Genomic DNA, 57,671 nt, shown 5'->3' on the forward strand with positions numbered 1-57,671 from the left:
TGCGGATAGTGGACTGCCAACTTGTTTCGCCACGGCTTACTCAGGCACTTAGGAACTTAGGCACTCAGGCACTCAAAAAAAAACACACTAGGAAACGGTTGCTGGTTGCTGGTTGCTGCGGATAGTGGACTGCCAACTTGTTTCGCCACGGCTTACTCAGGCACTTAGGAACTTAGGCACTCAGGCACTCAAAAAAAAACACACTAGGAAACGAATGCTGGTTGCTCGTTGCTGGATGCCTGCCCCGTGAAACCCGACCTTAGGAGAATATTTCAAGGGGCCAGGATGCTCGTTGCTACGGCAATACGAGCAAAATTACTATGCTGGTTCTTCGCGCTTTGGAAAACAGTTTGCTAAGCGTTTATTTCCCAAAATTACGGTTCCTGGAAGCTGAAAGAAGAAGAATTTGAGGAATAGAAAAATGTAAGCAGCAGCAATTGCTCAAAAGCTGAACTCAACGCTTGTTGAAGCCTGAAAAACGTTTTTTAGGCTTCTCGAAACGTGTTGAGACCTGAAAAAATTATTTCAGGCTTCAACACGCGCAGAGAAATGCTCAGAAATCTTTTTTTCAGCATTCAACACGTAAAAAGTTACCTGAAAAAGTTTTTTCAGGTAACTTTTTGTGTGTTGAGACCAGAAAAACGTTTTTACAGTTCCGACAAAAAAAAAAGTTGCACTTTAAAACTTTTTCAGGCTTCTCGCGATGTTGTAAATGCGAAAAAGAACTCTTTTGGGCAACTTTTTTAATGTTGGTCCCGATGAACCGTCGAAAACACACCGCGAAGTGTGTTGAGTGGCTTTTAAAGCGATGAATGGAAGATTGAAGGAAAGAGATGGATGATTGACGATTAACGATTGACGATTAACGATTAACGAAAGCATTTCCCTTTTTTCATAGGCAGTACCATTTTCAGATGGAAGATTAAAAGAGTCAATGAGTCATTGAGGAAAAGGAAAAAGGAAAATTAAAAAAAATCATTGGTCAATGAGTCATTTCTGCTGATTCGTGCCGTGTTGGGAGGCGTGAATTGAAAATCAACGGAGCGAAGCGGAGTTAACTCCGACTCGCGCAATTTTAATGTACACAGTCATGACAGATTCCAATAATGATTAATTGAAAACCCGTTCGAACCACCTGGCCCTTTGCTCTTTGTGTTACGCTCTCCACCCTCCGCAAATATCCAAAGCGGCAGCGCCGCGATAATGTTTATAGTTAATAATACGACACAAGAAGAGAGGTGCAGCGCACCGGGAATTAAACAGGGAAAGTAATTTTTCAAGATTCCAATAATGATTAATTGAAACCCCATTCGAACCGCTTTGCCCTTTTCTCCCTGCTCCTTTTCTCCCTGCTCCTTTCTCCCTGCCCTGCCATTCACACCTCAAAAAGCACCATTCACTCAATAAATCAGCCCATTCACTCAAAATATTTTTATTGATGTTAAATGTTTGCTTACTTCGTAAGGACGAAGAACGTTTTGTGCGAAGGGAAAATGAATTAAGTCGAGGTGGATGAAGGCGGTAAATAGTAAATAATATAAAACCCAGCCAATGGAATATATTCCCACTAAGCAAAGAGATAGGCTGTGTATGTTTACATGGGAACTTACAACAGCGTTTATGCAATCCTAATAAACTCAACTATGAAACAATTTCTTAATTTTGGATTTAGAGCAAATATCGAAACATTTACATTTAGAGGTAAAAGAGTTTTTATTTATAATGACCATCGAACAATTTTAAATGCTATTTTCTTTGCTTTGAAGAATGGATTTATCAAGCAAATTCCTAATGTATTTTATTTCGACTATCACGATGATGCATGTAATCCTAAGCCTAGTTTGATTTTAAAGGCACAAGATTTTAATATAAAAAAATGCACAGAAGAGGATTTTAACTCAATTGTTGAATTTGAAATGGGGATTATGGATGATGATTGGGTTAAAACAGGTATGGAATTTAATCTAATTAACAATTCAGTTTCGATTGGAACTGAAAAGTACAATACTTCACATGAGATTTATATTGACAACAAGGGCATTAACCATGACGTAATTTGTATTTCACATTTAAGTAGTGCTTTATCTTCAAGAGGAGAATTAGGTGATTCAATTATAAAAGAACCATATTTTAAACGAGTTAGAGAATTGTTTGACTACAATAATGGTCATTTGAATCATTTTGGTGAAAATACTGCCCCATTTGTATTAGATTTTGATTTGGATTGTTTTGCAGCTGAATTCCGAAGTAAACTTATGGCATGGCCAGAAAAAATGTTTATAGAAGAATTAAAAGATAAAACTGGATTTCACCTTGATATTACTCCTTTAGATTTCATCGATAAACTAATTGACAGATGTGAGTTTATAACAATTTGTTTGGAGCCTGGTTGTTGTGGAGGCTATGGTGAGTCTTTTAAAGTATTAAGCTATTTGGACAAGTATATTTTTGAAGGAATTTTAAAAACAAGTACAGCGCATAATATTTTATACATTTAACTGTGGGTTCATTGGTAAAATTAAGTTTATCAGCCCGCTTCAAGCTTAAATGTCCGGATTTGAAACTGCCACTTTAACCTCAGCTAAACACAAGATCTACCGTAACCTATTTTAAAAACAACGAATTTAACATGAAAAAATATTTGACAATAATAGTCTTACTGACCCTTATAACAAATCTAGGATTAAGTCAGATAAGAATTAAGATGCAACAAGAGAACGGAGTTTATTCGACTTTTTGTTTTGTTAATGATTTAAAACTGAAATTTATTTTTGACACAGGCGCTAGCAACGTTTCAATCTCTTTAACAGAAGCACTATTCATGCTCAAAAATGAATATTTAAGCGAGAGTGATTTATATGGTTCAACGTATACACAACTTGCTAACGGAGAAATTGTAGAAAATACTGTAATCAAATTTAAAGAGTTAAAAATTGACCAATTGGTTCTTGACGATGTAGAAGCTATTGTTGTTCATGAATTATTCGCACCCTTGCTATTAGGTCAAACAGTAATTAATCGATTGGGAAAAATTCAAATTAACGGAGATGAAATGTTAATCATGGATGCGGATTCATCATTATTCGTCAATTCGAATAAAAAAGCTAGAGAGCTAATAAATGAAGCAAAAGTTTTTTTAGGAGCTGAATTATTTACGGTGGCAGCTTCAACTTTCAAAGAGGCTTATGATTTATCTCCTGATGAATTTTCATGTTATGAGTTAGAATTGTTTGGAAATTCGTATTGGGAAAATGGTTTTAGAGGACATGCAATTGAATATTATAAAAAAGCAATAAATTGCGCAGAAGACAAACATTCTTTATGTGAATTATATGGCTCAATTGGTTACTATTATCATATGTGGGAGAAAGATTTGACAAATGCAATTATTAATCTTGAAAAATCTTTATTTTATGCACAAACCGATTGGGAATTGGCAGAAAGCTATCTAAGGCTAGCAAATGCATTTAAGGACACTAGTGTCGATTCTAAAACAATTAAATACTATGAAAAATGTTTAATACATATGCTAAAAGCAAGGAATCTTACTGAAGAAGATGTTATGGAAGGAAAGGCTACTGATGTAAGATTCCAAGGTATATATTCAACTCTTGCTGACATTTGGAAAGAAATTGGAGTAATGAAAACATCAAATGATTACTTAATCAAAGCAGCAGCTTGTGGTAGTCTTTTTGCTATTGAAGAATGTAATAAACTTGGACTAAACTATAAAGAGTAAGATAAAATCTAATGTGCATATAGAAACAAGCTCTTCGGAATATGCCGAATGATGGCAAACGGCTGGTGAGGATTTACCTGGGGGTGATTTTCGCTTCGCTACAATTACAATCCGCGCCTTGCTAGCTCTGGTTCTGTTATCCCGGTATTCAATATTTTCCTTATTTTCAGGCTGTGTTAAAGAATAGGATGCTAAATACTTCGCCAGGAAGCGCGGATTTCAATCTCAACGCAGCGGAGCAAAAACAGCACGGGCACTTTGAACTTACAATGTGCCAATCCGGCAACGCGGGTTCAACGATCAAGACGCATGAAAAGGGGTATTGCCATCGTTTTTTTATGCATTGATGCATTCAGCCATTGAAAAACCTTATTCCTGTATTTTAAACCTTAGTAGACAATACAGTAAGCGTATTTACCAAACCTTATTAACATTGTCAGAGGGAAGGGCTGCAAATTATTAAACTGTAAATCCTATGAGTACATTAATATCCAAATAAGGTAAATAAGCTTGAATCTAACCCCTGCTGTTAGGGATCTTTACAGCTACTGGTGGCGATTTAAATCGGGGAGTGATCCCGCAATTCAATATATTCCTTATTGTCAGGCTATGTTAAAGAATAGGATAATAAATATTTAGCCGGGAAGCGCGGATGGCCATTGCAGCACAGCGGAGCAACATGCGCACTGGCACTTTGAACTTACCTGGTACAATTCTGGAAGAGCGAAGTTGAGTTGAAAGATATTGAAATAAAAAGACTAAAGAATTTATGTTGGTTCAAGAAATTAATTGGAAAAAAATAAAGGCAGCGCATAATCGACAGCCACGCCAGTAATGAACTGACGGGAAGAACCCGGGAAAGCGTATAATTAAAAAGTAAAGCAAATGGCTAAGAATAAAATAATTGAAGTTCAGCATGTAGTTATTGCCCTTACTGATTTTAAAGGACAAGATTATATCTGCATTACCGATATGGCAAAAGCCAAAACTGATGAAAGCAGGGCTGCCGACGTAATAAAAATTGGATTAGAACCCGCACGACACTTGAGTTCTTAGGCACTTGGGAGAAAATTTATAATCCCGATTTTAAAGTGGTCGAATTTGACCACTTTAAAACTCAAGCAGGACTTCCATCATTTGTCTTAAGCCCTACCCAATGGGTTGAAAGAACCAATGCAATTGGTATTTTTTCCAAAGCAGGACGATATGGTGGAACTTATGCCCATAAGGATATTGCCTTTGAATTTGGTTCGGCCATAAGTGCTGCATTTAAACTCTATCTTATCAAGGAATTTCAACGGCTTAAGGAAATTGAAAATAAAGAATTAGGTTGGAACGTAAGCCGTATTTTGTCGAAGATTAATTACCGTATTCACACCGACGCCATAAAAGAAAATTTAATTCCCGAAAAACTTTCGCCTGCTAAAATTCAACAAGTTTATGCTTCGGAAGCTGATGTGTTGAATGTTGCATTATTTAACTGTACTGCGTTGGAATGGCGAAGCGATAACCCCGAAAAAGAAGGAAATATGCGTGATTATGCCACAATTGACCAATTGGTTGTGCTGGCAAATTTGGAAAGCATGAATGCCCTATTTGTTCGTCAGCAAATTTCCCAATCGCAACGTCTTATTTTACTTAACGAACAGGCAATCCAACAAATGAAAAGTATTTTATCCGTACCTGGATTTAAAAAATTACACTAATATGATTCTTAATATTTTCAAGATTCATTGTAAGCATCCGGTAAACCCGCGGCTGCTGCGGATTTACCTGGGGGTGATTTTCGCTTCGCTACAATTGCAATCCGCGCCTTACTTGCTCTGGATCTGTGATCCCGCAATTCAATATATTCCTTATTTTCAGGCTATGTTAAAGAATAGGATAATACATACTTAGCCAGGAAGCGCGAATGGCTATCGCAGCGCAGCGGTGCAAAATGCGCACTGGCGCTTTGAACTTACCTGGTACAAATCTGGAAGAGCGAAGTGTACATCCTTCGGACAGGAACGCACTCCGAAATCCGCCCCGACAACATGTGCCAACCGTTGCCTAAGAGACATCCTGCAAACAATTTAGCATTCTTGATTTGATTTCGTATTTTTGAATTATGGATAAGCAATTGCAAAAACAAGCGATATATCAAAAACTCGTTGATACGATTGGAACTACAATAGAAAGCGCTCGACTAAGAGCAATTCAAGCCGTAAATAATGAGTTACTTAAAGCGAACTGGGAGATTGGTAAATATATTGTAGAATATGAACAGCATGGAAATGAAAAAGCGGAATATGGAAGCGCCCTGTTGACCAACTTATCAAAAGACCTTAAAGCTCGATTTGGCAAGGGATTTAGCAAGAGTAATATTTACCTGATGAGACAATTTTATCTCAAATATCAGATTTTCCAGTCAGTGACTGGAAAATTGACATGGACTCATTACGCTGAATTATTAGCAGTTTCCGATGATAATGCAAGAGGATTTTATGAGAAACAAGCAATAAATGAAAAGTGGAGTGTTCGAGAGCTTAAAAGGCAGATTAATTCATCACTATTTGAAAGATTGGCATTGAGCAAAGACAAAGATGGAGTTCTTAAATTGGCTGTACAGGGACAAATCATAGCGGACCCGAAAGACATCGTAAAAGACCCATATGTGCTTGAATTTTTACAAATCCCTGAAGAACACCGAATGACAGAAAGTAAATTAGAACAGAAGATTATCGATAATCTGCAAACTTTTTTACTTGAGTTAGGTAAAGGATTCTCCTTTGTAGGCAGACAATATCGGATAACCCTCGACAATGACCATTTTTATGTTGATTTAGTCTTTTATCACCGGATTTTAAAATGTTTTGTGCTGATTGACCTCAAAACAAAACACGTTAAACATCAGGATATTGGACAAATGAACATGTATTTGAATTATTTTAAAGCAGAGGAAAATACAGAGGGTGATAATCCACCGATTGGAATTGTTCTTGTTGCTGATAAAAATGACATATTGGTGGAATATGCGATAGGTGGAATTTCAAATACCATATTCGTTTCAAAATATCAATTGTATTTACCAGACAAAAAAGTATTAGAAGAGAAAGTAAAGGAAATGATTACGGAATAAAGCCCAGCTGGCAACACTTAGCTTTCAATTGAGCGTTGCTTGCATACGCTCTACATTGAAGCTCATGTTGAACTAAACAATGCTCCAATACGCACGAAAATAATAGTTTATCTTATAGTGTTTTCAATCGGTTTTTTATTGGGTCGATGAAGCGGATTTTGATGTTTTAGCAGACAACCGGATCTGCATTCCCCAGCTCTTCGGAATATGCAGAATGATTGCAAACGGCTGCTGCGGTTTCACCTGGGGGTGATTTTCGCTTCGCTACAATTGCAATCCGCGCCTTACCTGCTCGCCCGCGATATATATCGGGGTGTGATCCCGGTATTCAATATTATCCTTATTTTCAGGCTGTGTTAAAGAATAGGATGAAAGACACTTAGCCAGGAAGCGCGGATTTCAATCTCAACGCAGCGGAGCAAAAACAGCACGGGCAGTTTGAACTTACAATGTGCCAATCCGGCAACGCGGGTTCAACGATCAAGACGCATGATAAGGGGTATTGCCATCGTTTTTTTATGCATTGATGCATTCAGCCATTAAAAAACCTTATTCCTGTATTTTAAACCTTAGTAGACAATACAGTAAGCGTATTTACCAAACCTTATTGACATTGTCAGAGGGAAGAGCTGCAAATTATTAAACTGTAAATCCTGTGAGTCATTAAAATACAAATAAGGTAAATAAGCTTGAATCATACCGGGGATGTTGTCGGCTACTAAGCTTGGCCCGGAAAATAAGGTTAAATTATTCGTTTAAAGCAATGTTGTCTCTGATGCATAGGATTTTTGCAAGTATTGATGGCCATTTAGCCAGGGATGAAGCCCGAAATATCCACCAGCCTGCGATCTGCCCCTTCAGTCCAATCCATGTTTTGATTCTTCCTTTTTCCCGACTGAAATTTCCATTCACTCGACTACCATTTTAATTAAGCGGTTAAATTGTTCGCGGTTGGCATTCAGCAATGCTTGTCGCAGGGCACTCAGCCAGCGTCCTACCTGTTCCGATTCTTCAGGATCGATTTGGGTGATGATTCTTTTTATTCGTCCAATTTCGTACAATTCAAGCATTTTAAGTTCTTCGGCACTGGCCATCAGCTTGTGTCGGCTCTCCTTATCGAGTTGAATATCCGGTGCTTTTGCTTCGTATACCTGGAATGTTTTATTTTCTCCACTGGCACTTTCTGCATCCAGTTGAACACAGAAAGTAGTTCCTTTTCCAAGGTCCGACGAGAACGAAATATGTCCTCCATGTGCTTCAATGGCCAGTTTGCAAAAGCTTAGTCCGATGCCTGTTGAATTGGAGCGCCCGGCGCTTCGGATCAGGTACTGACCAAATTTTTGAAATACCAGGTGCCGCTGATCGGCCGGAATGCCGGGCCCGTTGTCGGTAATGCATAATTTGAGCTGCTTATTGGCAAGGCTGGTTTGGATAAGCACCTTGCCTGAAACAGGGGTAAACTTAAGTGCATTCGACAGCAAATTGACCAATACCCGGTTAAGCATTTCGCGGTCGGCAGTAAGCCGGTAATCCTGTTTAATTTTGAAAACCATTTTGATGCCTTTCTCCTTAATCAGGTATTGCATTTGGTAAACGGCATTGTTTATCAGTTGGTTCAATGATATTGTTTCACGACTTAACTGGATGGTTGAGGTTTCGTAGCGTTGCACGTCGAGCAGGTTCTGAACCAGGTTCAGCATTTGGTTTCCGGCAAAAATGACCCGTTCATCGTTCGAGAAGTTCAGTATAATATTGAGCGGATTTTTCAGATCATGGATAATCATCTCGGTAAGATTGTCCTTCAGAGTAGTGAGCTCAATCAGTTGCTCATTGGCTGTTTTCAGTTTCTCTGCCTGGGTCTCGATCTCATTTTTTTGCATTACCAGCTGTGCCGTACGTTCTTCCACCGTTTTTTCCAGCTGGCGGTTGTGTCTTTCAAGTGTTAATGTTAGTTCTTCCACCTTCACATAGGCGGTTGAAAATTGTCGCGACAGGACCATCGATTGAGAAACGGCGAGGATGAACAAGCCAAAATGCATCATGAATGAAGTGTCGATTACCTTGTTGTAATAAAGAATGTCGTTGATCAGTATTAGAAAAAACAGCAGGTAACCCGAAAACAAGATGCCGGCATTTTCTTCTTTTTTTAATGCCGTTTTGAAGAGAACAATTAAAAGATAGATGGCGGTAAGCGCAATCAGTACCTGATAGAACAGCGGTGTATAAGTGAAAATAGCGGGCGGGGTTAGCAAAACAATAAGACAAAAAGCCGCACTCAGGGCATACACAATGTTCAGATAGGTTTTAGAAAAATAAGCAGGATAAAAACGGTAAAAAAAAGTAAGCATTAAGGGAAGAACCAGCTTGTACGACAGGTATTCGATGCGCAGTCCGAATGCCCAGCTGATGTTGGGAAAGAATTCAATCAGCAGTTTTTCACCGGTCGACATCAGCCGGAGGGCCATGAAAAAGCAAAGTGCGCTGAAAATAAGGGCCGAAATATCTTTTTGTCTGAAACTGAAGAGAATGAAATGATAAATGCTGAGCATGATCAGTATCCCAAGTAACAAGGCATTGAAAGTGACCTGTCGTTTTTTAAACTTCATGATGTCGTAAGTTTTACCAAACAGAATGCGGTCTTCGGCTCCTCCCTTGCGATGCGAAAAATTGGCGATTTGAATAAGCACCTCAATCTGTCCGTCGATGGGTGTGCATACTATTTCATTGCGCTGCCAGCTGGGCCGGGTTTCCTCTTTACTTTTACCAACCACCCCCGATCGTATCATGTTGTTGCCGTTGGTCCATAAATTATAGGCCGAATCGAATTCTTTTATTCGTAAAGCATATTGCGCGTTGTCGGGTGTTTTAATAATGAAACGATAGGTCGCAAAACCTGCACCGTTTATTTGATCTCCATTGATTAGCGTGCCATTCCAGATTCCGGGAATATCAACAAAGGTATCGGGGAGGGGTAGTGAGTCGCTTTTAAAATCGGCAGGAGAAAGAAGACGCTTCCAGTAAAAGGCAGCTTCTCCCTGAAGGGCAATGAGCTGGTGTTCGTCGATGCTGGCCGAACTGAGGTCGATAATGCCTTCCACCAGGTGATAGTCATCCAAAATCTCCATCCTTTTATTGTTGATCTCATAATAGAGAATGAAGGCAATGGAAAGGGAAAAAATAAGTAAAAAAAGGATGATGGCTTCTTTTCTATTCTTCATCGATTGTTTACAACTTGGTTTCGTTTTTAAAATTAAAGCATTTATCAATGTTTTAGTACCTTTGCACAAATTTAATTTAAAGATGGCAGAGAGCAATTTTGTTGATTATGTAAAGATATATTTCAAGTCGGGAAAAGGAGGTGCCGGATCGGCCCACATGCGGCGAGAAAAATACATTCCCAAAGGAGGACCTGATGGTGGCGACGGAGGAAGGGGAGGACATATTATCCTTAAAGGCAATGCACAAATGTGGACGCTCCTTCACCTAAAATACCGCAAACATATTTTTGCCGGTCACGGTGAATCGGGAGGAGGACAAACCAGTACCGGCGCCGATGGTGAAGATGTGGTACTCGAAGTACCGCTGGGAACCGTGGCCCGCGATGGTGAGACCAATGATTTTTTATTTGAAATCACCAACGATGGCGAAGAAAAAGTGCTCATGCAGGGAGGCCGGGGCGGCCAGGGAAACAACCACTTTAAATCGGCCACCAATCAGGCACCGCGTTATGCACAGCCTGGTGAAGACTTGCAGGAAGGCTGGAGAATTCTTGAATTGAAAGTACTGGCCGATGTAGGTTTGGTGGGCTTTCCCAGCTCGGGTAAGTCGACCCTTTTGTCGGTCGTTTCGGCTGCCAAACCAAAAATTGCCGATTATCCCTTTACCACGCTGGTTCCTAATTTGGGAATTGTTGGTCACCGCGAAAACCGCTCATTTGTAATGGCCGATATTCCCGGGATCATCGAAGGAGCCCATTTGGGCAAGGGCCTTGGTATTCGCTTTTTGCGTCACATCGAACGAAATTCGATGTTGCTGTTTATGGTGCCTGCCGACAGTAAGAACCATTTGGAAGAATACCAGATTCTGCTCAACGAACTCGAAGCGTACAACCCCGAGTTGCTCGATAAGGAGCGCTTGCTGGCCATCACCAAATCGGATCTGCTCGATGAAGAGCTGATGAACGAGATCAGTGACGAGCTGAAAAATATTCAGCATATTTTTATCTCGTCAATAACAGGACTCAATATTCAACGTTTAAAAGATAAAATCTGGCTAATGCTCAACAGTTAATATGTCATTATTCGAAAGTTTGAACCAATTTGATACCAATATTTTTATGGCGCTAAATGGCGCTCATTCGCCGTTTTTTGATCATTTTTTTGTGTTCTTTACCAGCAAGGAAGTTTGGTTTCCGCTCTATCTGCTGCTGGTTTGGCTCATCATCCGAAAATACAAAATGCAGGCCTTGTGGGTACTACTCGTCCTGATCATTGGGGTTGTAATCAGCGATCAGCTTTCGGGACTGATAAAAGATCTGGTTGGACGCATGCGGCCATCGCACGAGCTTTCGCTGGCGGGGCTGGTTCATGTTCCGGGCGAAAAAGGCGGATCGTTTGGTTTTTACTCGGGGCATGCAAGCAATTCAATGTTTCTGGCTGTGATTGTTGGTATGCTGGCAAAACGAAAGCGCATCTGGGCACTCATGCTGCTGTGGTCGCTGCTTACCTGTTATTCACGCATCTATGTTGGGGTGCATTATTTTTTCGATGTGCTGGTGGGGGCCATCATGGGCGCTTTACTGGGCTGGGGGCTTTACCGGCTGCTTGCTGTGTTCGACAGTCATTTTCAACGCAAACGCATTGCAATGGCAGGCCGTTGGAAAGCAAAGCAATATTATCCGCTGCAAATCGCACTTATTTTCATCACAAGCACTTTACTCATTGTTGCTTCCTTGTTGTAACTCTTTACTATGTCGGATCTCTACCATCAATATAATTTGCGTGCTGACGCAAGCAGGGAAAAAGAAGTTTTTTATAACCGGCGCTTAAGGCTTGTTTCGCTGCTCAGGTTACTGTTTTTTGTGGCCATGTTGGTTCTGCCCTTCTATCTGCTTCCTGTAATGTTCCTGGCCGGGATTATTCTTCCTCTGGTATTTCTGATTTTATTTCTTTTTAGCATCAAATATTATCAGCGTTTGCTGGCAAAACGTCAGTTGGAGCGTTTCAGAATTTTGATCAACGAACAGGAAATGAATGCCCTCGAACATCGTTTTGATGTGTTCGACGACGGAGCAGAAATGATCGATCCTCATCATTTTAATACTTACGACCTGGATGTTTTCGGTAAAGGATCACTGTTTCAATACATCGACCGTACAGTTACCCGCGCAGGGAAGAAGTGCCTGGGCGACATGTTACAGGAGCCCATGCTGAATGCTGATGACATTGTTGCACGGCAGAAGCTGATTGGGGAAATGGCCCGCTCACTCGACTGGCGACAGCATTTTTTGGCGCGTGGGATGATGTACGACGAAGAGGCACACGAAACCAGCTTGTTACAGGGCTTTCAAAACGAGCAATTTCATTTGAGAACCTTGCCCTTTGTTAGCATACTGCTGCTGGTTTTACCGCTTTTTTCGCTGGCCGGCCTGTTGTTTTGGATTTTTAAGGGAAGCAGCGCCTTGCTGGTGCTGGCCGGCCTGGTGCAGTTTGTACTTTGGTTGCTTGAACGAAAAAATATCCAAAACATTTATTCCCGTTTTGGAAAGCGGGTGAAACTGCTTCAAAAATACAGCGAGTTGCTTTCGCTGGTTGAAAGCTTTGATTGGCAGTCGGGTGAAGGCAGAAGAATGTATGAGTCGCTGAAAGAAAGTGGTTTGCCTTCGAATGAGTTCAGGCAACTGGTTAAAATTGTTTCGGCCTACGATAACCGGAATAATTTACTGATTGGGATTTTTCTGAATCTCTTTTTGATGTGGGATATACGCTATTCGTACCTATTGATACAATGGCATGAACGCAATAAGGAGAACTACGGAAAATGGAGTGCTACCCTGGCGCTGATTGATGCCCTGGTCAGTCTGGCGAATTTTGCCTGTAACCATCCTGATTTTGCCTGGCCTGAACCAGTCGCTGATTCTTTCGAAATAGTGAGCGCCCAAATGGGGCACCCGCTCATTCATCCTCAAAAGAGAATCAACAACGACTTTCATTTTTTACAGCAGAATAAGGTCATGATTATTACCGGGGCCAACATGGCGGGCAAAAGTACTTTTCTGCGTACCGTGGGTGTCAACATGTTGCTGGCCATGGCGGGGGCGCCGGTTTGTGCCGCTTCGATGCGCTTTAAGCCGCTTGTGGTCTTCTCCAATATGCGAACCACCGACTCACTCTTTGATGACGAATCGTACTTCTTTGCCGAACTAAAAAGAATCAAAACCTTTCTGGATGAACTCGAACAAGGACGTGAGCTGCTGATTATTCTGGATGAGATCCTGAAGGGAACCAATTCGGCCGATAAGCTTTCAGGCTCACAGCAGCTGGTACGCCGGTTAGTTCAGTATGATGCACATGTCATTATTGCCACCCACGATTTAAAGCTTACCGAAATCGAAAAAGAATTTCCTGAGAAAGTGTTGAACCGTTGCTTTGAAATCGAAATCAGGGACGATGAGATGCACTTCGATTACCAGCTTCGAAACGGAATTACCACGGTGATGAATGCCACTTTTCTGATGAAGAAAATGGGAATTATTGCATAAAATTAGAACGTTTCGAAGGATGCCATTAAGGTGACATTTCTTAAAAATTTGCTGAGTCTGAAAGAAACTGCAGTCTTGCTGTGGTTAACATTAAAATATTTATTGTATTTTATAGCCCCCGGTAAAAATCATTCGACGGGTTAGTTTTGTGTGCTTTAAGCATTCTGTTGTAAAACCATCAGCACGAATAATTATGTTATTATGGAATTGCATTGTCAGATTCTTTTTCTAACTGCATCAGAAAAGTGGGAGGTGCTCGCTGTAATTGTTGGCTTTCTTAGTTTAGCACTATCGATATATCTTTTTGTCTGGGGGCGAATCAATAAAGATAGAAAAAGGTTGAAAGCTCAGTTTTTGGAAGGAAAATGGATCGATGCTGAAGCATTGACTTATAAAATGTTGACGGGGAATACCCGAACGATGGAGGAGCATCAGGAGGTGAGATATCAACATAAAGTTGAAGAGGAGATCCTTTCATTACTCGAAATGCGGCCGTCAGACGATGAGGCCGATGGCCAGAAATTTCTATTGTTAATTGGTCCCTCCCTGGCAGGTAAAACCCATCTAAGCATAAAAATTATTAAAAAAATTGATAAGGAGTTTGGGAAGACGGTTGTTTTGGTGCCTCATAGCAGTGCTTTGACATCAAGCACAAAAGAAGAGCTCAGGTTCCCGGAACCTCCTTTTGATGCACAATGTAAGATCGTATTGCTCGACGATTTTCAGGAATTCTTTAAAACTGGTAAAGACATTGATCCCGGTTTTTTTTATCGTGTGGCAAAAGCTGGATGGTTTCTCTGGGCCAATTGCCTGAACCTTGATGAGGAGAAAGTGATTGATGAAAGAATGAGCAATAATGTTAATGAATATTTTAAAAGGTTATACATGGCGCAGGATCCGAAAGATCTTTTAAGCACTGAGGAAGGAGAGCGCCTGGCCACTCGACAAGGACGACGGTTGAATAAACATTTTAACGGACTGGTAGGTCACATCTATTGTGATCCGCTTGCGGTGAAAAGAAAATACGAGGCCTTGCATAAAAATGAAAAGGACATGCTGGACCGGATTAAGCAGGCTTATTTGTTGGGTGCATTTGACCCTCCTAACATTATGAGTACACATTTTATAAGAAGGATTTATCGAAAAGAAATACAGTCAACCAACTATAATAAATTGAATTTACTGCTTGCAAATCTTGAAAGCAAAGGTTTTTTAAAGCGTGGATTAACTTCGGATTATTATCATTTTGATGTAGTTTGGTTGAATGCAATCGTTTCACCCGATCTTGTGAACCATAAGGACTTTTATTCCTGGTGGAATGATAAAGAAGATGTACTGATAACCCGAAATGTTGTGCAGTACACCAACGATATGAGCAATGAAGGCGATTATGAAACCGTACTCCGTATCTATAATGAAATGCTTCAAAACCAGATAACTCCCAATAATTATACCTACAATGTTTTGATCAATAAGTCTCCAAATTACGAAATTGCACTTGACTGGCTTGAAAAAATGGGGCGCAGAAACATGAATGCTTATACTATTGGAGCCCTTATAAAACTGTCAAAAAACAGGAAACAAGCGCTTGAGTGGTTTTACCTGCTTAATCCAAAGCCTTTTTCGGGCAATGAAAGGAATGAGGATGAATTGTACACTTGGTATTATCGATGTGGCCTTGAAACTGCAAATGCCTTTGTGCTTTCCTCATTCATGTTAAAGCTCAAATACAAAGAAATGAAGCAACTTTTCGAAGATGCAGGAGAGAAAGCAAATCATGTTCGGGTTTTCAATGTGTTAATTCAGAATGCGCCGGATGCCGATGTGGCTATGAGCTGGTATGATAAACTGGGAAAAGAACTGGCCGATGTATCAACTTATCACCACCTAATGCTAAAGTTTACTGATTATTCATGTATGAAGTACTGGTTTAAGGAATGTGGCAGGAGTAGGGCAAATGTATACATTTATAATCGCTTAATACAGTGTTCGCCCGATTACACTGTTGCATTGAGATGGTATAAAAGACTGGGTTCTGAAAATGCCGATGCAGCCACTTTTTCCAGCCTGATGGAAAAAAATGGAAACTACGAAGAAATGAAGAACATCTGGCAGGAACAGCAGGTGGAAAAACGACTTCAAAAGCGGGTACTCGTAGGGGTGATTAATACGCTGATTAAATATGCCGGTAGCATGAGCGAAGCTGAAATCTGGTTTGACTGGCTCGGCGAAGAATATGCAGACATCTATACTTTTAACGAAATGATTGCGCTCTCGGTCGACTATAAAGAAGCCAAAAGATGGTTTCGCGAAGAGCTGGCCGATGCATACACTTATACCTTGCTCATGAAAAAAACAGATAACTACGACGAAAAGGTTTGTTTGTTTAATCAGTTTGGAGCAGAAAATGCCAATACCGTTATGTATAATATGTTAATTGCCAGTTCAAGAAATTATAAAGAAAGCTTAGACTGGTTTACCCGGTTGGGGGATGAAAAAGCAGATGTATACACCTATAATGCGTTGATATTTAAATCGCCCGATAATAAGGCAGCTGCAAGGTGGTTGAAAAAATTGTCAATTGATGAGATGGATGTAAAAGCAAAGAACCGTATGGTGCGTTTGTCTGAGATGTATGAGGAGAAGAAGAAATGGTATGAAACATTAAAAGCAGGAAGTAGATATACCTTGTCGTACAACGAAATGATTCACAGTTGCAGAAGTTATGATACAGCTTTACAGTTTTTTTCTGAGATGGTAGAATACAAGGTCGGAATTGATAATTATACCTATAATTATTTGATTGGTTTGTCTCCCAATCTTTCTGTTGCAGAAAAATGGTTATCTGAAATGGAAGCCAATCGATGTCTGATTGATGAATATACCTATGGATACCTTATGCAGGTTGCCAGCCGTTCTACGAATGTCGATGCATATCAGGTGGCCATTAGCCTGCATGATGAGATGCTTGAGAGAGGAATACGTTCCAATGTGCAATTATTTACTTTTCTGATTTCATTGGCGCCTGATTTCGAGCAGGCGATGAAATTGTTGAGAGTGATGGTTTCCTTTAAAGATAAAAAGGGCCATCGAATTATTCCCAATGAAAAGACAGTAAAGACGCTGTTTCAAAAAGCCATAAGCAAGGAAAATAATGAGGTACTTGATGCATGGTTGAATGAGCATGCCATATTCCTGGTCGATTAGGCGACTTTTGTAAGTCAGGTCGGTGATTCATTCTATAACAGCCACTTGATGTTAAAACCATAAGTTGCAGCATCTTTTTTTTTTGGTTTAAATAAGTCGCTTTTTTGGCTCTTTTTCATTGAGAAAACCATGTTTGCTTTGTTTAATGTACTCTTCCAAGCTTAATTTTATGAGCCTGGTCTTTTACACTTATAAATAGCGTAAAGTGCAGCATGTCAGTCGAAAGGCCTGTTGATAAAAGGATTCGGTACAAAATGCCGATTTCGTTATATTTGTGGAAATTTGGATGAAAAGTATGCAGGAACAAACCAATTACACCGAAGAGTCGATACAAACGCTCGAATGGCAGGAACACATACGTCGTCGTCCCGGAATGTATATCGGGAAGTTGGGCGATGGCTCGCAGGCCGACGATGGGATTTATGTTTTGCTGAAAGAAGTGATCGATAACTCCATCGATGAATTCATGATGGGGAATGGCAAAAAAATCAGTGTTGAGGTGTCCGACGAGGAGGTATCAATCAGGGATTATGGGCGTGGAATTCCGCTTGGAAAACTGGTTGATGTGGTTTCAAAAATGAATACCGGTGCCAAGTACGACTCGAAAGTATTTAAGAAGTCGGTGGGTTTAAACGGTGTAGGTATCAAAGCGGTAAATGCCCTTTCGTCGAATTTTACCATCCGCTCAATCAGGGAAGGCCAGGTAAAAGAGGTTGAATTCAGCGAGGGTCGCCCGGTAAGAGAGGAAAAAATTGAGCATGTTGAAGAAGAAAACGGCACGCATGTCATCTTTCGCCCCGATGTAAACATCTTTAAAAACTTCCATTACATACCCGATTATATTTCGGCCATGATGAAGAACTACACCTTCCTCAATGCCGGACTGGTGATCGAATTCAATGGAGAAAAGTATCATTCGAAACATGGTTTGCTCGATTTGCTGAACGAGAATATGGACAGCGAACCGCTTTACCCGGTAGTTCATCTTAAAGGTGAAGACATTGAGGTCGCATTGACCCATGGCAATCAGTACGGCGAAGATTATTATTCGTTTGTAAACGGACAGCATACCACCCAGGGAGGAACCCACCTGCAGGCTTTCAGGGAAGCCATCGTAAAAACCATCCGCGATTTTTATAAGAAAGATTTCGATGCTTCCGATATACGGGCTTCAATTATTGCAGCCATCAGCATTAAGGTAGAAGAACCTGTGTTTGAATCGCAGACCAAGACAAAACTCGGATCGAAGGACATTGGGCCCAACGGTCCCTCGGTACGGAATTTTGTGGTGAACTTTGTTCAGACCGAACTCGACAATTACCTGCACAAAAACCAGCCCGTGGCCGAAGTGCTTTTGCGTCGCATTCAGGAATCGGAAAGGGAGCGAAAGGCCATTTCAGGCATTAAGAAACTGGCCAAGCAAAGGGCCAAAAAAGTCAACCTGCACAACAAGAAATTACGCGATTGCCGGGTTCATTATAATTCGAAAGATGACCGGAAAAATGAGTCGAGCATCTTCATAACCGAGGGCGACTCGGCCAGCGGATCGATTACCAAAAGCCGTGATGTCAATACCCAGGCGGTTTTTAGTTTACGGGGAAAACCACTCAATTCGTACGGACTTACCAAGAAAGTGGTGTACGAGAATGAGGAATTTAACCTTTTGCAGGCCGCACTTAACATAGAAGACGGGCTCGATGAGCTTCGTTACAACAAGGTGATTATTGCCACCGATGCCGATGTCGATGGCATGCACATCAGGCTTTTATTGCTTACCTTCTTTTTGCAGTTCTTTCCCGAGCTGGTGCGTAAGGGTCATATATACATACTCCAAACGCCCTTGTTCAGAGTACGAAATAAGAAGAAAACCTATTATTGTTACTCCGATGAAGAAAGACAGCAGGCCATCCGAAAGGTGGGTACCAATCCTGAGATTACCCGCTTTAAAGGGCTCGGTGAAATTTCGCCCGACGAATTCAAGGAGTTTATTAACGAAAATATACGACTCGAACCGGTTAGCCTGCACAAGGGCGACTCGATAAAACAAATACTTGAATTTTACATGGGCAAAAACACCCCCGACCGTCAGGAGTTCATCATCGAAAACCTGTATGTCGAAAAAGATGATTTAAGCAAATAGCAGGAAGCTAGAAAATACGATCAAGCAACAGCATCAATGAGCAACGAAGAGATCAACAAAAGTCCTGAAGAACAGGGAAACGAAGAACAGGGCAAGGAAAAGCACGAGCTGAAATACCTTGGGGGTATGTACCAGACCTGGTTTCTTGAGTATGCATCGTACGTGATTCTCGAACGGGCCGTTCCTTATGTTAACGACGGGTTGAAACCAGTGCAGCGGCGCATCATGCATGCCATGCGCGAAATGGATGATGGCCGTTTTAACAAAGTAGCCAACATCATTGGTCAAACCATGCAGTATCACCCGCACGGTGATGCTTCGATTGGTGATGCGCTGGTACAGCTGGGTCAAAAAGATTTGCTTGTTGAAACGCAGGGAAACTGGGGAAACATTCTAACAGGCGATGGAGCGGCTGCACCGCGTTACATCGAGGCGCGCCTGTCGAAGTTTGCCCTCGATGTGGTTTTCAACCCCAAAACCACCATCTGGCAACTGGCCTACGACGGCCGGAAACGCGAACCGGTTACCTTGCCGGTGAAATTTCCTTTGCTACTGGCTCAGGGAGTTGAAGGAATCGCGGTTGGTCTGTCAGCCAAAATTCTGCCGCATAATTTCAATGAACTGATCGATGCTGTAATTCTTCACCTGAAAGGGAAAGCTTTTGAGATCTTTCCCGACTTTCCAACAGGTGGTCTGGTCGATGTTTCGAAATACAACGACGGGATTCGCGGAGGCAATATCCGAATCAGGGCAAAAATTGAGAAGGTAGATCATAAAACCCTGGCAATTACAGAAACTCCCTTTGGGCGAACCACTTCAAGCCTCATCGAATCGATCATCAAGGCCAACGACAAGGGAAAAATTAAAATCAAGAAAATTGATGACAATACGGCCGAGCACGTCGAAATTCTGATACACCTCGGCCCCGGGGTGTCGAGCGATAAAACCATCGATGCACTCTATGCCTTTACCGACTGTGAGATATCGGTTTCACCCAATGCCTGTATTATCGAAGACGATAAGCCGCACTTTATCGGGGTGAGTGACATTTTACGGAAAAATGCCATGCAAACAGTCGACTTGCTGAAACTTGAACTCGAAATCCGAAAGGGAGAACTTGAACAGGCCTGGCATTTTGCATCGCTCGAAAAGATTTTCATTGAGGAGCGGATTTATAAGGACAAGGGTTTTGAAGACAGCGACAACATGGACGAAGCAGTGGCTCATATTGACCAGCGGCTTGAACCCTGGAAACCAAAGCTGCGCCGGGAGGTTACCCGTGACGACATCCTAAAGCTGATGGAAATCAGAATGGCCCGTATTCTCAAGTTCAACAAAGAAAAGGCCAACGATCATATTCTTTCCATCGAGGATGAAATAGCTGAAATAATACATCACATCGAAAACATTATTCCATACACCATTGCATATTATAACCGCATTAAAAGCAAGTATGGAAAAGGACGTGAACGTAAATCGGAAATTCGCAGCTTCGAAAATATTGTGGCTACCAAGGTGGTAGTGGCCAACGAAAAGTTATATGTCGATTACGAAGAAGGCTTTATGGGTACAGGCCTTAAAAAGGCCGAATATGTTTGCGACTGTTCCGACATCGACGACATCATTGTTTTCCGGCGCGACGGAACTTATTTTGTTACCAAAGTGTCGGAAAAGGCCTTCATCGGGAAGAATATTCTGCACCTTGCCGTATTTAAAAAGAACGACAAGCGGACCATTTATAACCTGGTGTACCGCGATGGCCGGGCAGGTGCTACTTTTATGAAGCGCTTTGCTGTGACCAGCATCACCCGCGATAAGGAATACAACATGACCAAGGGGACCGCCGGCACACGTATTTTGCATTTTAGCGCGAATCCAAATGGCGAAGCCGAAGTGCTGAGGGTAACCCTGAAACCCAAACCACGCCTGAAAAAGCTGATTTTCGATATCGATCTCGGTGAACTGGCCATTAAAGGACGTCAGAGTATGGGAAATCTTGTGACCAAGAACGACGTGCACAAAATTACCCTCCGTGAAAAGGGTGCTTCAACACTCGGTGGCCGTAAAATTTATTTCGACCCCGATGTAAAACGACTCAACGCCGACAAAAGGGGTGATTTTCTGGGCGAGTTCCAGGGCGACGATCGCATCCTGGTCATTACCCGCTCGGGCAATTTTGAATTGTACAATTTTGATCTTGAAAATCACTTCCCCGAAGACATCCTGATTATCGAGAAATTCAATCCCAAAAAGACCATGAGTGTGGTTTACTGGGAAAATGAACAGGAGTTTTACTATGTGAAACGTTTTCAGATTGACGAAGACATCCCTATTGGTAAAACACAAAATTTTATTGGTGATAACCCCGACAATCGGCTGATTAGCATTACCTGGGTTCACTATCCACGGTTTGAACTCGAATTTGGAGGTAAAAACAGCGACCGGGAAAATGAAATTGTGGAGGTAGCCGAATTTATCGGAGTGAAATCGTTTAAAGCACGGGGAAAACGTTTGACCAATTACGACATTAAAAATGTAAAGGAAATTGAACCGGTGGTGAAGGATGAAGATGAACATGAGCCACTGTTGGAGGATGAGCAGCCGGAAACAGATGCTGCGCTTGATGATATTCCTTTTGAAATTAATCGCGGAAAGAAGGAAAAGGATGATGACGATGAAAACCAGATGTCGTTGTTCTGACCGTAAATCCCCGGCCCCCTGAATTGGGGGGAGGAATCGCATGAGCAGGTTTTGTATATTAAACCCGGATTATTCGCAAATAATCCTCCCGCCCCCCGGAACGACAAAGATTCAGTAAAACGCTTTTCAGAAGTTAAACTTTGTCTAAGGCGGCCCGCCAGTTGGCGGGTGAACTTTATTCTTATTTTTAAATGATGAATAGTTCAGGTGAAAGTATTATAAAACAATTGCGAACGGGATCTAAAATTTAATTATGAGAATTTACCTGATAGGATATATGGGAAGCGGCAAATCGACCGTGGGAAAAGGCCTGGCCAAAAAACTTAAGCTGTCGTTTATAGACATGGACCATTTTATTGAAGAGCGCAACTTCAGGTCGATCCCTCAGATATTTGCCGAAGAGGGAGAAGACGGGTTTCGTAAAATTGAGCAAAAGGCCCTGCACGAACTGTCTGAATTCGACGATGTGCTTATAGCCACCGGCGGAGGAGCACCCTGTTTCTTCAATAATGTGGAAGTAATGAATCAGACAGGCCTTACCGTTTATCTCGATGGAAGCCCGCGCATACTGGCCGAACGACTTAAAAACTCAAAAACAGAACGGCCCTTAATTCAAGGCAAAACTTATCCCGAACTGGTGAAGTTCATTGGTGAAACACTGGCCAAAAGGGAGCAATGGTACAAACAGGCCAAAATTGTGCTTCCTTTCGACCACGATTTGAGCGATGAGGAAGTATATCAGCTTGTGGCACCACAGCTTGACATTTAATGATGTTTTGCGCTTTGCATTGATTGGATAATGCCATTCTGGCTTTTAGCTCACGGGCAGGTGATCATGATTCAGATGATTGCTGATCAGGTTTTCCTTTTGTTGCAGCAGCATTGAAATAGCCTGTTTCATCAATGAGCTGTCCTGTTACTTCGGCAAGGTTGAAGAGCAAAATGTACTGTTGCCGGCCGTCGCCTGTAGTTTCCGTTTTCAGTTTTTCCCTGATTTCATTCAATAATTCATGGGAAGCAAAACCAGCTTTTTTCCCTGTACCAATCGCTTGGGATGCCGTGTTGAGTGCAGCCAAAATCTGCTTGCTGATGGTTCCGAAATTGTCAACTGCTGTACTTTGCGTTTCGCGATGGACTCCCAGCGCCGAAAGATAGGATAACAGTGCGTGATTGAGATAGGTAAGTCTGAAAGCCTGTTTTCGGAATTGTCGCTGGCTGGCGGGCTCCAATTGCATGTTTTGCCAGGCTGCAGCCAGTTCATTATCGGCACGGTGCGCTTCCCTTCGTGCCAGACGGTATTCAAAATTGTCGGAATGATCTTTTCGGGAGTATTCTTTCAGTATGGCTTCAAAATATAAGTGGTTTTTATTCAGTGCAAGGGTCAGCAGCTGCGGGAGTTTTTTTCCCTGCCAGTCGGGCCATAAAAGTCTTACCGATGCAAAAGCCAATACGGCACCTATCAGTGTATCGAACATGCGCGGCAGCATGACTGCGACCCCTTTGTTTGCGATTAAATTAAAAGCACATAAAACAAAAATGGTAACAAATACGACCGATAAGGCATAGCGACGTTTCATCCACAAAAAAAAGAAGTAGGCTGCTATCAGCATCAGAAGTAACTGTCCGGCAAAGGTGAGTAACTGAACGATGGCCACGCCTGCAAACACCCCGCTGAGGGTTCCCAGTACCCGCTGTGAAAATCTTCGGCGGGTAGCACTGTAATTGGGTTGTAGCACAAACAGTATGGTCAGGATGATCCATTCTCCCTTTTCAATTTGAAACCATTCGGAAATAAAAAATCCAATCAGAAAACTCAAGCTGAGTCGGATGGCATACCTGAAGCGTGGATGCTTTGTGCTGAGCTGATCTTTGATGCGCTTTATAATTGATCGTTCGTCTCTTTCGAGGCGGGGCATCATCAGGTAAGCCGATTGTGTGGTAATGTTTTTAAGCGCTTCATTCGATCGGGTAAGGTTCAGCACCAGCAGTTCAAGTGCCTGATGTTTGCCATTTGATCCGGAGTTTAGTTGCTGGTTAATGGTTTGTATCATCCATTGCAGCGCGACAGGATGTTTGTAAGCCGTTTTACTGAGTAAACTGTTGGCAAACAGTTTACTTGCCTCCGATAATTGGTGCATTGTTTGTCCAATGCCTTCGAGCAGGTCGGTGTGTTCGCGCCGTTCGCTAAGCGCTTCATACTTGTCGTGGCTCGAGGCGGCACGTTCATGAAGGCTTTGCAGCACCATGAAATAATGAAAATAGGGTACCAGCGGCGATTGATCTTTTAGTGCATCGGCATAACTGTTTAATACCTCTTTACAGCGGTCGAGGGCGCCAACGGTCTCAATGTTCAAAAGTGCCAGGCGGTTTCTGATTTCAGTCTGTACTTCCTTATCGCTGGGGAACAAACGGGATTTCTCGTTAAAATAAGCTGCCAGTGCCGTGTAGCCGCGTGCCAGTTGTTCTTCAAGCAGGCGCCAGGGCCAAAGGTACAATATCAGCAACGAAATGATGCCGTAAAACAGCGCCCCGGCTGTAAGTAGCAAGGGCTGCCAGTACCATGCCGGACTAATGTCGCTTCCGAGCATGGTGTAAATGCCTACCAGCAGAGCACCAAAGGTTACGCCCCTGTATCTTTCGCTGATACCCCCCACAATAATGAAGAATACGGTCGAAAGTGCCAGCCCAATGCCCAACACAATGGGATAGTGATGCAGCATTTCGACAGCCAAACTTGAAACTGCAAAACTCACTACCTTAAGCAAGCTTGATTTGATACGGCCGCTTGGATGATCATCGGTTTCCGACAAGGCGCCGGCCAGGGCTCCCAGGGCGAGGGTGACGGCAAAAAAGGAGTATCCAAGCACTACGGCCGGAATGGCGAGCAAAGCAATAACCAGACTGGCCTTTGCCGCATGCAGGCGGTCGGGATGAACCAACAGCGGCATGAGCAACTTTTTAATCCGTTTGCCTTGTTCTTCTTTGAATATGCCTTTTTGCATCGATCCTGGCTTCTGCATTAATGCTTTTCGGTAAAGCTGCTAGCATAATTGATGACACACATTTCTCCGTATTTGTGAGCACCTGTTGCTACTCCGGTGTGATGATAATCAGCGCTTAGAAGTGTGTTTCGGTGACCGCGTGAGCGCACCCCGTCGTCGATTAATAAGGATATAATGATAAAACGAGGTTCAGCATCGCCATAATGAATGTTCTCGGCAAAATATCCGGTAAAAGTACCGAAGCGGTTCAGTCGGCTGTCGGGTGTACTGTTGTCGCTGCCCCGATGACCCGTTTTGCCCGTATTTCCCTGGTCGTATACCAATAGTTCACAGGCTTTTGTCATTCCGTTCGATGGATAAAGTATGGGTGCCGGTGAAGCCTGTTTCAATACTTTTAGACATTCCTGTAAGGCACTTCTTCCTTCTTCTGTCTGGTAAGGAGTTTTTCCGGGAATCTTCAGCAGCTTCCCCGAATAAAAAGCCTCCATCCACTGCATGTGTTGTTGGGCATACATGGCCGGATTATAACGTAACATATTCATCTCGAGAACAATATCTTTTTCTTGCTCCGATAAATAACTGACCTCACGCGCTGTGTCGAGTTCTTTAAGTGGCCACACAAAGGCTTCCTGAGCGTTTGTGTTTGTTGTCATCGTAAAAAGAAACAGCAGAAGTAGTAGTTTGTCCATATTTATTGGGTTAAAGCTGTACGATCATTATATGTATAGAAATACATCGTTTTATGGCGCTATTCCTGATTATGATTATAACTTAAAATATTGAAACTTATTGTTTCAAATTGCTGGACGAAGCTTCATCGAGCCACCAGGTAAGTTGTCCGTTTTCGGCTTTGATATGGCTTGCCGGCAGTGTTTCATTTTTATCGATGATGACTTCTTTTACTTTTGCAGCTTTCTTTTCACCGGTAGCCAGGAAAATAATGTTTTTCGAATTGTTGATAAGCGGACCCGTGAGGGAAATTCTTTTTTGGCCCGATTCGGGATGCGATGCTACCACAGCTATTTCCGGTGAAGTGATGTATCCGATCTGATGGGGAAAAATGGAAGCGGTGTGTCCATCTTCGCCCAGCCCAAGGAGCATGATATCAAACACAGGCAGACCATTTGCTTTTGGCAGAAGCTTTTGTATTTTTTCAGAATAACTAAGCGCTTCATCTTCAGGCCTGTTTTCACCTATCACCCGGTGAATGTTTTCTTCGGGTATTCCAATGGGCTGCAGCCAAAGCTCCCTGGCCCATTTGTAGTTACTGTCGTCGTGATCGGGACCGACACAGCGGTCGTCGCCCCACCAAAAATGAAAGCGATCGTTACAGAGCTCAGATCCGTATTTTTCGGTTAATTCCCTGAAGATGGCCTTAGGGGTCGAGCCTCCTGATAAGGCAATATGTACTGCTTTATTTCCGTTTTGTTTTGCTGTTTTCTGCATGATTGAAGCAAATGCATCAGCAATCTCTCGGGTGTTGTTATAAATTTCAATATTCATTTTCCGAATTGGTTTAAGTGTTTTAATTTTTCACACATTGCTAAAAGCAGGTTTACAATTCGCAATACTCACCATCGTTGGCGAGGTTTTTACATGGGTAACGCCAGCCATTGGCTTCGCCTGAAATCAGTTTTTCAGCCTCATGAGGTCCCCAGGTTCCAGCAGGATAGCCGTGCAAGGGAAAGTCAGGATTGTTGTTCCATTCGTCGAGTACGGGTTGTACCAGTTCCCAGGCTTTTTCAACATTGTCGCCCCTCGAATAAAGTGTTGCGTCGCCCTGAATGCAGTCGAGCAGCAGGCGTTCGTAGGCTGTTGGCACATAGGCATCCGAAAGGTCGGAGTAGTGAAAATCGAGGTTCACTGTTTTAACATTGAAGCCTGCCCCCGGTTCTTTAAGCCCCATTTTAAGCAGGATTCCCTCGTCGGGTTGAATGCGTATGATGAGTTGATTGGCCTGGTTTAAATTGATGCCAGGTGTATTATCGAACAAGTGATGGGGAGTTGGTCTGAAATTGATCACAATTTCGGTTGCCCGGGTTGGTAATTTTTTTCCGGTACGAATGTAAAAAGGAATACCTCCCCAGCGCCAGTTGTCGATATGTAGTTTCATGGAAACAAAGGTTTCGGTGCGTGAGTCGGCCGGCACTCCCTCTTCATGTCGGTAAGCCACTACCTTTTCGCCTCCGATGTTTGATTCGGTATACTGGCCCCGTACCACGTTCTCCGTCAGATTGGATCTGTTTAGTGGCCTGATGGATTGGAATACTTTCAGCATTTCGTTTCTGATGGCATCGGCATCGATCACGGTTGGTGGTTCCATGGCTACCAGTCCAAGCAGTTGCAGCAGGTGATTCTGCAGCATGTCTTTTAAGGCTCCCGACTGGTCGTAATAACCACCTCGTTTTTCAACACCCAGTTTTTCGGCCGAGGTGATCTGAACGTGGTCGATGTATTTGTGATTCCACAGCGGTTCCCACAAGCTGTTGGCAAAACGAAGCACCAACAGGTTTTGCACTGTTTCTTTTCCAAGGTAGTGATCGATTCGGTATAGCTGGTCTTCATTGAAATAACGGAGCAGATCCGTGTTCAGTTTGCGGGCACTTTCCAGGTTGGTGCCAAAGGGTTTTTCAATAATCAGTCGTTTGAAGCCATCGTCTTCACTGTTAAGGCCTACTTCGGCCAGGTATTCAGGAATGATGGAATAAAGCGAAGGGGGCGTCGACATATAGAAAACGATGTTGGCCGGTGCGTTTAGTTCTTTCTTCAGCTTTTCAATACGGTCTTTCAGCAGTTGGTAGTCGCCGCGCTCGGCTGTTTGAATGGCTTCATAATGAAGGTGACTCAGAAAGTCGCGATGTGATTCCTCTTCAGGCAGGAATTCTTTCATTTTTTCCCTGAATTCATCATCGCTCATTTTGGTTCGGCTTACACCAAGAATGACAAAGGGGTGTCCCAGTAAGTCTTTTTGATGCAGATTAAATATTGCCGGAATCAGTTTTCGTTTGGTGAGGTCGCCCGAGGCGCCAAAAATAACTACAATATGTGGTGCTGTTTTTTTCATCATCTCTAACTTTGTGTTGTTAATAAGCAGTTTGTCAGCTGGTCCATACCACCCAGTGGTCGTCGAGTTGGATGTAGTGGAGTTCAAAATCGACCTTTTCCTTTTCTGAGCGATAATGTCCGATCATGCTTCCGTCATCATTGAGTGCTTCAATACTTATTTGCTTCGAAAAGCTGACGTTTGACTCATTTACGGCCTTAAAGATTGCCTCTTTTGCACACCAGTACAACAGGCGGCTGTCGGCAAGCGGGCTGGACAAAACGTCGGCCTGTTCTTTTTCCGAAAGAAAACGTTTGGCTACTTTTTCAATGTTTCTTTTGGAGCGCTCGATATCGATTCCGGCAAAGGGATTGGTGCATAGTAAAATGCCAACCATGGTTTTCGAGTGGGAGATACTCAGATAGCGTGTATGGTTTTGTAAAATTGGTTTTCCTGTTTCGGTGTAGGTAATGTTGGGCCAAAAACCAAGTACTTCTTTTAACAGGATCCTGGCAGCAAGCCATTCGCATTTTCTGTGTTCATTGCTTATGTCCTGATAAATTTTCCGGTCGTTGGGGCTTAGCTGCGCCTTTTCCTCGAAAAAGGAGAGTGGTTCGGTGAGCGACCAAAGCGCCAGCCGGTATGTGTTTTGGTATTCGTTGTGTATAAGCGGCATCTCAATTCCACGTAAAGGTTTCAATAAAATGATAAATATCTTTTTCGATCAGCATAATTACCGGTCGGAGTGAATCGTAATTGGGCACTTCCCTGATGTAAAACGAACCACGCACAAAATGGTTGACACTATCGGTTAAATGAAATTGCATGGGGGAAGCAGCATTTCCTTTAATTTCGTAAATGGTGCCGTAAACTTTCCTTTGTTCATTTACAAAAATGTGTTCGTCGATGGCCGAGGCCTTGATGGTATGTTTGTAAGTAAGCGATCGCGAATCCTCGCTTAACTCAAAAAGATTGTTATTTACTTCTTTGTACGAGAGGTGAATTTCGGCTTTGAATGACGGAATGACCAGATTCAGCCAATAAGGTTCAGCCATTGGCGATGCATCGGGCAGGGCCTGTGCATATTCGGGGTATTCAAAGAGAAAGGGATAGGATGCCTTAAATTGCTGGTAGGAATGCTCGGGCAGTTCAATGCGAAAATAGCCCCTGGGTTTGGGAACATATGATTTGTCACATGAGTGCAGCAACAACAAGGCAAGCGCTATAACCAGTATAAGACGTATAAAATTCTTCATATTGATACAAAGTTAGGTTTTATGGTCAAACGCTTGTCACAGCGAATTATTGAAAACTACTTTTATTTTGATGATTCTGCGTTTGTCAACAGCTTCTACAATGAATTCAATATTTTTATAGATCAGCTTCTCGTGCAGCATGGGGAAGTCGCCTTTCATTTCGAGTAAGAGCCCGGCGAGGGTGTCGGCTTCTCCCTTTATTTCATCAAGGAAATCGCTGTTGATTGAGCAAACCCTGAAGAAATCGTTGAGTTGTGTTTTTCCGTCGAACAGGTAAGTGCTTTCATTCACCTTGGCAAAAAGCTGGTCGTCATCGTCAAATTCATCGATGATGTCGCCTACAATTTCTTCAAGAATGTCTTCAAGCGTTACAATGCCTGAGGTGCCACCATATTCATCGACCACAATGGCCAGGTGAACTTTCGATTTTTGAAATTCCTGCAGGAGGTCATCAATTTTTTTATTTTCCGGAACAAAATAAGGTGGCCTGATCAGGTTTTGCCACTTAAAGTCGTTGGTCTTGTTGGCATGGCCAAGCAGGTCTTTTACATAAAGTATGCCTTCAATGTTGTCGAAGGTTTCCTTAAAAACAGGGATTCTTGAATAGCCTGATTGCCTGATGAGGTCGAGTATTTTTTGAAAGGGTGCATTGATTTCGACCGCTTCCACATCGATTCGCGGTGTCATAATCTGATCGACACTGGTAGTTCCAAACCTGATAATCCCCTCAAGAATGCCCTTGTCTTCAGAGAAATCCTCCTGGTTGGTGAGTTCAAGTGCCTGCGAAAGCTCATCGATGGAAATATTTTTACCGTATTTTGCCATCCGTCGGTTAACAAACGAGGTAGAATTGATGAGGATGTAAATGAGGGGTGCAAAGAGTTTACTGCAAAAACGCAGTGGTTTTGCCATGATGCCGGCAAAACTGTGTGAAGCGGTACTGGCATAGATTTTAGGGAGGATCTCACCAAAAAGAAGCAGGATGAAGGTGATGGCAACTACTTCGATAACAAATCCAAATACCGGCGCATTCGAAAAATCGACCCCAATGTGTACCAGGTAGGTTGATAAGATGATGATGCCAACATTGATGAAATTATTGGCAACCAATATGGTTGCCAATAATTTCTCGGGGAGCAGTAAGAGCTCCCTGATCAGATGGTCAGAGGATGATTTTGATTCGTTAATCTGTTCTTTATCGGCAGGCGAAAGTGAAAAAAAAGCCACTTCGGATCCGGAAATCAGTGCCGAAAAGAAAAGCAAAACAACCAGTACCAGTAAGCCTGTTAATAATCCCCAGCTGAAAGGATAAAAACTTACATCGATGTAGGCAAAATTAAATAACAGCGTGCTCCCGGTATCCAAGATTGTTCAAATTAAAAGGGTAAATCATCAACATTGTCGCCCGAATCCATCTCATTGGGTTCGCTGACATTGCTTGCGCTCTCATTTTTCTGCTGGTACTCATTCGCCGACGTTGCGTGCTGCGTGTCATCTTTTCGCCCCAGCAATTGAATGTTGTCGGCCAGAATCTCGGTAATGTACTTTTTAACGCCGTCTTTGTCGTCATAAGAACGGGTTCTGATTCTGCCTTCAATGTACATTTGTTTGCCTTTCTGAATGTATTTTCCGGCCATTTCAGCCAGTCCTCTCCAGGCAACAATGTTGTGCCATTCGGTATTGGTTACTCTTTCACCGCTTTTGGCGGTATAAGTTTCACTGGTTGCCAGTGAGAAGGTGGCCACAGCAACTCCGCTGTCGATGTAGCGTACTTCGGCATCTTTGCCTGCATTTCCTACTAAAATTACTTTGTTAACTGACATAGTTTAAGGGTTTAAAAGGTTAAACATGTAACTAAAATTACAAAATATGATAGTACCCTACATAAAAACACCTCAAAAACAGCGGTTTTATTTGTTTAACTGGCTGATTTTGAAGTTGGAGCTGCAATTTTGTTAAATAAGTCCCTTGCCTTCAAGATAATTTTCGATTATTTTGGGCACAGGAAGTTCAAAAGTATTTCTTTTATCGATTTTAATGAAATTGTGAGGCAAATAATTTTCATTTTTCACTTCAATTTGAATGAATGAGGCGAAAAGCTGCTGATGTGTGAGCAGATGCTTGTGATATGGACTAACATCAAGGATGGTGATTTTGTTGCGCTTGAAAATACTGCTCCATTCATTTGTTTGGCTAAGCTGTTCGATGCTTAGCGCTTCATTGGATTCAATGAGTGGAAAATCGAAGAGGTTTTTCCAGATGTCGTTTTGCGTGCGTTTTTTAAAGTATAGGGCTTGCTTGTGCTGAAGTACCAGGTAGTGAAAGTAGCGTTTGCGCTGTTTGATTTTTTTCGATTTTACCGGGAAGGCGGCAATACTGTTTTTATGCAGTGCAAAGCAGTGGTCCGAAAGCGGACAGATTGTGCATTTGGGGTTTTGAGGAACACAAAGCAGGGCGCCAAATTCCATTACAGCCTGGTTGTAGTCGCCTGGCTTTTCTGTATTGAGGCATTCACCGGCCAAATCACGAAAGGTTTTTTTCCCCTGGGCCGTATCGATGGGCAGATCAATGCCAAAGTAACGTGACATGACCCGGAATACATTTCCGTCGATGGCAGCCACCGGCTGATGAAAGGCGATGGAAGCGATGGCCGCAGCCGTATATTCGCCAACCCCGTGCAGGCTTTTCAAGCCGGTGAACTGTTCGGGAATTGCGCCCTTGTATTGTTCCATCACCTGGCGTGCTCCCTTGTGCAGGTTTCGAGCTCTTGAATAATAGCCCAGGCCCTGCCATAATTTAAGCACTTCTTCTTCGCGTGCCGCAGCCAGACTTGCCACATTGGGGAATCGTCCGATAAATTTTTCGTAATACGATCTTCCTTGTTCTATACGGGTTTGTTGCAGAATTACTTCCGAAATCCATATCTTGTAAGGGTCGTCAATTCCACGCCAGGGCAGTTCCCGCCTGTTGTTGTAGTACCATTTTAAAATTTCGGTGCTGAATTTCAAAGTCTTCATGGAATTGGATGCAATTGCACTAAAACGAAAAAAATTCATAATTGTTTTGTCATAATTATTGGAAAAAAATTATCTTTGCCAACCAATTGTGGAATAAATAGTTGATAATTAAATAATTTAAGCAATGACAAAAGCAGATATTGTAAACGAAATTTCAAAGAACACAGGGATTGAAAAAGTAACAGTTCAGAAAACTGTAGAGGCTTTTATGGATACTGTGAAAGATTCATTAGTTGACGGGAAAAACGTTTACCTTAGAGGATTTGGTAGTTTTATTGTAAAGCAGAGAGCTGAAAAAACTGCTCGTAACATTTCAAAAAATACGACAATCATCATTCCCGCTCACAACATCCCGGCGTTTAAGCCTGCTAAGACATTTGTAAGTCAAGTTAAAGAAGAAGTAAAATAATAAGATTATGCCTAGCGGAAAAAAAAGAAAAAGACATAAGATGGCTACGCACAAGCGTAAAAAAAGGTTAAGAAAAAATCGTCACAAGAATAAAAAATAATTTTTTCTTAAGCAGGCCAGCTTATTCGTAAAAAACACCGATTAAACCTAAGTTGCATTGCTTCTTAGGTTTAATCCTTTATAGGAATACAAGTTCTTTTAATATTTTGTTATTAATTCTCCCTAAAATTTATTAGATGTGAGTAGCGAGTTATTTATTGACGTTAGTCCCTCTGAGATCGTTTTTGCACTGATCGAAGACAAACGTTTAGTAGAGTTGACCAGGGAGAAAAGTGGCACCAAGTTCACGGTAGGAGATATCTACCTCGGAAAAGTAAAAAAAATCATGCCGGGACTGAATGCTACATTTGTTGATGTGGGCTATGAAAAGGATGCATTTTTGCATTACCTGGACATGGGCCCGCAGTTCGCTACTTTGAACAAGTTTGTTCAAAATGCAACCTCTCGCAAGGGGCGGGCTACCCCAGTATCAAGGATCCATCCCGAACCGGATATCGACAAAAACGGAAAAATCACCCAGCAGCTCCGATCGGGGCACAATTTGCTGGTGCAGATTGCCAAGGAACCCATTTCAACAAAGGGGCCCAGGCTAACTTCCGAACTTTCGATTGCCGGTCGTTTTATGGTTCTTGTTCCTTTTAGCGACAAGGTTTCAGTTTCGCAGAAAATTAAAACAGTAGAAGAGCGAAACCGCTTGAAAAAGCTTATTCAAAGTATTAAACCACGTAATTACGGGGTCATTATCCGAACTGCCTCTGAAGGTAAAATGGTGGCAGATTTGGATCAGGAGCTTAAACGGCTTGTAAATAAATGGGAATCGTTATTGCCAAAATTGAAAAAGGTGAATCCTCCCGGCCTGGTGCTGGGTGAGTTAAGCCGTACTACTGCCTTGTTACGCGATGTGTACACGCCCGATTTTAGCAATATTTACGTGAACGATTATGCCGTTTTTGAAGAAGTAAATGATTATATCAGCAATATTGCTCCTGAAAAAAGGAAAACAGTAAAGTTCTATGACAAGAATGCTCCTATGTTCGACGCTTTTGGTATCGACAAACAGATTAAAGCGCTGTTTGGTAAAACCGTTACCTTTAAAAGTGGTGCTTATATCATTGTTGAACATACCGAAGCATTCCATGTAATTGATGTGAATAGCGGCAACCGAGCCAAAGCCGCTAACGATCAGGAAACAAATGCTCTTGAGGTCAACCTGGCAGCTTGCGATGAAATCGCACGCCAGCTACGTTTGAGGGACATGGGCGGGATCATCGTCATCGATTTTATCGATATGCACGAGAACGAAAACCGTCAGAAAGTTTATCAAAAAATGAAAGAGGTCATGGCTGTCGACCGAACCAAACATCACATTCTGCCTTTGAGCAAGTTTTGTTTGATGCAAATTACCAGACAGCGTGTCCGTCCTGAACAAAACATCGACACCGCCGAGGTGTGTCCGGCTTGTAAAGGGACTGGCAAAGTGACTCCAACCATTTTGTTTACCGATGAAATCGCTAGTAAAGTCGACTACATCTTTTCCGATTTGAACCACAAGAAAATTATTATTCAGGTTCATCCGTTTGTAGAAGCTTACCTTAAAAAAGGATTTCTTTCGATACTTAAAAAATGGCGTTGGAAGTACATGAAAAAAATTGAAGTGACCGGAATCGATAAAATGTCTTTATTGGAAGCCCGGTTCTTTGACGAAGCAATGGAAGAAATTATCTTCTAAAAAAATGTTAAACCCCGCCTCGGCGGGGTTTTTTGTGATATATATCACGCAAGATCAAACATGGCTTCACTTATTTTGTTTCAACTGAATATAAAAAATTATTTTCTTTAATGTCAGTTTTGTATCTTTCATCCGACCAATCATTTAGTGGTGTCATGCAGAGAATAAACTGTAATTTTTGAAACATAGATTTATTGACGTGTAACAATTTAAAAAAGGTAAACGTGAGAAAAACTTTCCTATTTACGCTGATAATTTCACTCTTTGTAATCGCTGCTCAGGCACAAATTCTGAATCCGGTAAGCTGGACCTTCGATTATAAAAAAATAGCCGATAATACCTACGAGTTGTATTTCGATGCCGAAATCGAAGATGGCTGGCATTTGTATTCGACCCGTGAAAACGATGGCGGCCCGATTGCCACTTCCATCAACTATGCTTCAAGTGATGGCTTTCAACTTAAGGGAGAACTGATTACAACTCCCGATCCGCTTAAGGTATTCGACAAAACCTTCAATATGGAACTGGAGTACCTTGGCGATAAAGCCAGGTTTATACAGAAAATTGAAGTAACTGATCCCACCCTGAAAAAAATTGAAGGTTATGTTGAGTTCATGAGTTGCGACGATGAAAGTTGTACACCACCTACCGAAGCCGATTTTGTTTTTAGCATTGGCGCTGGGAGTGACGTTCCCGAAAGCAAGGATGAAGGGGCCATCGTAATCAACGATAATATCAAATCGGATGCGGGACGCGGACTTTTTATTTTCTTCCTTTTTTCTTTTTTGGCTGGATTGGCAGCCATACTAACACCCTGCGTTTTCCCAATGATTCCGATGACGGTTTCATTTTTTATGCACAGCGGACAGTCGAAAGCACGTTCGCGCCTGAATGCAGCTTTCTATGGTTTTTCAATTATAGCCATCTATACCATTATTGGCACCCTGGTTGCCGTATTGTTCGGCCCGGGTGCAGCCAACTGGCTTAGTACACACTGGTTGCCCAACATTATTTTCTTCCTGGTTTTCATCATTTTTGCTTTTTCATTCTTTGGAATGTTTGAAATCGTACTTCCAAGCTGGATGGTGAACAAGGCCGATAAGGGGGCCGACAGAGGTGGTTTCATGGGTTCATTCTTCATGGCATTAACTCTTGTGCTCGTTTCTTTTTCGTGTACAGGCCCTATTGTAGGCGCCATTCTGGTTGAATCGGCAGGAGGTGCTGTTCTGAAACCAATTATCGGAATGTTTGGATTTGCCCTGGCCTTTGCCTTGCCTTTTACACTTTTTGCCCTGTTCCCGCAATGGTTAAATAACCTGCCTAAATCGGGAGGATGGCTTAACTCGGTGAAAGTAGTGCTTGGTTTTATCGAGCTGGCATTGGGACTCAAATTCCTGAGTGTGGCCGATCAGACTTACCACTGGGGTTTGCTCGACCGTGAAATCTATATTGCCATTTGGATTGTCATTTTTACCCTGCTTGGAATTTACCTGTTGGGTAAAATCAAATTTGCCCACGACAGCGATGTGAAGCATGTTTCTGTGCCCCGATTGATGCTCTCGATCATTTCGTTTTCCTTTGTGGTTTATCTTATTCCAGGGATGTTCGGTGCACCGCTGAAAGCCATTTCAGGCTACATGCCCCCCATGTCGACCCACGACTTTGATTTACATAAGATTATCAGAGAGGAAGTAGAACTGGTAACCCATAGTAATGGTGCTAACGCTTATTTCGATGAAACACCCGAAGGTTGTGAGGAGCCTAAGTTTGCCGACTTGTTGCATCTTCCCCACGGACTCAAGGGTTACTTCGATTACGAACAGGGATTGGCCTGTGCCCGTGCAAGTGGCAAACCTTTGTTTATCGATTTTACCGGCCACGGCTGTGTGAATTGCAGAGAAATGGAAGCCACCGTATGGAGCGATGCCAGGGTGCTCGACCGCTTAAAGAACGACTTTGTGATTGTAGCCTTGTACGTTGACGATAAAACCAAATTGCCCGAATCGGAATGGATCACTTCGGACTACGATGGCAAAGTGAAGAAAACCATTGGTAAAAAATACGCCGATTTTCAGATTGCCCGTTTTGGGGTAAACGCTCAACCCTACTATGTGATTCTCGATCATGAGGAAGAAATGCTGGTGCAGCCCAAGGCCCGTGACCTGAATCCCGATAACTTTGTTAAGTTCCTTGATCAGGCCCTGGCAGAATTTGAAAAAAGATAAAAAATCGTATCAGGAGATAAAAAAGGTGTTTCAGTTTGAGACACCTTTTTTGTTCTGTATTTTCTTTACTTTTATCTCCTGCCTGTTGCGGTAATTTTCATTTTTACACCTTAAAACCATTCATCCATGAAACGATTAGTAAGTAGCCTGAGTGCTTTTATTTTCCTCCTCTTTTTTGTTGCTTGTCAAAGCGAAACGGAAGTTGAACATCTTTTAGGCAGGGAAGAAATTCTGGAGCAAATCACTGAGCCGGTAATTCCTTCGAATGTTGTTTACTTGTCTGATTTTGGTGGCCGTGGCGATTCTTTAAGCGATAACAAAGCGGCGTTTGATGCAGCCATTAAAAAGCTGAAAGAAGCGGGAGGGGGCAGGCTGGTGGTTTCCTCAGGTACTTATCTGGTAAATGGCCCCATCCATCTGGTAAGTAACATGGATTTGCATCTCGAGAAAGGAGCGACCATCCGCTTCAGTTCGGTGCCGGAGCATTACCTGCCTGTGGTGGAAACCAGCTGGGAAGGAACTTTTCTTTACAATTACAGTCCGTTTATTTATGCAAAACAGTGCAGCAATTTAATGATTAGCGGCGAGGGGGTCATCGACGGCGAAGGAGCTGCACCCTGGTCCGACTGGAAAGCAAAACAGCAGTCCGATCAGCAGCTTAGCCGCGATATGAATCACCAGGGGGTTCCGCTTGAGAAGCGAATTTTTGGTGAAGGCCATTTTCTGCGTCCTCACCTCATTCAGTTTTTCGATTGCGAGCAGGTAATGGTCGAAGGGGTTCGAATTGAAGATTCGCCCTTCTGGTGTGTACATTTGTTGCGTTGTGAAAATGTGATTGTTCGTGGAATCAGTTTTAATGCCCACAACAAAAACAACGACGGGATCGACCCGGAATATTCACGAAATGTGTTAATCGAGGATGTTCAGTTCAACAATTCCGACGACAATGTGGCCATCAAAGCCGGGCGCGATGACGAGGGCAGATCGTCGAAACATGGATCTGAAAACATCATTGTACGTAATTGTCATTTTAAGGGACTGCATGCCTTTGTTATCGGGAGTGAAATGTCGGCTGGAGTGCAAAATGTACATGTGTACGATTGTGATTTTGCCGGCGATCTGAAGCGGGGAATCTATTTGAAATCAAATCCCGACAGGGGCGGTTTTATCCGCAATGTATTCGTCAGCAATCTCCGGTTTGGAAAGGTGGAAGATGCCATTTACATTACTTCGTATTATCATAATGAGGGCGAAGGACATCAAACCGAAATAGCGAATATTCACTTTGAAAACCTGAGCTTTATGGAAGCTACAGGGACTGGAATTGTATTGCAGGGCTTTCCTGATAAAAAGCTAAGCAATATTTATCTCCGGAATGTTAACATTAAATCGGCAGCAAATGCCCTGACCATGACCGATACCGAAAATATAACAATGAGCAACGTGCTGATCGGTGAGCCAGCCACAGTGCCTTCGGCTGTTCATTAAGGATTGAATTCCGGGTGCAACAATGTTGTTCAGCTTAATCAGGCTTAACCATTGTATGCTCCATCGACATCGGTAAGAACCTCAACCCCTGTTTCGGTAACCAGCAAGGTGTGTTCGAACTGAGCCGATAACTTGCCATCGATGGTGCGGGCAGTCCAGCCGTCGTGTTTGTCAACTTTACAGCGCGATTTGCCCATGTTAATCATGGGCTCAATAGTGAAAGTCATTCCGGGCTCCATGACGGCACCGGTATTTCGGCGGGCAATGTGTTCAACCTGTGGCTCTTCGTGGAAATCGATTCCCACTCCATGGCCGCAAAACTCATAAACCACCGAATAGCCTTTGGCTTTGGCATAACGTGAAATGGCAAAGCCAATGTTGCCAAAACGATTTCCGGGTGCTACCTGCTGTATTCCCAGGTTAAGGCAGTGAAGCGTATCATCAATCAGTTGCTGTGCTTTGGGATCGATGGGGTCGATGGAGAACATTTTACTGGTATCACCATAGTATCCATCGAGTATGGTGGTAACATCAATATTGAAAATATCACCTTCTTTCAAAATGGTATCGGGCGAAGGAATGCCATGGCAAACCACTTCGTTTAGCGAAATACACGATGATTTGGGATAGTCGTGGTAACCCAGTGTGGCTGGTATGGCACCATGGTCACGGATGTATTCTTCGATGATCCGATCGAGGTATTCAGTGCTTACTCCTACTTTGATGTAGCCTTCAATCATTTTAAGTACGTTTCCTGCAAGCTGGCTGCTTCTCCTGATTCCTTCGATCTGTTCAGGTGTTTTTATGATAATCCCCATCGTAATAAAATTTTTTGCAAAAATGAGGATTAACAGCGGGTTTTCAAAACACTCTTCTAATTTTGTACTTTCCGAAGTTGAAATAATACATTCATGAAGAAATTAGAGATAAGGGCTGATGCTCCCCAAATTTATACCGAGACTTTTCGAATTCGTTCCTACCATGTTGACATCCATCAAAGGTTAACCCTGCCCAAGCTGTGTAGTTTTTTTCAGGAGGTGGCAGGTAATCACACCGTGGCTTGTGGAGTGGGTTGGGATGTGCTGCAGCGTGAAAATATCTTTTGGGTTTTGTCACGACTCAAAATAGAAATAAAGCGTTATCCTGTGTGGCAGGAGAAGATTACCATCCGAAGCTGGTCAAACGGGTTAAGCGGACTGATGGCCATCAGGCACTTTCAGGTGTTGTCGGAAGAAGGCGAGGAGCTGGTGCGCGCCATTAGTTCATGGCTAACGGTCGACACTAGCAGCCGGAGAATCGTAAGGGCTAACAGGCTCATGGATGGCTTTCCTTTGAATGAAGAACGTTTATTTGATGAAAATCCTGAAAAGCTGATGCAACCCGAGCCGGAAATATCGGGAGAACCAGTTCCGGTATGTTTTACCGAAACCGACATGAACCAACACATGAACAATGTAAGTTACATTGATCGTATTATCAATGCCTATCCCTTTGACTTTCTAATGGAGCATCGGGTAAGTGGTTTCGAAATCAATTTTTTGAAAGAAGCTGTTCCGGGCGAGCTACTTAAAGTACAGCAACAGTCACTGGGCGAATTGTCCTTTCTCAACAACATTGTAAATGCAGACGATGGCAGCGAGTTGGTTCGCACGCTGATGCGCTGGAGCCGGGTTTAAACAGCATTTATTAAAAAATAAAAGAGGGATATTCGTTGCGAACATCCCTCTTACTTGTGTATTCAGAATTTATTTTTTAATCACCCTGAACATGTTTTGTGCATTGTCACTTTCGACAACCATAAGGTACATGCCGGGTCTTTCAATGCTTACTTCGCCCGACAGGCCAATGTCATTCATACTTTTCACCTTGTTTCCAAGCAAATCGAAAACTATGATGCGCTTGACCGGTTCATTGCTGGTGACGGTAAAGCTTGCGTTACTGATGGTAGGAAATACCTTAACCGCATTGTTCTCAAGACTTACACTACTGGTTCCAATGGTGAAGTTAATGGTATAAGTAACGATGGTACTGCCATCCTCGGCGGTAACCACGATGGTGGTAACACCGGGTACACTTGCGGCATTGTTTATCACTGCGATGGCGGCCGAATTGCTTGTAGTTGCTGTCACAACAGGTACATTGCTTGTTCCCGCAGGAAGCACCACGTCGTAGCTTAGCTGGCTTGAGGCAAACCCTTCAATGCTTACACCATCAACATTGATAGCACTTAAGCTGGCATCATCCGAAAGTTCGTAAGTGAAATTGACCGTGTAGGTGGCAGTTGTTTCGCCATCGCTTGCGGTAACATTTACGGTACTGGTTCCCGGCAGGCTTTCTGCATTGGTAATAACAATGCTTGCTTCTGCATCGGTGCTGCTTGCCGTAAGTGCTGGCACCTCGCTAACACTGTTTTCAAGCACTACATCGTAGCTGTAGGTTGCAGGATCGAAACCATCAACTGTAGTGCCGTTAACTGCTAAATCGCTCAGGCTGGCATCGTTTGATGTTTCGATGCTGAAAGTGATGGTATAGGTATTGATGGTAGTTCCGTCGGCTGCGGTAACCAGTACTGTGGCAACTCCGGGAACTGTGGCAGCATTGGTTACCACCGCTGTTGCCGCTGTATTGCTTGTACTGGCTGTTACGACAGGAGCACTGGTTGTTCCTTCTGGAAGCGCTATATCATAGTTCAGCTTGTACGATGCAAAAGTTTCGATGGTATCTCCATCGAGCATTAGACTGGCCAGTGTGGCATTGCTGCTCTCATCTTCAACAGGGAAGCTGATTGAACGCATGGCAATGGTATTGTCATCCATTACACCACTGTAAATATTGCATTCGAAAACCGAACCAATCCAGGTGGCATCGTTCACATAACCACTTTTCCCGATGTAGGCAAGTGCATTACTCAGGTTCGAAATCAGTTTGGTACCGGTTACGGCAGTTCTGTTAACCAGTAGTCCGTCGATGTACCAGCTGATTGAATCGTAGGTAAGTGTACTAACAACATGGTGGGGCATGCCATCGTCGAGCAGAAGACCGTCGACCCCATTTTCTACACCCCAGGGGCTTGAATAACTTCCGGTTGAAATGGCTGCACGACTTTTTCCACCATTGGCAACAGCAGTATAATAATAGTCGGTTCCAAATGATCCGGTGGTGTTTCCGAAATAAGTCAACATGGTATTTCCGCCGTTTTCACCACTACCTGCAGTGATGTAAGCTTCGACAGTGATTGCAGGATAGGTGTTAATGGCAATTTCTTCGCCGGGCAGTTCAATGTATTGTCCCTGTTCCAGCGCAATGTAGGTTCCATTTTCAACAGTACCACCGGCTATTACTCCGTCAGCTCCACCTACCACGTCTTTGGCTGTGCCATCGGCAAAGGTATAAGCATGTTTCAGGCTTAATGATGTTTCAACTACGTAATGTATTACATATTTGAGGCTGTAAATGCCATCGGCTGAAGTGACTGTTAACTCAATGGCTCCCATGTTTCCGTTGATGGCATGATTTCCGGTTCCTTCAAGGGTGACTGACTGGTCGCGCGGACTTGCATTGACGTTAACAGATGTAGTTCCTTCTGCAAGCGTTACATAGTACTCGGTGGTTTTACTGTTAAATCCTGGTTTGAATGAAACGCCTTCGATGTATAGCGTGTCGAGATCAAGGTTTGCTCTTGGGAATGATTCAACATAAGTACCACCAGTAATGAGTCCGTTTAGTGGATTGGTCGTTGCGTCAAGTGCATAACTTGGTGTAGGAACATCAAAGTTGTAGTAAGCCAGCAAACCGTTTTCACTTCCGCTTAATATTTCGTAGCTGTTGGCTTCTATTGTTTCCTGCGATAATGAATCGTTCCAGATCCTCACTTCGTCAATTAATCCGTTAAACGCACGGGCTTCGGCATCGCTGTCCCATCCAAGGTAAAGTTTGCCTTTTGAAAAGTCGATGGGATCGCTGCTAACCGTCATGCTTGTTTTTACCCCATCGAGATAGATGGTCCGGCTGTTGGCTGTCATTACCACTGCAACATGGTGCCAAACATCGGGCGCTACCACATCGGCCAGGGTGCCATATTCCTCGGGAATATTACTCATATAGCGCAAACGGCCTGCTCCCTGCCAGTCTGATGAATATTGGATGCCTGCATGTCCGTCTTCCGAACGGAGGTAAAGCATACCGGTATTGGCAGCCTGACTTCCGTTAGGTTTCATCCACATTTCGATGGTATAAGGGAAATTGTATAATGAAAGCCCCGAAAGATTAATATTGCTTTCATTTCCATTGCCTCCGGGCAGGCTGATGGCATAGTTCTTACCATCGGCTTCCTCGATGTTCAGTTGATAAGTTGTTGATGTACTGGCATCGGCCGAAGTAACAGTAAGTGAAGCAGTGCCTGTTCCATTACTTAGTGTAACTGTTCCGTTCCCGCTAACTGTTGCCTCTCCGAATGTAGCAATACCATTCACATCAACACTGGTTGTTCCGGAAGGTACAACAACCTGGTAGTTCAGTTCGTATTTGTTGAATACAGGATGAAGTGCGCCCGCTGAAACATCAATGCCCGACAGGGTTGCATCCGAAGAGCCTTCGTCTACAAAGATCTCGACGAAGTACGAATATTCAGATCCGTCGAGTCCGGTTACAATAATTTCAACTCCGATGCCATCGCCGGAAAAATTAACAATGCCGTTACTGATTTCATTACCAAGCCCATCATACATGGCTACAGAAGAGCCAGCTTCTGTGGTTTCATAGCTGAGCTGGATTGAAGTGGTTCCATAAGGAACGAGTAGCTCGTATTCTGAATTCTCAGAACTAAATTCCGGCGATATTGTTCCTTCGCTTGGCGTAAGTGATGCCAATGTTGGGATGGAGGTTTCGATTGGAAAGTCGAGTGAACGTTCAAGGACGGTTGCATCATCCATGATACCACTGTAAATGTTAAATTCAAACAGTGTTCCCAGCCATGTGGGGTCGTTGGCATAACCACCTCTTCCAAGCCAGGCAAAGTCGTTACTCAGGTTGGCAATGCTGTTGTGTGCGTCAAAAGCCGTATTGCCAATGAATACACCGTTTACATACAGATTCAGATTGTTGCTTTCCATGGTCACTACCAGGTGGTAGGTTGCGTTGAGTGTATTGGAGGGGTCGAAGGTAACCGCATTTTCTGCCGCCCAGGGTTCAGCCACGTTGCCGCATGAAATGGCAGCTCTTGTTGCAGGTCCATCCCAGTGGCTGGGGGCAAGAAAAGTACCATTGGCACCCAAACCGGGTGAGCCTTCCGAACCACCAAAATACCACAGCATTGAATTGTCCGGGGTAATTGTAGTGGCCATCGTGTAGGCCTCAAAAGTAATGCTGGAGTAAGTGTTAATTGCAATTTCGGCGGCAGGCAGTTCAATATAAGCACCATTTTCAGCCGATACAAAAGCCCCGTTGATTACATTTCCACCAACAAATGATCCATTGGCTCCGCTCACTTCATCGTTGGCGGTTCCATCACTAAAGGTGTACGAATGTTTCAGTGTTAACTGTGCAAAAGCAAAGTGAACAAACAGAAAAGAAATAGCTAATAGAAGTAAATTTTTTTTCATAGTAAGAAGTTATTGTGTGTCTTGTATTAATAATTTGTAATTAATATAAAAATCAAGATCAATTTATCAATTTAGATGATGTTGGCTCATCATGAATTCGACAATGAATTGAATTTTTTCGGCATTTCAATTTTTCAAGTATTAAACAATGTCCAATAAATCAGCGATTATGTAGTGTAAAGGGGGGAGTTCAAATAATTAATCTGAATATGAAACAAGAAACGAAGGTGAATGGTTTAAGGGAAGGTCGAAAGGTTTTGTTGATCTTATTTTTTATTTGCAAATATTTGGAATTATCAAGTGTGAAAAAACACAGAACAAGCGAAAACTGAATAAATGTTTGTTCGCTGAGCCAATTATTCCAGCCAGTTTTCAATGCGCTTTAATTTTTCATCCATCGGACTATGCCCGTCGAGCCAGTGAATTTCAAATCCTTGTTTTTCCATCCGGCGAAACCAGGTCATCTGGCGTTTGCTAAACTGGTGAATGGCGGTTTCAAGCTGGCTGAACATTTGTTGATAATCGAGTTCGCCCAACAGGTATTGCGTGATGTACTTGTATTCTAAGCCGTAATACAGCAATTGCTCAGGACTTAGGCCTTGTTCAAGAAGCTGCTTGACTTCGTCGGCCATCCCTTCGTCAAGTCTTGCTTTTAGTCTTTGGCTGATTCTTCTGCGACGTGCTTCGCGGTCAAATTTTATTCCCACTATCAGGCTGTTAATTTCGGGGAACCAGGTGTTTATTTCAGGATTATTGGCATAATAGGCTTCAATTTCGATGGCCCTGATGGCTCTTTTACGGGTATCGATATCGCTGCGGTTGTGCAGGGCTTTATAGTTTTTCAACAGTTCGCTCAGTTCATTCAGATCCTTTTTCTCAAGTTGTGTTCGTAATTCTTGATTCACAGGTACGTTGATCAATTTGTAGCCTTTCAGCACCGCATCGATGTACATGCCACTGCCACCGCACAACACAGGTAATTTTCCACGCTTCTGTATGTCTTCAAAAACGGAAATGAAATCACGTTGATATTCAAATACATTGTATTGATAACCGGCATCAACAAGGTCGATCAGATGGTAGGATACCGGGCGGCCATCGACGGTATAGTCAGCAAGATCTTTTCCGGTTCCGATGTTCATGCCGCGGTATACCTGGCGCGAGTCGGCCGATATAATTTCACCATCAATTTTTACTGCCAGATGAGCTGCAACACTTGTTTTTCCCGATGCAGTGGCACCCAGCAATGTGACCATATTGTACTTGCTCATTTTCAATTCAGGTTTTTGTTCGAATTGCTTTTTGATGCTATTTCTTAATGTTAAGCCGATGGAGGCATTTGCCAAAAAGGTTTCAGTTTTACAAAACTAATGTATTTTTGTGGTAATTTTAGCGCTAACAATAAACCATGAACAAAGAGCCATTTCTTCATAAAGCTGAGAAGCTAATCACTGGAATATTTACAGAGAGCTTTATCTTACTGACCCGTCCGGGAGAGATTTGGGAAAGCCGGATTAAGCAAAATCAGAATGAAAAGGCCATTTTTATGCGATTTTTCTTTCCCGGTTTGCTCATCGTATTTCTTTCGGTGATGGTGGGCGATCTCTTGTTTGAATCACGTTATGGTTTCCTGTTTACTGATTCATTAATAAAGGCGGTTCGCAAGTTGCTCATCTTGTTAATGAGTTATTTTGCAGCCATCATGATTTTATACGAGGTTTCGCGCTGGTACCGTATACCAGTGGGCTTCGATACTTCAAAAAGAATTGTGGTTTATTCGATGCTGCCTGTGGTATTGCTGACTATACTGACAAGTATCTTCCCGTTTTTTGACCTCATTGGAATACTTGGATTGTACTCGTTTTACCTGGTCTATTCAGCCTTGATCAGTATTTATGAAATCAAACCGCTTCGCAACATTTCCTACCTTAGCCTGTTATTGGGAGGAATGTTCATGGCCTTTGTGCTGATTTCGTTTCTTTTGAGTAAACTTACTGCATTAATTATTTATTAACATGGGACTTAAGCCACGCAATAAAATCAATATTAAAAACAAGAAAGCCTTTTTCGAATACGAAATTATCGATAAATATGTAGCGGGAATCCAGTTGCAGGGGACCGAAATCAAGTCGATAAGAGAGGGAAGGGCCGGGCTGGTTGACTCCTATTGTCAGTTCTTTTCGGGAGAACTGTATGTTAAGAACATGCATATTTCGGAATATAAGTTTGGTTCTTTAAACAATCACGAATCGAAGCGTGAACGCAAATTGCTGCTTCAGAAAAGGGAACTCGACAAGCTGGAACGAAAATTAAAAGAATCGGGGCTTACCCTTGTACCACTTCGATTGTTCATGACCGACAGTGGTCTGGCCAAGTTGGAGCTTGCCCTTGCCAAAGGAAAGAAAACTTTCGACAAGCGGGAAACGCTCAAGCGGAAAGATGCCAAAAGAGACATCGACCGGGCAATGAAAGTGTAGGTTTAAAAACATGAGCCGAAAAAAAGAAACCCTGCCTTTTGGGCAGAGTTCCTGTTTTCATGGCTAATTATTTGCATTCGTTATCTTTCTCTGATTATGGTGATTTTTTCATCTCCATTCTTTAATATTTCTTTCTCAAAACTTTTGATGTCGGGGTCGTTCAGGTTGATCTGATTGCCCTGAAACTGGCGTCCTTGAGTTGCGCGCTGACGCCTGTTGCCGTAGGCCTGCCGATTGCCATTGGGGCGTTGATTAGCGTATGCTTTCTGCATGCCGTAACCTTGATTGCCGCGTTGGTTTATACCCATTCTACTCCGCGGAAAATCTTCTGTATCGGTAAATTCACGGGTAAGGCCGCAAGGGGTTTTCATCACAATTACCCTGGTGCTGTCACCATTCTCATCTACCGTGATTTCATAATCAATCTCTTCTGCATTGCTCCACATCATTCCTCTTCCTCCGTGACCCTGCATTCTGAATTGTCGGTAAGCCTGTTGACCGCCATTTGCATAACGGGGACCGTAAAAGCCTCTGAAATTACCATCAAGTTCGACTACCACACTGTCGACAGTGGTGCTTCCATCGGCTGCAATTTGTACTGTTTTAATAATGCGTTGTGTTTTTACTGAATCGTTTTGTGCCGAAGCCCAGCCTGCTGTAAACAGAATAAGTGCAAGGGCCATGATTTGTTTTGTTGTTTTCATCTTTTTATATTTCTTAAGTTGTTAATTGCCTGTTGGATAAAGATTGTTTTCTTTGGATTCTCCGGCTACCCGAATGGAACTCGCCATACAATCATTTATCTGTGTGCGAAATGTATTTCACATGGCTCGTTTCATTTTCTTTATTTTTAAAGTTTTACTTTACGATTGATGAAACAAATGTACTTGCTATCCATGCCTGTTTTCAGTTAAGAGATTTATAAAAACTCTTAAGGAAAAGTTAAAGTTGTGAATCGCAGTAGAATAAATCGTTACTTTTGAATCATGAGCAAGCTGAAGGTAAATGCATTGATCGTTCTGATGGCCATTTCGCTGGCGGGGATTATATTTTTACAGCTGTTGTGGATGAAAAATGCTGTGCAGCTGAAAAATGAAATATTTCAGCAAAATGTGAATGAGGCACTGAGACAAACTTCACACAGAGTGGAAACCATCAATGATGTTTTCTGGGTACGACGATTGGTGGGGCCTGCACATCAGCCGGGGCGAAATGACTTAATGCCCGGAAGCCGGCGTAATTTTCAATTTGAATATCAAATCGAAAGCGATAGTGTGAAAGCAGATCGAAAGGCAGGTTTGCAAAGCCGGATCGGACAATGGACGATGGAAAATACCCCCGATTCTCTGAACAATAGAGAGCTGAAGATCGAAATTTACAAGGTCGATTCGCTTATTGAAAAATGGGAAGAACGTATCGAGCACAATATCACCATTGTTTACGATTCAATCTCAAAACAACGAAATTACAGACCAAACGATCATCGGGGTCGCTTTGGAGCACGAACTGAAAGATTGAAGCAAATGGCAGGGCGCATGGTTTTCGAGAGTTGGGCAAGCGGGCAGCAACAAACACCCGATACGGCTTTAATTAATGCTTTGCTCTACGATGAACTGAAGCAGCGAAATATTTCATTGCCTTTTGAAATGGGCGTATTTTATGCCGACGACAGGCTGATTGCATCGCCGGGTGCCGACAGCCTGCTTTTAAGCAGTTCAACACATCGGATAAAACTTTTTCAGGGAGCAATTTTTGATCACAACAACCAACTTTCGGTTTATTTTCCACGGCAGAATTGGTTTGTATTAAAAACACTTTTGCTCCCTGCCATACTTTCACTTTTGTTGTCGGGGCTTGTATTGGCTGTGTTTGTTCTGAGTATCTATTACATTTTACGTCAGAAAAAGGTTTCAGCCATGAAATCCGACTTCATCAACAACATGACCCATGAATTCAAAACGCCATTGGCGACCATCTCGGTGGCGGCCGATACCATTCTGAACCCCAAAGTAATTGACAATCGGGAGCAGGTCACAAAATTCACCAGGGTAATCAAGGAGGAGAATAAAAGAATGAATCAGCAGGTGGAGACCATACTGCAAATTGCCCGGCTTGACAAGCGGGAGTTTGAGTTTAAATTTGAACAGCTCAATCTGCATCAGCTTGCCCAAAAGGCTGTCGAGGCAATTCGTCTGCAGGTAGAAAAACGGGGAGGGAGCATTGAAGCAGCCTACAAGGCAGAGCATGCCGTGGTAATGGCCGACCAGCAACATGTTTTCAATTTAATCAACAACCTGCTCGATAATGCCAACAAGTATTCGCCCGGGGAACCGGTAATCAGCATAAGCACTTTCAATTCCGAACGGGGAGTATGGTTGAAGGTGAGCGACCAGGGCATTGGCATGAGCAAGCAGGTACAGCAAAAGGCCTTTGAACATTTTTATCGCGAAACAAGCGGAAATATTCATAATGTGAAGGGTTTTGGCTTGGGCTTAAGTTATGTGAAGGCGGTGGTTGAAGCTCATCACGGTGAGGTAGGTATCGAAAGTCAGCCTGGTTCAGGCACTACTTTTAGTGTGTTTTTTCCCTTTGTCCACAATGATTAAAACAGCAGAAAGGCATGATCAAAAAAATATTCTTTGTAGAAGATGATTTGAGCTTTGGCTCGGTAATGAAATCGTATCTCGAACTGAGCGACTATCAGGTCGACTGGGTTGATGACGGGCAGAATGCAGTCAAAGAGTTTGAAAGAGGGGTGTACGATCTGGTGCTGCTCGATGTGATGCTGCCTCATGTTGATGGTTTTACCATTGGGAAGAAAATAAAGGAACTCAAACCCGACTTACCACTTATTTACCTTACTGCGAAGTCGTTAAAGGAAGATATTCTTAAAGGTTACGGTCTGGGGGCCGATGATTATATAACAAAACCCTTCGACTCGGAAGTTTTACTTTGTAAAATTGAAGCAGTAATGAAGCGAAGAGCAGGTGAGCCGGAAACCGTAGCAAAGGAAAGCTTTCAGATTGGCTCCTATCACTTCAATTTTCGCCGGCGACAGGTGATCAGAAACGCGCAGGTACAGCAGTTGTCGCCCAGGGAAGCCGAATTGCTCCGGATGCTTTGTTTGAACATCAATGAATTATTGGCCCGTGAAGAAGCCTTGAAAAAAATATGGGGCGACGACGATTACTTTACCGCCCGCAGCATGGATGTGTATGTCACCAAATTAAGAAAATACCTGAAAGACGATCCCGATGTGGGAATTAAAAATATACATGGAAGCGGTTTCATTCTTGAGGTAAATCAGTGATTCTTTCTCCCTGTTTCTGAGTGACTGCCGGTATACTGAACCAAAAAGTACTTCCCTTTCCTTCAGCAGAATTGAAGCCAATACTTCCTCCCATGGCTTGAGTTAGTGCTTTGCAAATGGAAAGTCCAAGGCCAATTCCCGGTACCTGTTTATTGGCAGGGCGGTTAATCTTCGAAAAACGACTGAATATTTTGTGCTGCTCCGACTGTGGAATTCCAATCCCGTTATCACTTACCTTAAACAGCAATTGCTGATCGTTTAATGCTACGTTTATTCTTATGCTTCCCTTTTGGGTGTATTTGATGGCGTTTGAAATCAGGTTAATGAGTACCTGTTTGGTGTGTCCGGCGTCAATCATGTAAGTTGTCTGGCCTTGTCCGATGTTCAGCTCATACGAAAGCTTCAATTCTGAAAATTTGTGCAGTGGATGACTGTGTTCAATCATTGAGCGGCAATCGTCGATGAGTTTTTCCAGTGCTGTTTTCCGCAGTTCAAATTTTACCTGCCCCGACTCGATCAGCGATATGTCCACAATGTCCTTGATGAGGTTATTCAGGTAGTTTGAGTTTTTAAGAATCTGTTCGGTATAGATTTGGCTTCTGGGGTGTTCTTCAAATTCCGACTGAAGTAATTCGGAAAAGCCCATGATGGCATTCATCGGGGTTCGAATGTCGTGTGAAAGGTTGGCCAGAAAAACCGATTTTAGCCGATCGGCATTTTCTGCTTTGATTTTTTCTTCGTTGAGCTGCTTGTTCTTTTTTATTACTTCCTTTTTTAATTTTGTTTCCGAATTAATTGATTGCTCAAGTGCATTCAGTAGCAGTGCCAGCGGAATGGCAGTTAATGAATTAAAAATAATTACGTTCGATCCAATGGCAATCCACGACATGGTATCGTAGGTGTTGAAGAAAATGGTGTCGAGCCATTGCATGCGAATGGCAAAGGCCAGTGCCAGCATTATGGCAATGTTAATGAGTACAGTACTCACCGAGGCCCATAAACCTAGCAGTAAGGCAGCTATTAGTGAAGTACTGGCCATCCATATCAGTCCCGGCCCCATGGGCCCCAGTATAACGAGAAGAATAATACTCAGGACGTATAAAATGACAATGATGATGATGATTTTTGCCCGAAGTGGAATGCGTTTGATGAAGATGACACCAAGCAGCATAAAATAAACAAGCAGGTCGCTGATGGTGATTACATGAGTCTGTTCTTTAATTGAAACAGCAAGATTCGGAACAATGGCTATGGTACCAAATACCAGAAATGCGAGCATTAATCCGCCAAAAATCTTTTCTCTCCAATACCACAGGCCATCAGTTGGGGAGTAAGTTTTGTTTTGGAAGAAATAGTGCTCAACGCCGCGAAAAATCTGATTTATTCTTCTTCTCACCTTGTATTTTACCCTTTTTACGAGTGGTAAAGTACAAAATTATTGGCAATAAATACTTAAGCACTTGTTAAAAAATGAATGCATATTCATTTTGCCATCAGCAGTATTGGTCCGAAGCTGTTTTTCGCCGTCTGTTTATGATAGCATCTTTTTCTTTCCAAATTCCTTGTCAATTTTCAGGAAAGGAATTAGCAACAAACCCGGAATGGTGCAAACGATTACCCAGATGAAAAAGAATTCATAATTGAGCTGGTCCTGAATCCAGCCGCTGAGCATGCCGGGCACCATCATGCCCAGTGCCATCAGTCCGGTGGCAATGGCGTAGTGCGAAGTACGTGTATGCCCCTGTACAAAGTAGATGAGATAAAGCATGAAGGCGGTAAAACCAAAGCCGTATCCAAATTGCTCGAGGGCAATTAATCCCTGAATCAAAAAAATGTTTTCAGGCAGAAAGCGGGCCATGTACCAATAGGCCGCATTGGGCAGGTTCATGGCCAACGCCATGGGCCACATCCATTGCCGTAATCCTCTTTTTGCAACGGCCATTCCACCAAGAATACCACCCAGCACCAGTCCGGTAACACCAAGGGTTCCGTAGGCCCAGCCAACCTGCTCGTTGCTTAGGCCAAGGCCTCCGGCTTGAGGGCTGTCGATCAGAAAAGGCTGAGCCAGTTTGGTGAGCTGGGCTTCTCCCAAACGATAGAAAAGCACAAACAGCATAAAAACTACAATGTTGTTTTTTTTGAAGAAGGAGATGAAGGTGGCAAAATATTCGGTAATGGCTTTCTTACCACTGCTTAATTTCATTAACGGATCGGACGCAGGGCGTGGCATGATGCGCAGGTGATACAGTCCAATGAGCAAATAAACAAAGCCCGAAAAAAGCAAAACAAACATCCATGAGGTGGCCGCACGATGGCCTCGTTCAATGAGCACACCGCTCAGGTACACCAATCCGCCCTGGCCTGCAATGGCTGCAATCCGCCAGAAAGTATTCCTGATGCCCACAAAAAATGATTGCTGGTATTCACTCAATCCCAGCATGTAAAAACCATCGGCTGCGATGTCGTGTGTGGCCGACTGAAAAGCAATGAGCCAAAAGAAAATGATACTCCATCGGAGATAGCCTTCAAGGGGCAGGGTGAGCCCGATGGATGCAATGAGCACCCCCATTATAATTTGCATGCTAACAATCCAGCCACGTTTGGTTTTGAAGTGATCGATAAAGGGACTCCAAAAAGGTTTGATGACCCAGGGAAGATAAAACCAGCTGGTGTAAAAGGCGAGTTCGGTGTTGCTCAGTCCCAGGTTTTTGTACATTACTGTTGAAACCACAATGACCAGAATGTAGGGAAAGCCCTGTGCAAAATATAACGAAGGCACCCAGGCCCAGGGATGAATGCTGCGATGTTTATGCTTCATGAAGTTAAAAGAAAGAAAAATATGTGAGTTCTCAAGGTGCTGATTTGTATTTGTTCGAGAATTTGCAGCGTTTTTAATTGAGAATAGGGATTGAGCTTCAGGTCCGAATTCAATTTTACACATCTACTGTGGTTAAAAGCATATTAATTATGCTGAAAGCAGGACAGAATGAAGCCGGAAAAAAGAAATTGAAACTTTCATTTTTTGTTTCTTTGCACCATGAAGCTGAATTTGAAAACAACACCCTTTCCGTTTAAGGTCAATCAATTTCCGTTTTTCTATGGCTGGGTCATTCTGGCTGCCGGAACCATTGGGGTAATTATGAGTTTGCCGGGTCAAACCATGGGCGTTTCGGTTTTTACCGATTACCTGATTGCAGCCCTGCGTATTGAACGCACTTCGCTAAGTCTGGCCTATCTGCTGGGAACGGTCATCAGCGGCTTTATGATTACCCGGGCAGGCAAGTATTACGATAAATACGGAGCGCGGGTAATGGCCATGCTGGCAGGTTTCATGCTGGGCCTGATGGCCATTGGTTTATCGAAGGTCGATTTCATGGTCGATGCCATCACACGCTGGCTGGGCTCGTCGTACCGCGAATACATCGCCATTGTTTTGCTGGTTTTTGGCTTTTGGGGCATTCGTTTTTTTGGTCAGGGCATACTCACCATGGTCAGCCGGAACATGGTGATGAAATGGTTCGAAAGTCATCGCGGACTGGCCAATGCCATCATGGGGGTTTTCGTTTCATTTGGCTTTTCCTACGCACCCCGTTTGCTGAACGACCTGATTGAATACGATGGTTGGCGTGCAGCCTGGGGAGTTATTGGTCTTTTTGTAGGCATCGTTTTCGTAATTTTTGCACTGGTCTTTTTCCGCGACAATGCCAGGGACTGTGGGGTAGAGCCTGACGGTAAACTGGGCCGGGTTAAGAACAAATTATTTTCGAAAAAAGCAGCGCTTGAAAAGGAATTTACCCTCAAACAGGCTCAAAGAAAATATTCTTTCTGGGTATTTAATCTGGGCATTGCCCTCAATGCCCTGTTTGTAACCGCTTTTACCTTTCATGTGGTGTCGATATTTAAACAGGCCGGGTTTGATCGTGAAAGCGCCATCGCCATATTTCTTCCCGCTTCGTTTATTGCAGTAGTCTTCAATTTTGTGGGTGGCTGGATCAGCGACTACATCCGATTGAAGTACTTATTAATCATTAACATGGTTGGAATTGCCATTGCCGGGTTTGCACTTACACAACTCAATACAGCAAATGTAGCTTACTACCTCCTTATTGTTGGAAATGGCATTATGAGTGGCTTGTTCAGTGTAATCAATACGGTAAGCTGGCCGCGTTTTTTTGGGGTGAAACACCTGGGGGCTATTTCGGGTTACTCGATGAGCTGGACGGTCATTGCCAGCGCGCTGGGACCCTATCTTTTTAGTCTTTCGCTTAAATACAGTGGCTCGTATACCCTGGGAAGTATCATTGTGATTGCGCTGGCGCTTACGCTGATGGTTCTCGGACTAAAAGCAAATAATGTAGAAGCCGAAGCAGCTTAGTACTGCTTCGACTCGAACCATCGTTTTATACGTTAAAGCGGAAATGCATGATGTCGCCATCCTGAACTACATAGTCTTTGCCTTCAACACCCATTTTACCGGCTTCCTTGCAGGCGGCTTCCGATCCGTATTTGAGAAAGTCGTCGTACTTAATTACCTCGGCACGGATAAAGCCTTTTTCAAAGTCGGAGTGGATGACCCCGGCAGCCTGAGGAGCGGTATAACCTTCGTGGAAAGTCCAGGCACGTACTTCTTTCTCACCGGCGGTAAAGTAAGTTTTTAGATTCAGAATCTTATAAGCAGACTTGATCAGTTTGGCAACGCCCGATTCCTTTAATCCCAGATCTTCCAAAAACATCTGACGTTCTTCGAAACTTTCGAGCTCGGCAATGTCGGCTTCGGTGGCGGCGGCAATTACCAGCACCTCGGCATTTTCTTCGGCAGCAGCAGCTTTTACCTGATCGACAAAGTCATTGCCGCTAACAACAGCAGCTTCGTCAACGTTACACACGTAAAGAACCGGTTTGTCGGTTAAGAGGAACAGATCGGATACCAGGGCACGGTTGGGAGCATCGAGCTCGAGGGTGCGGGCTGCTTTACCGCTTTCGAGCACGGCTTTGTATTTCTCCAAAAGCTCCAATACTTTCAGCGCTTTTTTGTCACCACCGGTACGGGCCTGCTTGGCAATTTTGGTGATGCGGGCTTCCACTGTTTCAAGGTCTTTAATCTGAAGTTCAAAGTCGATGGTTTCCTTGTCACGCAGCGGATTGATGCTTCCATCGACGTGGGTAATGTTTTCGTTTTCAAAACAACGCAACACATGAATAATCGCATCGGTTTCGCGAATGTTTCCGAGGAATTTGTTGCCCAGGCCTTCGCCCTTGCTGGCTCCCTTAACCAGTCCGGCGATGTCGACAATCTCAACAGTGGTAGGAACAACACGCTGTGGTTTAACCAGCTTTTCCAGCTCGTTCAGGCGTTCGTCGGGCACAGTAATTACGCCTATGTTGGGTTCAATCGTGCAAAACGGAAAGTTTGCCGATTGTGCTTTCGCATTCGATAAACAGTTGAACAGGGTTGATTTACCCACATTGGGCAAGCCCACAATACCACACTTTAAAGCCATATCTTTTCTTATTCTGAATTTGAGCTTGCAAAAATAGTTTTTTTAAGTCAAAATACTTTCAAATACCATTTTTTGCTACTTTTAAGTGCTAATGGCAAAAGTAGCTTAAACAAAGATAACATTCCGGCTCGAAGTGATACTTTCAATTTGTATACCCACGTATAATTACAATATTGTTTCATTGGTCAACACACTGCATGAGCAGTTACTTGCATCTTCAATCAGTTTTGAAATACTGGTTGTTGATGATTGCTCTGATGACAGAAGTTGTGTTGAAGTCAATCAAAGTATCAGGCAGTTAAGCAATACCCGTTTTATTCAACTTGATAAAAACTGCGGCCGGTCGTTTGTTCGAAATTACCTGATTCAGCAGGCTAACGGAGAATTTCTGCTTTTTCTCGATGGAGACGTATTTCCGTGTACCAACGATTTTATTCAGCATTATTTATCGAAGCGGCATGCAGGAGATGTTATTGTTGGAGGCCTGCGTTATCGTGAGCAGTTGAAGGATGAACGCAATGCACTCAGGTGGCGCTACGGAGTAGAGCGTGAAGCGCTATTAGCGAAGGAGAGAAAAAGGAAGCCTTACAGTTCATTTATGTCGGGTAATTTTTTGATCAATGCAAAAGTATTTTCCCGGCTTCGGTTTGATGAATCGCTAAAGAAATATGGTCATGAGGATACGCTTTTAGGGCTTGCCCTAAAGAAGGACCAATACACTATCAAACACATTGATAATCCTGTTTTTCACGATGGCCTTGAAAGCAATGAAGTATTTCTGGAAAAGACGCGGATAGCTGTTGAAAATTTATATCAGCTGATTACTAATCACCCGGCTGCGACTGATTTATTCAAAGAGGTAAAATTGTTGAAACTTTATAAGATTTTACAAAGCATCCTACTAAATAAACCTGTGGCCCGTTGGTTTCACAGAAATGAGAAGCAACTGGCCACAGGCTTATGTTCAGGAAAACTGAGTTTGCGTTATCTCGACTGGTACAAATTGGGGTATTTGTGCCAAATCAGTTTGCAAAAACATGCTTAATTTTCAAATTCTCCAAAGTATTTCATAAACTGTACCCGCTCGTACTGCTCGGGATGATCTGTTTTTTGGGCGCTGGCCATTCCTTTTAAGGCATCAATTGATTCGATCTGATGTTCATCCATCCAGTTGGAAAGTCCCTGAACAATGTCCTTCACCAGCTCGTATCCGTTTTTATAAATGCCCGAAACTACTTGCACGGCACTGGCTCCGGCCATGATCATCTTGATGGTGGTTGTCTGGTCGTGTACTCCGGTGCTGGCAGCCAGTTCGCATTGTACGTGTCCCGAAAGCAGACCAATCCAGCGCAAGGACTGAAGGTATTCAAAGGGATGACTCAGAATTTTTGCCGGTACCAGTTCGCGGTTTTCAATGTCGATATCGATGTTGTAGAAACGGTTGAACAGGGTGATGCCTGCAATTCCGGTTTCCGACAGGGCTTTCACCATGCGCGCCAGATCGGAAAAATAAGGCGACAACTTAATGCTTACCGGTATCTTCACCGTTTCGAGTACCTTTTTGATGGTTTTGAAATAATAATCCTCTACCTGCTGAGCCGTGCGGTTCAGGTCGGAGGGAAGTACAAAAAGGTTGAGCTCAAGGGCATCGGCGCCGGCTTCGGCCAGCTTGCCTGCAAAAAATGCCCAGTCGCTGCCCGAAGTACAGTTAATGCTTGCTACCAGCGGAACTTCCACGCCTTCGGCTTTAGCACCCTTAATCAGTTCGAGGTACTGCCTTATTTTGTCATTTTTGATTTCGTAGTCGAAATAATCGAGGTGTTCAAGGTTGTGGTGTCCAACGGCCTGTTTTTCGAATTCACTCTGGTATTCATTGTAAATCTCTTCTTCGAAAACCGATTTGAGTACAATGGCACCGGCTCCGTTTTCGGCCAGTAGTTTTATTTTGTCGATTGAATTAGAGAGTCCCGAGCTACCGATAATTACCGGTGTTTTTAAGTCTAATCCAAAAAATCGGGTGCTTAAATTTGCCATTATAATGTGTTTCTGGGTTAATGGTTAATGATTTTTTTGAATCTTATTGATGGATTCTAATATTCCCAACAAGCATCCGTAATCCCTATGAGAAATTTCAGACATAGATGGTTTCTGCTAAAATTTGTTTTTTGCCTTTTCCACAAATTTAGTCATTCTTTTGCTCACCTGAAAGGTACTCATGCATGGCACCGGCTGCATTGCGTCCGTCGCCCATGGCGAGAATTACGGTTGCTCCGCCGCGCACAATGTCGCCACCGGCAAAGATTACAGGGATGGATGACTGCATTTTGTCGTTCACCTCGATGGTTCCCCAGCGGCTTACCTGCAAATCGGGGAGACTGGCGGGAATAAGCGGGTTGGGCGAAACACCAACAGCTACAATCACCAGGTCAACATCGATGTCTTCTTCCGATCCTTCGACAGGCACCGGCCGGCGCCGACCCGATGCATCGGGTTCGCCCAGTTCCATGTGCTGGATACGCATTTTGTTCACCCTTCCGCTTTCGTCGGCAAAGTATTCAAGCGGATTGGCCAGGTTCAGAAATTCGATCCCCTCTTCGAGCGCATGTTTTACTTCCTCGACGCGGGCAGGCATTTCAACCCGTGAGCGGCGGTAAACAATCATGGCCCTTTCGGCACCCAGACGCTTGGCTGTGCGCACCGAGTCCATGGCGGTATTTCCACCACCAATTACGGCTACATTTTTCCCTCTCATCACCAGGGTGTCGTGATCGTCCTGTGCTGCTCCCATCAGGTTTACCCGGGTAAGGTATTCGTTGCTCGACATAATGCCGTTGTAGTTCTCGCCCGGGATGTTCATGAAACGGGGCAAACCGGCTCCACTGCCCAC

Annotated in this window: 42 protein-coding genes (1 of these 42 running past the window's edge); 23 read left to right on the forward strand and 19 right to left on the reverse strand. The window is 43.2% G+C overall.

The window, feature by feature from the left end; genetic code table 11:
• Nucleotides 1–1,643: 1,643 nt before the first annotated feature.
• From FHS86_RS17150 to FHS86_RS17170, 5 genes are all read left to right on the forward strand, one after another.
• Nucleotides 1,644–2,498, forward strand: a complete 855-nt coding sequence (locus tag FHS86_RS17150; protein WP_429416611.1) for a hypothetical protein — start codon at nt 1,644–1,646, stop codon at nt 2,496–2,498.
• Between the two features lie 131 nt (nt 2,499–2,629).
• Entirely contained in the window at nt 2,630–3,739 is a 1,110-nt protein-coding gene (locus FHS86_RS17155) for a retroviral-like aspartic protease family protein (protein WP_429416614.1), read from the forward strand.
• A gap of 885 nt (nt 3,740–4,624) precedes the next feature.
• On the forward strand, nt 4,625–4,795 hold the full coding sequence (locus FHS86_RS17160) for a hypothetical protein (protein ID WP_429416617.1): 171 nt from the start codon (nt 4,625–4,627) through the stop codon (nt 4,793–4,795).
• Nucleotides 4,796–4,809: 14 nt separating this feature from the next.
• Nucleotides 4,810–5,445 carry a KilA-N domain-containing protein gene (locus FHS86_RS17165; protein WP_429416745.1) on the forward strand — a complete coding sequence of 212 codons (636 nt, stop codon included), beginning with the start codon at nt 4,810–4,812 and terminating at the stop codon, nt 5,443–5,445.
• 404 nt (nt 5,446–5,849) lie between these two features.
• On the forward strand, nt 5,850–6,860 hold the full coding sequence (locus tag FHS86_RS17170; RefSeq protein ID WP_429416620.1) for a PDDEXK nuclease domain-containing protein: 1,011 nt from the start codon (nt 5,850–5,852) through the stop codon (nt 6,858–6,860).
• 908 nt (nt 6,861–7,768) lie between these two features.
• Here the strand turns inward: FHS86_RS17170 and FHS86_RS17175 are convergent.
• Nucleotides 7,769–10,078 carry a sensor histidine kinase gene (locus FHS86_RS17175; RefSeq protein ID WP_429416623.1) on the reverse strand — a complete coding sequence of 770 codons (2,310 nt, stop codon included), beginning with the start codon at nt 10,076–10,078 and terminating at the stop codon, nt 7,769–7,771.
• Between the two features lie 82 nt (nt 10,079–10,160).
• Between FHS86_RS17175 and obgE the strand changes: the two genes are divergently transcribed.
• The 7 genes from obgE (at nt 10,161) to FHS86_RS17210 (ending at nt 22,436) form a co-directional block, all read left to right on the forward strand.
• A complete protein-coding gene (gene obgE, locus FHS86_RS17180) occupies nt 10,161–11,150 on the forward strand; it encodes a GTPase ObgE (RefSeq protein WP_429416626.1) in 990 nt (329 codons plus the stop codon).
• Between the two features lies 1 nt (nt 11,151).
• Entirely contained in the window at nt 11,152–11,820 is a 669-nt protein-coding gene (locus FHS86_RS17185) for a phosphatase PAP2 family protein (protein ID WP_429416629.1), read from the forward strand.
• Between the two features lie 9 nt (nt 11,821–11,829).
• The gene (locus FHS86_RS17190; protein ID WP_429416632.1) at nt 11,830–13,620 is read left to right on the forward strand and encodes a MutS-related protein; all 1,791 of its coding nucleotides are present in this window, start codon (nt 11,830–11,832) and stop codon (nt 13,618–13,620) included.
• 339 nt (nt 13,621–13,959) lie between these two features.
• The gene (locus tag FHS86_RS17195; RefSeq protein WP_429416634.1) at nt 13,960–16,827 is read left to right on the forward strand and encodes a pentatricopeptide repeat-containing protein; all 2,868 of its coding nucleotides are present in this window, start codon (nt 13,960–13,962) and stop codon (nt 16,825–16,827) included.
• 286 nt (nt 16,828–17,113) lie between these two features.
• Entirely contained in the window at nt 17,114–18,967 is a 1,854-nt protein-coding gene (locus FHS86_RS17200; RefSeq protein ID WP_429416637.1) for a DNA topoisomerase IV subunit B, read from the forward strand.
• Nucleotides 18,968–19,003: 36 nt separating this feature from the next.
• Nucleotides 19,004–21,667 carry a DNA gyrase/topoisomerase IV subunit A gene (locus FHS86_RS17205; protein WP_429416640.1) on the forward strand — a complete coding sequence of 888 codons (2,664 nt, stop codon included), beginning with the start codon at nt 19,004–19,006 and terminating at the stop codon, nt 21,665–21,667.
• A 253-nt stretch (nt 21,668–21,920) separates the two neighbouring features.
• Nucleotides 21,921–22,436, forward strand: coding sequence for a shikimate kinase (locus FHS86_RS17210; RefSeq protein ID WP_429416643.1), 516 nt, complete (start codon nt 21,921–21,923; stop codon nt 22,434–22,436).
• Nucleotides 22,437–22,500: 64 nt separating this feature from the next.
• Here FHS86_RS17210 and yccS read toward each other — a convergent pair whose 3' ends face one another.
• The 9 genes from yccS to mutY form a co-directional block, all read right to left on the reverse strand.
• On the reverse strand, nt 22,501–24,687 hold the full coding sequence (gene yccS / locus FHS86_RS17215) for a YccS family putative transporter (protein WP_429416646.1): 2,187 nt from the start codon (nt 24,685–24,687) through the stop codon (nt 22,501–22,503).
• Nucleotides 24,687–25,358 carry a CAP domain-containing protein gene (locus FHS86_RS17220; RefSeq protein WP_429416649.1) on the reverse strand — a complete coding sequence of 224 codons (672 nt, stop codon included), beginning with the start codon at nt 25,356–25,358 and terminating at the stop codon, nt 24,687–24,689. Before FHS86_RS17220 ends, yccS begins: the two co-directional genes overlap by 1 nt.
• A gap of 97 nt (nt 25,359–25,455) precedes the next feature.
• Nucleotides 25,456–26,172, reverse strand: a complete 717-nt coding sequence (gene pgl / locus FHS86_RS17225; protein WP_429416652.1) for a 6-phosphogluconolactonase — start codon at nt 26,170–26,172, stop codon at nt 25,456–25,458.
• Nucleotides 26,173–26,224: 52 nt separating this feature from the next.
• Entirely contained in the window at nt 26,225–27,736 is a 1,512-nt protein-coding gene (gene zwf / locus FHS86_RS17230) for a glucose-6-phosphate dehydrogenase (protein ID WP_429416655.1), read from the reverse strand.
• Nucleotides 27,737–27,767: 31 nt separating this feature from the next.
• A complete protein-coding gene (locus FHS86_RS17235; protein WP_429416658.1) occupies nt 27,768–28,412 on the reverse strand; it encodes a 4'-phosphopantetheinyl transferase family protein in 645 nt (214 codons plus the stop codon).
• Nucleotides 28,390–28,968 (reverse strand): gliding motility lipoprotein GldD, encoded by a 579-nt coding sequence (gene gldD / locus FHS86_RS17240; RefSeq protein WP_429416661.1) that lies wholly within the window; start codon nt 28,966–28,968, stop codon nt 28,390–28,392. Before gldD ends, FHS86_RS17235 begins: the two co-directional genes overlap by 23 nt.
• Before the next feature lie 36 nt (nt 28,969–29,004).
• The gene (gene gldE, locus FHS86_RS17245; protein WP_429416664.1) at nt 29,005–30,333 is read right to left on the reverse strand and encodes a gliding motility-associated protein GldE; all 1,329 of its coding nucleotides are present in this window, start codon (nt 30,331–30,333) and stop codon (nt 29,005–29,007) included.
• An 11-nt stretch (nt 30,334–30,344) separates the two neighbouring features.
• The gene (locus FHS86_RS17250) at nt 30,345–30,791 is read right to left on the reverse strand and encodes a single-stranded DNA-binding protein (protein WP_429416667.1); all 447 of its coding nucleotides are present in this window, start codon (nt 30,789–30,791) and stop codon (nt 30,345–30,347) included.
• A 132-nt stretch (nt 30,792–30,923) separates the two neighbouring features.
• On the reverse strand, nt 30,924–31,985 hold the full coding sequence (gene mutY, locus FHS86_RS17255; RefSeq protein WP_429416670.1) for an A/G-specific adenine glycosylase: 1,062 nt from the start codon (nt 31,983–31,985) through the stop codon (nt 30,924–30,926).
• A 124-nt stretch (nt 31,986–32,109) separates the two neighbouring features.
• Between mutY and FHS86_RS17260 the strand changes: the two genes are divergently transcribed.
• The 4 genes from FHS86_RS17260 to FHS86_RS17275 all read left to right on the forward strand — a co-directional run bounded on the left by FHS86_RS17260 (nt 32,110) and on the right by FHS86_RS17275 (nt 37,896).
• On the forward strand, nt 32,110–32,394 hold the full coding sequence (locus FHS86_RS17260) for an HU family DNA-binding protein (RefSeq protein WP_429416673.1): 285 nt from the start codon (nt 32,110–32,112) through the stop codon (nt 32,392–32,394).
• 238 nt (nt 32,395–32,632) lie between these two features.
• The gene (locus FHS86_RS17265; RefSeq protein ID WP_429416676.1) at nt 32,633–34,183 is read left to right on the forward strand and encodes an Rne/Rng family ribonuclease; all 1,551 of its coding nucleotides are present in this window, start codon (nt 32,633–32,635) and stop codon (nt 34,181–34,183) included.
• A 224-nt stretch (nt 34,184–34,407) separates the two neighbouring features.
• Nucleotides 34,408–36,408 carry a protein-disulfide reductase DsbD family protein gene (locus FHS86_RS17270; RefSeq protein ID WP_429416679.1) on the forward strand — a complete coding sequence of 667 codons (2,001 nt, stop codon included), beginning with the start codon at nt 34,408–34,410 and terminating at the stop codon, nt 36,406–36,408.
• A gap of 126 nt (nt 36,409–36,534) precedes the next feature.
• Complete coding sequence (locus FHS86_RS17275) at nt 36,535–37,896, forward strand: glycoside hydrolase family 28 protein (RefSeq protein WP_429416682.1); 1,362 nt, start codon at nt 36,535–36,537, stop codon at nt 37,894–37,896.
• A 44-nt stretch (nt 37,897–37,940) separates the two neighbouring features.
• Here the strand turns inward: FHS86_RS17275 and map are convergent, their stop codons facing one another.
• Nucleotides 37,941–38,714, reverse strand: a complete 774-nt coding sequence (map, locus tag FHS86_RS17280; protein WP_429416685.1) for a type I methionyl aminopeptidase — start codon at nt 38,712–38,714, stop codon at nt 37,941–37,943.
• Between the two features lie 93 nt (nt 38,715–38,807).
• Here map and FHS86_RS17285 point away from each other — a divergent pair, with 93 nt between their 5' ends.
• Nucleotides 38,808–39,572 carry an acyl-[acyl-carrier-protein] thioesterase gene (locus FHS86_RS17285; protein WP_429416688.1) on the forward strand — a complete coding sequence of 255 codons (765 nt, stop codon included), beginning with the start codon at nt 38,808–38,810 and terminating at the stop codon, nt 39,570–39,572.
• Between the two features lie 69 nt (nt 39,573–39,641).
• Here FHS86_RS17285 and FHS86_RS17290 read toward each other — a convergent pair whose 3' ends face one another.
• Both FHS86_RS17290 and miaA read right to left on the reverse strand, forming a co-directional pair.
• The gene (locus FHS86_RS17290; protein WP_429416691.1) at nt 39,642–43,496 is read right to left on the reverse strand and encodes a LamG-like jellyroll fold domain-containing protein; all 3,855 of its coding nucleotides are present in this window, start codon (nt 43,494–43,496) and stop codon (nt 39,642–39,644) included.
• A 356-nt stretch (nt 43,497–43,852) separates the two neighbouring features.
• The gene (miaA, locus tag FHS86_RS17295; protein WP_429416694.1) at nt 43,853–44,767 is read right to left on the reverse strand and encodes a tRNA (adenosine(37)-N6)-dimethylallyltransferase MiaA; all 915 of its coding nucleotides are present in this window, start codon (nt 44,765–44,767) and stop codon (nt 43,853–43,855) included.
• A gap of 137 nt (nt 44,768–44,904) precedes the next feature.
• Between miaA and FHS86_RS17300 the strand changes: the two genes are divergently transcribed.
• Together FHS86_RS17300 and smpB are read left to right on the forward strand one after the other, a co-directional pair.
• Entirely contained in the window at nt 44,905–45,510 is a 606-nt protein-coding gene (locus FHS86_RS17300) for a Yip1 family protein (protein ID WP_429416697.1), read from the forward strand.
• A gap of 1 nt (nt 45,511) precedes the next feature.
• A complete protein-coding gene (gene smpB / locus FHS86_RS17305; protein ID WP_429416700.1) occupies nt 45,512–45,973 on the forward strand; it encodes an SsrA-binding protein SmpB in 462 nt (153 codons plus the stop codon).
• A gap of 80 nt (nt 45,974–46,053) precedes the next feature.
• Here the strand turns inward: smpB and FHS86_RS17310 are convergent, their stop codons facing one another.
• Complete coding sequence (locus tag FHS86_RS17310; protein WP_429416703.1) at nt 46,054–46,677, reverse strand: hypothetical protein; 624 nt, start codon at nt 46,675–46,677, stop codon at nt 46,054–46,056.
• A gap of 282 nt (nt 46,678–46,959) precedes the next feature.
• Here FHS86_RS17310 and FHS86_RS17315 point away from each other — a divergent pair, with 282 nt between their 5' ends.
• Both FHS86_RS17315 and FHS86_RS17320 read left to right on the forward strand, forming a co-directional pair.
• Nucleotides 46,960–48,579 (forward strand): sensor histidine kinase, encoded by a 1,620-nt coding sequence (locus FHS86_RS17315; RefSeq protein WP_429416706.1) that lies wholly within the window; start codon nt 46,960–46,962, stop codon nt 48,577–48,579.
• Between the two features lie 14 nt (nt 48,580–48,593).
• Nucleotides 48,594–49,283 carry a response regulator transcription factor gene (locus FHS86_RS17320; RefSeq protein WP_429416709.1) on the forward strand — a complete coding sequence of 230 codons (690 nt, stop codon included), beginning with the start codon at nt 48,594–48,596 and terminating at the stop codon, nt 49,281–49,283.
• On the opposite strand, the gene FHS86_RS17325 is transcribed toward FHS86_RS17320, so the two are convergent.
• Both FHS86_RS17325 and FHS86_RS17330 read right to left on the reverse strand, forming a co-directional pair.
• Nucleotides 49,261–50,679, reverse strand: a complete 1,419-nt coding sequence (locus FHS86_RS17325) for a sensor histidine kinase (protein WP_429416712.1) — start codon at nt 50,677–50,679, stop codon at nt 49,261–49,263. The two genes, FHS86_RS17320 and FHS86_RS17325, sit on opposite strands and share 23 nt — an antisense overlap.
• A gap of 135 nt (nt 50,680–50,814) precedes the next feature.
• Complete coding sequence (locus FHS86_RS17330; RefSeq protein ID WP_429416715.1) at nt 50,815–52,101, reverse strand: MFS transporter; 1,287 nt, start codon at nt 52,099–52,101, stop codon at nt 50,815–50,817.
• A 219-nt stretch (nt 52,102–52,320) separates the two neighbouring features.
• On the opposite strand from FHS86_RS17330, the gene FHS86_RS17335 reads away from it, so the two are divergent.
• Nucleotides 52,321–53,658: an MFS transporter gene (locus FHS86_RS17335; RefSeq protein WP_429416718.1), complete on the forward strand. Its 1,338-nt coding sequence runs from the start codon at nt 52,321–52,323 to the stop codon at nt 53,656–53,658.
• A gap of 25 nt (nt 53,659–53,683) precedes the next feature.
• On the opposite strand, the gene ychF is transcribed toward FHS86_RS17335, so the two are convergent.
• Nucleotides 53,684–54,784, reverse strand: coding sequence for a redox-regulated ATPase YchF (gene ychF / locus FHS86_RS17340; RefSeq protein ID WP_429416721.1), 1,101 nt, complete (start codon nt 54,782–54,784; stop codon nt 53,684–53,686).
• A gap of 133 nt (nt 54,785–54,917) precedes the next feature.
• On the opposite strand from ychF, the gene FHS86_RS17345 reads away from it, so the two are divergent.
• On the forward strand, nt 54,918–55,829 hold the full coding sequence (locus FHS86_RS17345) for a glycosyltransferase family 2 protein (protein WP_429416724.1): 912 nt from the start codon (nt 54,918–54,920) through the stop codon (nt 55,827–55,829).
• Here FHS86_RS17345 and FHS86_RS17350 read toward each other — a convergent pair.
• Together FHS86_RS17350 and gltA are read right to left on the reverse strand one after the other, a co-directional pair.
• Nucleotides 55,826–56,818 (reverse strand): dihydroorotate dehydrogenase-like protein, encoded by a 993-nt coding sequence (locus tag FHS86_RS17350; protein WP_429416727.1) that lies wholly within the window; start codon nt 56,816–56,818, stop codon nt 55,826–55,828. The genes FHS86_RS17345 and FHS86_RS17350 overlap by 4 nt on opposite strands.
• Nucleotides 56,819–56,966: 148 nt before the next feature.
• Nucleotides 56,967–57,671: the final stretch of an NADPH-dependent glutamate synthase gene (gene gltA, locus FHS86_RS17355; RefSeq protein WP_429416730.1), read on the reverse strand. The gene runs 783 nt beyond the window's last position; 705 of the gene's 1,488 nt are visible here — the last part of the coding sequence; its start codon lies beyond the right edge, outside the window — the gene reads right to left on this strand; its stop codon occupies nt 56,967–56,969.

The sequence above is a fragment of the Roseimarinus sediminis genome (assembly GCF_050433125.1).
GTDB classification, from domain to species: Bacteria; Bacteroidota; Bacteroidia; order Bacteroidales; family Prolixibacteraceae; genus Roseimarinus; species Roseimarinus sediminis.

Coding starts and splice junctions, on each gene's coding strand:
- FHS86_RS17150 (WP_429416611.1), top strand. CDS start 1,644: ATGAAACAATTTCTTAATTTTGGATTTAGAGCAAATATCGAAACATTT.
- FHS86_RS17155 (WP_429416614.1), top strand. CDS start 2,630: ATGAAAAAATATTTGACAATAATAGTCTTACTGACCCTTATAACAAAT.
- FHS86_RS17160 (WP_429416617.1), top strand. CDS start 4,625: ATGGCTAAGAATAAAATAATTGAAGTTCAGCATGTAGTTATTGCCCTT.
- FHS86_RS17170 (WP_429416620.1), top strand. CDS start 5,850: ATGGATAAGCAATTGCAAAAACAAGCGATATATCAAAAACTCGTTGAT.
- FHS86_RS17175 (WP_429416623.1), bottom strand. CDS start 10,078: ATGAAGAATAGAAAAGAAGCCATCATCCTTTTTTTACTTATTTTTTCC.
- obgE (WP_429416626.1), top strand. CDS start 10,161: ATGGCAGAGAGCAATTTTGTTGATTATGTAAAGATATATTTCAAGTCG.
- FHS86_RS17185 (WP_429416629.1), top strand. CDS start 11,152: ATGTCATTATTCGAAAGTTTGAACCAATTTGATACCAATATTTTTATG.
- FHS86_RS17190 (WP_429416632.1), top strand. CDS start 11,830: ATGTCGGATCTCTACCATCAATATAATTTGCGTGCTGACGCAAGCAGG.
- FHS86_RS17200 (WP_429416637.1), top strand. CDS start 17,114: ATGAAAAGTATGCAGGAACAAACCAATTACACCGAAGAGTCGATACAA.
- FHS86_RS17205 (WP_429416640.1), top strand. CDS start 19,004: ATGAGCAACGAAGAGATCAACAAAAGTCCTGAAGAACAGGGAAACGAA.
- FHS86_RS17210 (WP_429416643.1), top strand. CDS start 21,921: ATGAGAATTTACCTGATAGGATATATGGGAAGCGGCAAATCGACCGTG.
- yccS (WP_429416646.1), bottom strand. CDS start 24,687: ATGCAGAAGCCAGGATCGATGCAAAAAGGCATATTCAAAGAAGAACAA.
- FHS86_RS17220 (WP_429416649.1), bottom strand. CDS start 25,358: ATGGACAAACTACTACTTCTGCTGTTTCTTTTTACGATGACAACAAAC.
- pgl (WP_429416652.1), bottom strand. CDS start 26,172: ATGAATATTGAAATTTATAACAACACCCGAGAGATTGCTGATGCATTT.
- zwf (WP_429416655.1), bottom strand. CDS start 27,736: ATGATGAAAAAAACAGCACCACATATTGTAGTTATTTTTGGCGCCTCG.
- gldD (WP_429416661.1), bottom strand. CDS start 28,968: ATGAAGAATTTTATACGTCTTATACTGGTTATAGCGCTTGCCTTGTTG.
- FHS86_RS17250 (WP_429416667.1), bottom strand. CDS start 30,791: ATGTCAGTTAACAAAGTAATTTTAGTAGGAAATGCAGGCAAAGATGCC.
- mutY (WP_429416670.1), bottom strand. CDS start 31,985: ATGAAGACTTTGAAATTCAGCACCGAAATTTTAAAATGGTACTACAAC.
- FHS86_RS17260 (WP_429416673.1), top strand. CDS start 32,110: ATGACAAAAGCAGATATTGTAAACGAAATTTCAAAGAACACAGGGATT.
- FHS86_RS17275 (WP_429416682.1), top strand. CDS start 36,535: ATGAAACGATTAGTAAGTAGCCTGAGTGCTTTTATTTTCCTCCTCTTT.
- map (WP_429416685.1), bottom strand. CDS start 38,714: ATGGGGATTATCATAAAAACACCTGAACAGATCGAAGGAATCAGGAGA.
- FHS86_RS17285 (WP_429416688.1), top strand. CDS start 38,808: ATGAAGAAATTAGAGATAAGGGCTGATGCTCCCCAAATTTATACCGAG.
- FHS86_RS17290 (WP_429416691.1), bottom strand. CDS start 43,496: ATGAAAAAAAATTTACTTCTATTAGCTATTTCTTTTCTGTTTGTTCAC.
- miaA (WP_429416694.1), bottom strand. CDS start 44,767: ATGAGCAAGTACAATATGGTCACATTGCTGGGTGCCACTGCATCGGGA.
- FHS86_RS17300 (WP_429416697.1), top strand. CDS start 44,905: ATGAACAAAGAGCCATTTCTTCATAAAGCTGAGAAGCTAATCACTGGA.
- smpB (WP_429416700.1), top strand. CDS start 45,512: ATGGGACTTAAGCCACGCAATAAAATCAATATTAAAAACAAGAAAGCC.
- FHS86_RS17310 (WP_429416703.1), bottom strand. CDS start 46,677: ATGAAAACAACAAAACAAATCATGGCCCTTGCACTTATTCTGTTTACA.
- FHS86_RS17315 (WP_429416706.1), top strand. CDS start 46,960: ATGAGCAAGCTGAAGGTAAATGCATTGATCGTTCTGATGGCCATTTCG.
- FHS86_RS17320 (WP_429416709.1), top strand. CDS start 48,594: ATGATCAAAAAAATATTCTTTGTAGAAGATGATTTGAGCTTTGGCTCG.
- FHS86_RS17330 (WP_429416715.1), bottom strand. CDS start 52,101: ATGAAGCATAAACATCGCAGCATTCATCCCTGGGCCTGGGTGCCTTCG.
- FHS86_RS17335 (WP_429416718.1), top strand. CDS start 52,321: ATGAAGCTGAATTTGAAAACAACACCCTTTCCGTTTAAGGTCAATCAA.
- ychF (WP_429416721.1), bottom strand. CDS start 54,784: ATGGCTTTAAAGTGTGGTATTGTGGGCTTGCCCAATGTGGGTAAATCA.
- FHS86_RS17350 (WP_429416727.1), bottom strand. CDS start 56,818: ATGGCAAATTTAAGCACCCGATTTTTTGGATTAGACTTAAAAACACCG.